Annotated in this window: 55 protein-coding genes (2 of these 55 cut by a window edge); 17 read left to right on the plus strand and 38 right to left on the minus strand. The window is 61.3% G+C overall.

Translation table 11 applies throughout. From position 1 onward, the window contains the following. Positions 1-1,784, minus strand: the 5' portion of a protein-coding gene (locus HU762_RS08155; RefSeq protein ID WP_186635178.1) for a ligase-associated DNA damage response DEXH box helicase. Its footprint begins 703 nt before the window's first position; only the first 1,784 of its 2,487 coding nucleotides appear in the window; it begins with the start codon at positions 1,782-1,784; its stop codon lies off the left edge, out of view. Between the two features lie 333 nt (positions 1,785-2,117). Here HU762_RS08155 and HU762_RS08160 point away from each other — a divergent pair, with 333 nt between their 5' ends. Then, entirely contained in the window at positions 2,118-2,489 is a 372-nt protein-coding gene (locus HU762_RS08160) for a hypothetical protein (protein WP_186635181.1), read from the plus strand. Positions 2,490-2,559: 70 nt separating this feature from the next. Here HU762_RS08160 and HU762_RS08165 read toward each other — a convergent pair whose 3' ends face one another. The 9 genes from HU762_RS08165 to HU762_RS08205 all read right to left on the minus strand — a co-directional run bounded on the left by HU762_RS08165 (position 2,560) and on the right by HU762_RS08205 (position 13,939). Beyond that, entirely contained in the window at positions 2,560-3,324 is a 765-nt protein-coding gene (locus tag HU762_RS08165; RefSeq protein WP_186615287.1) for an ATP-binding cassette domain-containing protein, read from the minus strand. 13 nt (positions 3,325-3,337) lie between these two features. After that, positions 3,338-4,456, minus strand: a complete 1,119-nt coding sequence (locus HU762_RS08170) for a succinylglutamate desuccinylase/aspartoacylase family protein (RefSeq protein ID WP_186635184.1) — start codon at positions 4,454-4,456, stop codon at positions 3,338-3,340. A gap of 28 nt (positions 4,457-4,484) precedes the next feature. After that, positions 4,485-5,195, minus strand: a complete 711-nt coding sequence (locus HU762_RS08175; RefSeq protein ID WP_186635187.1) for an ABC transporter permease — start codon at positions 5,193-5,195, stop codon at positions 4,485-4,487. Continuing rightward, positions 5,192-5,920: an ABC transporter permease gene (locus tag HU762_RS08180; protein WP_186635190.1), complete on the minus strand. Its 729-nt coding sequence runs from the start codon at positions 5,918-5,920 to the stop codon at positions 5,192-5,194. Before HU762_RS08180 ends, HU762_RS08175 begins: the two co-directional genes overlap by 4 nt. A gap of 57 nt (positions 5,921-5,977) precedes the next feature. Beyond that, the gene (locus HU762_RS08185) at positions 5,978-6,760 is read right to left on the minus strand and encodes a transporter substrate-binding domain-containing protein (RefSeq protein WP_186615295.1); all 783 of its coding nucleotides are present in this window, start codon (positions 6,758-6,760) and stop codon (positions 5,978-5,980) included. 248 nt (positions 6,761-7,008) lie between these two features. Continuing rightward, entirely contained in the window at positions 7,009-8,166 is a 1,158-nt protein-coding gene (locus tag HU762_RS08190; protein WP_186635193.1) for an acyltransferase, read from the minus strand. Between the two features lie 462 nt (positions 8,167-8,628). Further along, a complete protein-coding gene (locus tag HU762_RS08195; protein WP_186635195.1) occupies positions 8,629-10,317 on the minus strand; it encodes an ATP-dependent DNA ligase in 1,689 nt (562 codons plus the stop codon). Next, positions 10,314-11,345: a ligase-associated DNA damage response exonuclease gene (locus tag HU762_RS08200; protein WP_186635198.1), complete on the minus strand. Its 1,032-nt coding sequence runs from the start codon at positions 11,343-11,345 to the stop codon at positions 10,314-10,316. Before HU762_RS08200 ends, HU762_RS08195 begins: the two co-directional genes overlap by 4 nt. Before the next feature lie 143 nt (positions 11,346-11,488). Beyond that, on the minus strand, positions 11,489-13,939 hold the full coding sequence (locus HU762_RS08205; RefSeq protein WP_186635201.1) for a penicillin acylase family protein: 2,451 nt from the start codon (positions 13,937-13,939) through the stop codon (positions 11,489-11,491). A 204-nt stretch (positions 13,940-14,143) separates the two neighbouring features. Here HU762_RS08205 and HU762_RS08210 point away from each other — a divergent pair, with 204 nt between their 5' ends. Further along, the gene (locus tag HU762_RS08210; protein WP_186635501.1) at positions 14,144-14,701 is read left to right on the plus strand and encodes a cysteine hydrolase family protein; all 558 of its coding nucleotides are present in this window, start codon (positions 14,144-14,146) and stop codon (positions 14,699-14,701) included. Between the two features lie 86 nt (positions 14,702-14,787). Here the strand turns inward: HU762_RS08210 and HU762_RS08215 are convergent, their stop codons facing one another. From HU762_RS08215 to HU762_RS08230, 4 genes are all read right to left on the minus strand, one after another. Further along, positions 14,788-14,991 (minus strand): SEC-C metal-binding domain-containing protein, encoded by a 204-nt coding sequence (locus HU762_RS08215; protein WP_186615305.1) that lies wholly within the window; start codon positions 14,989-14,991, stop codon positions 14,788-14,790. A gap of 5 nt (positions 14,992-14,996) precedes the next feature. Beyond that, the gene (locus HU762_RS08220) at positions 14,997-15,482 is read right to left on the minus strand and encodes an LEA type 2 family protein (protein WP_186635204.1); all 486 of its coding nucleotides are present in this window, start codon (positions 15,480-15,482) and stop codon (positions 14,997-14,999) included. A gap of 68 nt (positions 15,483-15,550) precedes the next feature. Beyond that, positions 15,551-16,027 carry a YchJ family protein gene (locus HU762_RS08225; protein WP_186635207.1) on the minus strand — a complete coding sequence of 159 codons (477 nt, stop codon included), beginning with the start codon at positions 16,025-16,027 and terminating at the stop codon, positions 15,551-15,553. 14 nt (positions 16,028-16,041) lie between these two features. Beyond that, positions 16,042-16,539, minus strand: a complete 498-nt coding sequence (locus tag HU762_RS08230) for a DUF6231 family protein (RefSeq protein ID WP_186635210.1) — start codon at positions 16,537-16,539, stop codon at positions 16,042-16,044. A 191-nt stretch (positions 16,540-16,730) separates the two neighbouring features. Between HU762_RS08230 and HU762_RS08235 the strand changes: the two genes are divergently transcribed. The 4 genes from HU762_RS08235 (at position 16,731) to HU762_RS08250 (ending at position 19,410) form a co-directional block, all read left to right on the plus strand. Beyond that, entirely contained in the window at positions 16,731-17,426 is a 696-nt protein-coding gene (locus tag HU762_RS08235) for an OmpA family protein (protein WP_186635211.1), read from the plus strand. A 90-nt stretch (positions 17,427-17,516) separates the two neighbouring features. Beyond that, positions 17,517-18,242, plus strand: a complete 726-nt coding sequence (locus HU762_RS08240; RefSeq protein ID WP_186635214.1) for an OmpA family protein — start codon at positions 17,517-17,519, stop codon at positions 18,240-18,242. Between the two features lie 144 nt (positions 18,243-18,386). After that, on the plus strand, positions 18,387-18,659 hold the full coding sequence (locus tag HU762_RS08245) for a DUF1145 domain-containing protein (protein WP_186635217.1): 273 nt from the start codon (positions 18,387-18,389) through the stop codon (positions 18,657-18,659). Next, a complete protein-coding gene (locus tag HU762_RS08250) occupies positions 18,652-19,410 on the plus strand; it encodes a collagen-like protein (protein WP_186635220.1) in 759 nt (252 codons plus the stop codon). Before HU762_RS08245 ends, HU762_RS08250 begins: the two co-directional genes overlap by 8 nt. Positions 19,411-19,462: 52 nt before the next feature. Here HU762_RS08250 and HU762_RS08255 read toward each other — a convergent pair whose 3' ends face one another. Then, positions 19,463-19,927, minus strand: coding sequence for a CopD family protein (locus HU762_RS08255; RefSeq protein ID WP_186635223.1), 465 nt, complete (start codon positions 19,925-19,927; stop codon positions 19,463-19,465). Between the two features lie 99 nt (positions 19,928-20,026). Here HU762_RS08255 and dinG point away from each other — a divergent pair, with 99 nt between their 5' ends. From dinG to pdxH, 4 genes are all read left to right on the plus strand, one after another. After that, a complete protein-coding gene (dinG, locus tag HU762_RS08260; RefSeq protein ID WP_186635226.1) occupies positions 20,027-22,171 on the plus strand; it encodes an ATP-dependent DNA helicase DinG in 2,145 nt (714 codons plus the stop codon). 95 nt (positions 22,172-22,266) lie between these two features. Next, positions 22,267-23,412 carry a serine hydrolase gene (locus HU762_RS08265; RefSeq protein ID WP_186635229.1) on the plus strand — a complete coding sequence of 382 codons (1,146 nt, stop codon included), beginning with the start codon at positions 22,267-22,269 and terminating at the stop codon, positions 23,410-23,412. Positions 23,413-23,530: 118 nt separating this feature from the next. Then, positions 23,531-24,658, plus strand: coding sequence for an OmpA family protein (locus HU762_RS08270; RefSeq protein ID WP_186635232.1), 1,128 nt, complete (start codon positions 23,531-23,533; stop codon positions 24,656-24,658). A gap of 24 nt (positions 24,659-24,682) precedes the next feature. After that, positions 24,683-25,330, plus strand: coding sequence for a pyridoxamine 5'-phosphate oxidase (gene pdxH / locus HU762_RS08275; RefSeq protein WP_186635235.1), 648 nt, complete (start codon positions 24,683-24,685; stop codon positions 25,328-25,330). Here pdxH and HU762_RS08280 read toward each other — a convergent pair. Further along, positions 25,278-25,562: a hypothetical protein gene (locus HU762_RS08280; RefSeq protein ID WP_186635238.1), complete on the minus strand. Its 285-nt coding sequence runs from the start codon at positions 25,560-25,562 to the stop codon at positions 25,278-25,280. The genes pdxH and HU762_RS08280 overlap by 53 nt on opposite strands. Positions 25,563-25,732: 170 nt before the next feature. Between HU762_RS08280 and HU762_RS08285 the strand changes: the two genes are divergently transcribed. Continuing rightward, entirely contained in the window at positions 25,733-26,197 is a 465-nt protein-coding gene (locus tag HU762_RS08285; RefSeq protein ID WP_186615330.1) for a glycine zipper 2TM domain-containing protein, read from the plus strand. A 285-nt stretch (positions 26,198-26,482) separates the two neighbouring features. Here the strand turns inward: HU762_RS08285 and nhaA are convergent, their stop codons facing one another. Next, on the minus strand, positions 26,483-27,670 hold the full coding sequence (nhaA, locus tag HU762_RS08290) for a Na+/H+ antiporter NhaA (protein ID WP_186635241.1): 1,188 nt from the start codon (positions 27,668-27,670) through the stop codon (positions 26,483-26,485). Positions 27,671-27,937: 267 nt separating this feature from the next. Between nhaA and HU762_RS08295 the strand changes: the two genes are divergently transcribed. Continuing rightward, positions 27,938-29,032, plus strand: coding sequence for a PLP-dependent cysteine synthase family protein (locus HU762_RS08295; RefSeq protein ID WP_186635244.1), 1,095 nt, complete (start codon positions 27,938-27,940; stop codon positions 29,030-29,032). 59 nt (positions 29,033-29,091) lie between these two features. Here the strand turns inward: HU762_RS08295 and HU762_RS08300 are convergent, their stop codons facing one another. Together HU762_RS08300 and HU762_RS08305 are read right to left on the minus strand one after the other, a co-directional pair. Continuing rightward, entirely contained in the window at positions 29,092-30,705 is a 1,614-nt protein-coding gene (locus HU762_RS08300) for an NAD(P)/FAD-dependent oxidoreductase (RefSeq protein ID WP_186635247.1), read from the minus strand. 73 nt (positions 30,706-30,778) lie between these two features. Next, positions 30,779-31,453, minus strand: coding sequence for a hypothetical protein (locus HU762_RS08305; protein ID WP_186635504.1), 675 nt, complete (start codon positions 31,451-31,453; stop codon positions 30,779-30,781). A gap of 174 nt (positions 31,454-31,627) precedes the next feature. Between HU762_RS08305 and HU762_RS08310 the strand changes: the two genes are divergently transcribed. Next, a complete protein-coding gene (locus tag HU762_RS08310) occupies positions 31,628-31,996 on the plus strand; it encodes a hypothetical protein (protein ID WP_186635250.1) in 369 nt (122 codons plus the stop codon). A 32-nt stretch (positions 31,997-32,028) separates the two neighbouring features. On the opposite strand, the gene HU762_RS08315 is transcribed toward HU762_RS08310, so the two are convergent. Further along, complete coding sequence (locus HU762_RS08315; protein ID WP_186635253.1) at positions 32,029-32,628, minus strand: short chain dehydrogenase; 600 nt, start codon at positions 32,626-32,628, stop codon at positions 32,029-32,031. A gap of 104 nt (positions 32,629-32,732) precedes the next feature. Here HU762_RS08315 and HU762_RS08320 point away from each other — a divergent pair, with 104 nt between their 5' ends. Continuing rightward, complete coding sequence (locus HU762_RS08320; RefSeq protein WP_186635255.1) at positions 32,733-33,641, plus strand: LysR family transcriptional regulator; 909 nt, start codon at positions 32,733-32,735, stop codon at positions 33,639-33,641. A gap of 178 nt (positions 33,642-33,819) precedes the next feature. Here HU762_RS08320 and HU762_RS08325 read toward each other — a convergent pair whose 3' ends face one another. From HU762_RS08325 to HU762_RS08350, 6 genes are all read right to left on the minus strand, one after another. After that, complete coding sequence (locus tag HU762_RS08325) at positions 33,820-34,521, minus strand: ABC transporter ATP-binding protein (protein WP_186613630.1); 702 nt, start codon at positions 34,519-34,521, stop codon at positions 33,820-33,822. Continuing rightward, positions 34,522-35,289 (minus strand): high-affinity branched-chain amino acid ABC transporter ATP-binding protein LivG, encoded by a 768-nt coding sequence (gene livG / locus HU762_RS08330; RefSeq protein WP_060738896.1) that lies wholly within the window; start codon positions 35,287-35,289, stop codon positions 34,522-34,524. Continuing rightward, the gene (locus tag HU762_RS08335) at positions 35,286-36,542 is read right to left on the minus strand and encodes a high-affinity branched-chain amino acid ABC transporter permease LivM (protein WP_186613626.1); all 1,257 of its coding nucleotides are present in this window, start codon (positions 36,540-36,542) and stop codon (positions 35,286-35,288) included. The genes livG and HU762_RS08335 overlap by 4 nt, the downstream gene beginning before the upstream one ends. Continuing rightward, the gene (gene livH / locus HU762_RS08340; protein WP_186613624.1) at positions 36,539-37,462 is read right to left on the minus strand and encodes a high-affinity branched-chain amino acid ABC transporter permease LivH; all 924 of its coding nucleotides are present in this window, start codon (positions 37,460-37,462) and stop codon (positions 36,539-36,541) included. Before livH ends, HU762_RS08335 begins: the two co-directional genes overlap by 4 nt. 230 nt (positions 37,463-37,692) lie before the next feature. Further along, a complete protein-coding gene (locus tag HU762_RS08345) occupies positions 37,693-38,820 on the minus strand; it encodes a branched-chain amino acid ABC transporter substrate-binding protein (RefSeq protein WP_186635258.1) in 1,128 nt (375 codons plus the stop codon). 60 nt (positions 38,821-38,880) lie between these two features. Beyond that, positions 38,881-39,129 carry a hypothetical protein gene (locus tag HU762_RS08350; RefSeq protein WP_186635261.1) on the minus strand — a complete coding sequence of 83 codons (249 nt, stop codon included), beginning with the start codon at positions 39,127-39,129 and terminating at the stop codon, positions 38,881-38,883. Between the two features lie 32 nt (positions 39,130-39,161). On the opposite strand from HU762_RS08350, the gene HU762_RS08355 reads away from it, so the two are divergent. Next, complete coding sequence (locus HU762_RS08355) at positions 39,162-39,467, plus strand: DUF2288 domain-containing protein (RefSeq protein WP_186635264.1); 306 nt, start codon at positions 39,162-39,164, stop codon at positions 39,465-39,467. A 163-nt stretch (positions 39,468-39,630) separates the two neighbouring features. Here HU762_RS08355 and HU762_RS08360 read toward each other — a convergent pair whose 3' ends face one another. Beyond that, positions 39,631-41,805, minus strand: a complete 2,175-nt coding sequence (locus tag HU762_RS08360) for a hypothetical protein (RefSeq protein WP_186635267.1) — start codon at positions 41,803-41,805, stop codon at positions 39,631-39,633. Positions 41,806-42,164: 359 nt separating this feature from the next. On the opposite strand from HU762_RS08360, the gene HU762_RS08365 reads away from it, so the two are divergent. Then, the gene (locus HU762_RS08365) at positions 42,165-43,514 is read left to right on the plus strand and encodes an MFS transporter (RefSeq protein WP_186635270.1); all 1,350 of its coding nucleotides are present in this window, start codon (positions 42,165-42,167) and stop codon (positions 43,512-43,514) included. A gap of 152 nt (positions 43,515-43,666) precedes the next feature. Here HU762_RS08365 and HU762_RS08370 read toward each other — a convergent pair whose 3' ends face one another. Next, a complete protein-coding gene (locus HU762_RS08370) occupies positions 43,667-45,202 on the minus strand; it encodes an MDR family MFS transporter (RefSeq protein ID WP_186635273.1) in 1,536 nt (511 codons plus the stop codon). A gap of 51 nt (positions 45,203-45,253) precedes the next feature. Beyond that, entirely contained in the window at positions 45,254-46,444 is a 1,191-nt protein-coding gene (gene pobA / locus HU762_RS08375; RefSeq protein WP_186635276.1) for a 4-hydroxybenzoate 3-monooxygenase, read from the minus strand. A gap of 172 nt (positions 46,445-46,616) precedes the next feature. Here pobA and HU762_RS08380 point away from each other — a divergent pair, with 172 nt between their 5' ends. Continuing rightward, the gene (locus HU762_RS08380; RefSeq protein WP_186635279.1) at positions 46,617-47,510 is read left to right on the plus strand and encodes a helix-turn-helix domain-containing protein; all 894 of its coding nucleotides are present in this window, start codon (positions 46,617-46,619) and stop codon (positions 47,508-47,510) included. Between the two features lie 7 nt (positions 47,511-47,517). Here HU762_RS08380 and HU762_RS08385 read toward each other — a convergent pair whose 3' ends face one another. From HU762_RS08385 to HU762_RS08425, 9 genes are all read right to left on the minus strand, one after another. Continuing rightward, positions 47,518-47,694 (minus strand): hypothetical protein, encoded by a 177-nt coding sequence (locus HU762_RS08385; RefSeq protein ID WP_186613605.1) that lies wholly within the window; start codon positions 47,692-47,694, stop codon positions 47,518-47,520. A gap of 200 nt (positions 47,695-47,894) precedes the next feature. Further along, positions 47,895-48,254, minus strand: coding sequence for a DUF5064 family protein (locus tag HU762_RS08390; protein ID WP_186635282.1), 360 nt, complete (start codon positions 48,252-48,254; stop codon positions 47,895-47,897). 64 nt (positions 48,255-48,318) lie between these two features. Continuing rightward, on the minus strand, positions 48,319-49,248 hold the full coding sequence (arcC, locus tag HU762_RS08395) for a carbamate kinase (RefSeq protein WP_186635285.1): 930 nt from the start codon (positions 49,246-49,248) through the stop codon (positions 48,319-48,321). 36 nt (positions 49,249-49,284) lie between these two features. Then, positions 49,285-50,295, minus strand: coding sequence for an ornithine carbamoyltransferase (locus HU762_RS08400; protein WP_186635287.1), 1,011 nt, complete (start codon positions 50,293-50,295; stop codon positions 49,285-49,287). Positions 50,296-50,364: 69 nt separating this feature from the next. Continuing rightward, entirely contained in the window at positions 50,365-51,621 is a 1,257-nt protein-coding gene (gene arcA / locus HU762_RS08405) for an arginine deiminase (RefSeq protein ID WP_186635290.1), read from the minus strand. A 24-nt stretch (positions 51,622-51,645) separates the two neighbouring features. Further along, on the minus strand, positions 51,646-53,073 hold the full coding sequence (gene arcD / locus HU762_RS08410; protein ID WP_186635293.1) for an arginine-ornithine antiporter: 1,428 nt from the start codon (positions 53,071-53,073) through the stop codon (positions 51,646-51,648). 118 nt (positions 53,074-53,191) lie between these two features. Beyond that, positions 53,192-54,538, minus strand: a complete 1,347-nt coding sequence (locus HU762_RS08415) for a CoA transferase (RefSeq protein ID WP_186635295.1) — start codon at positions 54,536-54,538, stop codon at positions 53,192-53,194. A gap of 102 nt (positions 54,539-54,640) precedes the next feature. After that, positions 54,641-55,231 (minus strand): biliverdin-producing heme oxygenase, encoded by a 591-nt coding sequence (locus HU762_RS08420; RefSeq protein ID WP_186635298.1) that lies wholly within the window; start codon positions 55,229-55,231, stop codon positions 54,641-54,643. A gap of 172 nt (positions 55,232-55,403) precedes the next feature. Next, positions 55,404-55,690: the final stretch of a TonB-dependent receptor gene (locus tag HU762_RS08425; RefSeq protein ID WP_186635301.1), read on the minus strand. The gene runs 2,305 nt beyond the window's last position; the window shows 287 of its 2,592 coding nt (coding positions 2,306-2,592); the start codon falls outside the window, past its right edge; its stop codon occupies positions 55,404-55,406.

Below are 55,690 nucleotides of genomic sequence, written 5' to 3' on the forward strand. Positions count from 1 at the left end.
AAAGGCTGCACGGCTTGCATTTCCGGGCCGTCGAAGTGGCCAGCGGCGGCTTCGCTCAGGCGCGCCACGACGGCGGCCGCCAACTCGCTTGAGAGCGGCATCCGCCCACCGTTCCAGCGTGGCACGGCGGCTTTTTTTGCCTGGCTACGGCGCACGTAGGCGGTCATGTCTTCGACCCTGACCAGTTCCAGTAAGCGTCCGGCAAACAGGAAGCCATCGCCAGGCCGAAGGCGGGCGATGAAACCCTCTTCGACGCTGCCCAGGGTCTTGCCGCCACCGCCCTTGCTCCAGAATTTCAGTTGCAGGCTGGCATCGCTGACGATGGTGCCGATGCTCATGCGATGACGCCGGGCCAGACGTGCATCGGGCACGCGCCAGATGCCGTGTTCGTCCGGCTCGACCCGTCGGTAGTCAGGGTAGGCGGTCAACGACAGGCCGCCGTGGCGCACGAATGCCAGGGCCCACGCCCACTCGGCCAGATTCAGGTCCCGGTAGGCCCAGGCGCCGCGCACCTCCTCAAGCAGCTCATCGGGAACGAAACCGCCGCCCAAGGCCATGCTGACCAAATGCTGGACCAGCACGTCCAAAGGCTTGTGGGGCGACTCTCGGGGCTCGATCCGCCGCTGCGCCACGGCGTCCTGGGCGGCGGCCGCCTCGATCAGTTCCAGGCTGTGGGTCGGCACCAGCGTTATCCGCGAAGTCCGCCCAGGCGCATGTCCGGAGCGTCCGGCACGCTGCATCAACCGCGCGACACCCTTGGCGGAGCCAATCTGCAACACCCGTTCCACCGGCAGGAAATCAACACCGAGGTCCAGACTGGACGTACACACGACCGCCTTGAGTTGGCCGTCCTTCAACGCCCGTTCCACCCAATCGCGGGTGTCGCGGGACAACGAGCTGTGGTGCAGGGCGATAAGCCCGGCCCAATCCGGACGTGCCTCGAGAATCGCCTGGTACCAGATTTCCGATTGCGCGCGGGTGTTGGTAAACACCAGGCAACTGCTGCTGGCGTCGATTTCAGCGACCACCTGGGGCAGCATTTTCAAGCCGATGTGCCCGGCCCAGGGAAAGCGTTCGAGGGTGGGCGGCAACAACGTATCGACCTGTAGCGCTTTGGCGTTGGCGCCTTGCACGCTGATTCCATCGCCTTTTGGGATGAGTACCTGCTCGGCGTGAGCTTGGTTACCCAGGGTTGCGGATACACCCCAGACGATCAGCTCGCGATTCCAGCGCCGCAATCGTGCCAAGGCCAGTTGCAACTGGACGCCGCGCTTGTTGCCGAGCAATTCGTGCCATTCATCCACCACGACCATGCGCAGCGTCGAAACCGCTGTTTGCGCGTCGGCGCGGGCTAGCATCAGGGTCAGGCTTTCCGGCGTGGTGATCAGTGCCGTGGGCAAGCGGCGGCCTTGGCGGGCGCGTTCGCTGGCACTGGTGTCACCGGTGCGCAGGCCAACGCTCCAGGGGATTTGCAAGGGGGCAAGAGGCGCTTCGAGGGCCTTGCCGGTGTCGGCGGCCAATGCACGCATTGGCGTGATCCACAAGACCGTCAACGGTTCGGCTGGCGATTTTCGTTTGCGCGGTTTGTCTGGCGGCGGCGCTGAGCGGGCGAAACGGTTGAGGGCGGCGAACCATACGGCGTAGGTCTTGCCAGCACCGGTGCTGGCATGCAGCAACCCCGACTCGCCGCGCTTGACCGCAGCCCACACCTGCTTTTGAAAAGCGAACGGCTTCCAGCCGCGGGCATCGAACCACTGTTTCGCGAAGTTGTTGGATGTCGCCATACCCGCTGCATGCGCCTTGAGAGTCCTCTTTCAATGACCTCGGGCGCAAGGAAAAGGTTTTATGGCGCCTTGCGATTAAACGTTCAGCGGACAAATTGTGAGCAGTCAACTTCAATGACGCCCTTTATTCTGGTGTCCACCCGGTGTGGATTTGCCTTGCTGGGTTGGTGGCCTATTCAAATGCAAACTTAATACGCGAACGCTGTAATTTACATTAGGTGAAACTATAGCGCCGATGCAGGATTAACAGGTGCGGGGAAACTGTGTTTAATGCGGCCTCTTGGTCAGGGACCGCAAGCCAGAAATCAGCATAAATAATGGAAAGGAATTCCAATGAGTTTTTTTAACGGGCACCTTCACGCGAACATGGAGCTTGACGGCTCCACCTATGAATTCCGAGTTGATGGTGAGTTGGAATATCGTGACGCAGGCAGCTGCTACCTTCTGTCAGCGCATGACGAAAACGGTCGAGGTCTCTCCATTTGGCTTCCTCGAAGCATGCCGGAGGGGCAACAGGAATATGACTTGGGCGAGCCCGGATATCCCGAGGTTCACTTTATGCTGCGCCGGAGTCTTTCACCGCTCCGTTCTGGCGTATTGAGTGTGACGGTGGGGGGCGACGTTCAATGCGCGGGCACTTTTGGCGGTGTGGATGAACGCGGGCGGACCTTCAGTGGTGGAAGTTTCCGTCTGGAAAAATATTAACAGGGCATATGATCAATGCCGGCTCCGTCATATTCAAGATGACGGAGCCGGCGCAATGATGCGTAGCGGCTTACTTCAAGTTACCGCTTAGGAATTGTTTCAAGCGTTCGCTCTTCGGATTACCCAGCACGTCTTCCGGCGCGCCTTCTTCTTCCACCAGGCCTTGGTGCAGGAACAGCACCTGATTGGACACCTTGCGGGCAAAGCTCATCTCGTGGGTCACCATGATCATGGTCCGCCCTTCTTCCGCCAAACCCTGGATAACCTTCAAGACTTCACCCACCAGTTCCGGGTCCAGCGCCGAGGTCGGCTCGTCGAACAGCATGACCTCCGGCTCCATGGCCAAGGCGCGAGCGATGGCCACGCGCTGCTGCTGGCCGCCGGAAAGAAACGCCGGATATTGCTCGGCGACGCGTGCCGGCAAACCCACCTTGTCGAGATAGCGACGGGCGCGATCGTCGGCCTCCTCCTTGCTGACACCCAACACCCGGCGCGGCGCCATGGTGATGTTTTCCAACACGGTCATGTGGCTCCACAGGTTGAAGTGCTGGAACACCATGGCCAGGCGCGTGCGGATGCGTTGCAGTTCGTCGGCGTCGGCCACGCGCATGCCGTGGTGATCCTTGATCATCTGGATCGATTGGCCATCCAGGCTCATGGCGCCGTCGTTGGGCTGTTCCAGAAAGTTGATGCAGCGCAGGAAGGTGCTTTTGCCCGAGCCGCTGGCGCCGATCAGGCTGATGACGTCGCCGGTCCTGGCCTTGAGCGAAACTCCTTTGAGCACCTCGTGTTCGCCGTAGCTTTTATGCAGGCCTTCGATGGTCAGTTTGTACATGGAACAGGCATCCTCAAGGCGAAAGTAGGTAGCCGCTGCGGTAGGCTTCGGTCCCGGCGACATGGGCGATTACCATGCCGGCAGTGGCCATGCGGCGCAGCGAGCGGGCGTACAGCAGCCCGGCATTACGGCAATGAACAGGTGTCACGGTGTCGTTGATCGGGTCGATGATTTCCGCGATCAGCTGTCCGGCCTCCAGATACTCACCGGGCAGGGCGCTGTAGACCAGCAAACCGCCGACCGGCGTCGTCACCGGTTCGACACCGGCCAACGGCGTGGGCGGGTAGGGCAGCTCGGGCAGCAGCACTGGTTCGCCGTCGATGGCACCGAAGTGAATCAGGTATTCGATCAGGGCCTGGCAGTCGAGACTCGCCAAGCCATGGTTGACGTCGCCCTGGCCGCGTAATTCGACGGTAACCGAAAAACTGCCCAGGGGAATCTCAAATTGCTCGCCGAAACGTTCCTTGAGTTGCCACCAGAGCAGCGTGAAGCTCTCGTCGAACGACTGTCCGCCCGAGTCGGTGGCCAACAGGCTGGCCTCGGCGCCGATGTAGCGGGCCAGCGGCTCGACCTGGGGCCAGGCTTGCGGCGTGGTGTAAAGGTGCGCGACGGCTTCGAAATCGCAATGCAGGTCCAGCACCATGTCGGCGTCGCAGGCCAGTCGCTGCAGGACCAGGCGCTGGGATTGCAGTTGCGTGCTGGCGGTCTGCCGGTTCAGGGCGTCGCGCAGGCTGGTGCGGATCAGCAATAGGTTGTGCTGCGGGTCGTCGGTGAGCAGGCCTTCGATTTCGTTGCCGATTTCTTCACTCAAGTCGACGAACCGGCGGTTGAAGTTCTGTCCGCTTTCCAACTCGTAGCGGCCCAGGGGCACGTCCATCAGCACTTGTTCAAGGCCGATAGGATTGGCGACCGGCACCAGTACGATTTCGTGCCGCAAGTGACCCGAAGCCTCGAGTTCGGCCAGGCGCTGCTTGAGGTGCCAAGCCACCAGCATGCCCGGCAATTCGTCGGCGTGCAGGGAGGCCTGGATGTAGATTTTGCCGACGGCTTTTTCCGGGCCGAAGTGAAAACTGTGGATCTTGCGTGCGGTCCCCGGCAGCGGGGCCAACAGGTCATGAATCTGGTGGCGCATTTACGTGTGTGTCCTGGGAGCGGAAGCTTTAGTGAGTCGGCCCTAGAAAAGCCAGCCAGCGACGCTCGGCGAGGCGGAAGAGGCCGACCAGTGCAAACGTGACGGTCAGGTAGATCAACGCGGCAATCCCGAACGACTGGAACGTCATGAACGTCGCCGAGTTGGCATCCCGGGCGACTTTCAGCACGTCTGGAACGGTAGCGGTGAACGCCACGGTCGTCGAGTGCAGCATCAGAATCACTTCGTTGCTGTAATACGGCAGCGAGCGACGCAGCGCCGAAGGCATGATCACGTAGGTGTAGAGCTTCCAGCCGGTCAACCCGTAAGCCTTGGCCGCTTCGACTTCACCATGGTTCATGCTGCGAATCGCCCCGGCGAAAATCTCCGTGGTGTAGGCGCAGGTGTTCAAGGCGAACGCCAGGATCGTGCAGTTCATCGCGTCCCGAAAGAAGCTGTCGAGCAGCGGCTGCTCGCGCACGGCCGCGATGCTGTAGATGCCGGTGTAGCAGATCAGCAACTGGATGTAGAGCGGTGTCCCACGAAACAGATAGGTGTAGAACTGCACCGGCCAACGCACGTAGACCTTGGGCGAAACCCGCGCGATGGACAGCGGGATCGACACCACGAAGCCGATCAGCAACGCGGCGCTGAGTAGCCACAGGGTCATGGCCAGGCCGGTGATGTTATTGCCGTCGCTGTAGAGGAACGGACGCCAGTATTCTTGCAAGAGTTCGATCATCGCACCGCCTCCCGAGCCCCGGCGGCGTAGCGACGTTCAAGCCAACGCAGGACGAAGTTGGATGCGCTGGTGATCAACAGGTAGATCAGCGCCGCCAGCACCAGAAAGTAAAACAGCTGATAGGTGCTCTTGCCCGCATCCTGGGCGGCCTTGACCAGGTCGGCCAGGCCAATGATCGACACCAGGGCGGTCGCCTTGAGCATGACCATCCAGTTGTTGCCGATGCCCGGCAGGGCAAATCGCATCATCTGCGGGAACACCACGAAGCGAAAGCGCTGGCCACGCTTGAGGCCATAAGCCGTGGCGGCTTCGACTTGCCCGCGAGGGACCGCGAGGATCGCGCCGCGAAACGTCTCGGTGAAGTACGCGCCATAAATGAAGCCCAGGGTGATCACCCCGGCGCCGAATGGGTTGATCTCGATGTATTCCCATTCCATGAAATCAGTAAACGAGGTCAGCCAGGTTTGCAGGCTGTAGAAAATCAACAGCATCAGCACCAGGTCCGGTACGCCACGAATCAGCGTGGTGTAGAGCTGGGCTGGGATACGCAGCAGTTTGACGCTGGACAGTTTGGCACTGGCGCCCAGCAGGCCGAGCAAGACGCTCAGCAACAGCGACAGTACCGCCAGTTTGATCGTCATCCAGGTGCCTTGCATCAGCAGCGGGCCAAAGCCCTGCAGGCTGAAGGCCGAGAGCCCCAGATTTTGTAGGAGTTGTTCGAACATGGAAGGTGCCTTTGGCAGAAAAAAAGTGCCCACCCGAGGCCGGGTGGGCACTGCGCATTATTTGCCGCTGTACAGATTCAGATCGCCAAAGTGTTTTTTCTGGATTTCGGCGTATTTGCCGTCGTCGTGTAACGCTTTGATACCTTTATCCAAAAGCGCTTTCAGCTCTTTGTTACCTTTCTTGATACCGATGGCGGTCTTGGAAGGCAGCAGTTCGCTGTCGACCGGCTTGCTGACTTCATAGTCGCCGCCCTTTGGCGACTTCAGGAAGCCCAGCTCGGCCTGGAGCATGTCCTGGATCGCGGCGTCGAGGCGGCCGGAGGTCAGGTCAGCGTAAACCTGATCCTGGTTCTGATAGGCCTGGGTCTTGACGCCGGCCTTGTCCAGCACGGTCTTGGCATAGGTTTCCTGGATGGTGCCCTGCTCGTAGCCCACGGTCTTGCCTTTGAGCGAGGCAACGTCTTCGCTCAGGCCCGAGCCCTTCTTGAATACATAGGCCGTTGGGCCGGAGAACAGCTCGCTGGAAAAGTCGATGACTTTTTCGCGGGCCGGGGTCACGGTCATGGACGAGATCACACCGTCGAATTTATTGGCCTTGAGGCCTGGGATCATGCCGTCGAAATCGCTTTCGACCCATTTGCATTTGACCTTCAGCTCTTCGCAGATGGCATTGCCCAAGTCGATGTCGAAACCTACCAGGCTGCCATCGGCGGCCTTGGATTCGAACGGGGCATAGGACGGGTCGACACCAAAACGCAGTTCCTTGTATTCCTTGGCCGTGGCGACGCCAGCAGCCATGCACAACGCCAGTGCAGAAAGGGTCAGCAGTGCTTTTTTCATTATTGAGTCCCTAAAACCAATTTGAGCGCTTGTGGCGCATAAGTTGTTACCGATGAAGGTCTGAACGGTATGACGGCATAAAGGTAGCAATTTCCGAACCATAGTGCCGAACAAGTGTTTTAAAAGCACGGGCGGCGGTGGACGGAACGCGATGGTGCGCGGGGAGGAGCGTACACCAAAATATGCACCAGGATGGAGCGGCGCCCATTTCTGGCGTTACTGTAGCGAGTGGGCGCCTGGCGTTGTCGTCATGGCGCTTTTTTCAGGTTGGCATCGGGACTTGATAGAGGGCTAAGGGCGGTTTTGTTGCTGAGCGCTCGACCGAAAGATTGCCCGGTCATCTCGACATATCGGTAGGTGAACATGGACACCACGACCACCGATCCCACCACCAGCAAAGCGACAAGGTTATTGAGCGTCACGCTGCCGAGATCCAGGTAGCGAGTTCCGTCTATCACCGGGGCGATGTCAACGCCGGAGACTTTCTTCGCCACCATGAACGCCGACACTACGCAGAAGAGAACCGCCGCGTGGGTCAGGTAGATGGAGTAGGACAACTTGCCGAGAAAACCGAAGCCACGTCCCGCCAACAATCGTGATACCGCACCGCCGTCAAAGGCAAATATCACAACGACGACACCGAACAACAGGCTGGCCAGCAACTGCTTGGCTTCAAAGTCGTTGACCACCAAAGCCAGCGCCGCTGCCACCGCTATCACTTCCAGTGTTGTCAGCATTCCAGTCCGGGCCTGACTGGGGTGGGGGATTCTCCGGTACACGGCATAAGCCAGGCAGCCCGTGAAAAAATAAGCCAGGCCCCGTAACGATTCGATGGTGAAGAAGGTATTGCCCATATACATCTGCGCCAGTGCCACCAATACCATGGCTCCCCATACCCACGTCCTGGCTCCGAAAGCGATGCTCAGTATCAGGGCGAAGATCATGTAGGTGTAATACTCGATACTGATGCTCCAAGACGGATAGTTGAACGAAAGGGGGTTGGTCAAATACGTCCACGATTGCAACAACAGGGCATTGGGCAGAATTTCAGACGGGGCAAACTTTTCTGTAAAAGGCACGTTATTGAAGTTCATGCCTTTTTCGGATGCGATATATCTCCCGCACTCCAGAGCTATAAAGACGCTCAACATGAAGAGGTGCAGGGGGAGCAAGCGGAAGGTTCGCGTGATGAAGAATTTTCGAAAATTAAAACGTGCGGAGCGGCCATAGGCATGGGTCAATACAAAGCCACTCAATACGAAAAAGAACGAGACAAATATTTCGGCGTGGCGAAATAACAACCATTCGGTAAAACTGCCACTGATGCGCAAGTGATAGAGCATCACCGATATGGCCAACAGCCCCCTGAAACTATCCAAGGATTGGAACCGCTTCTCCGCAATCATTTCGGGGTTCCTCTGAATGGCATGACTCGGAATTCATTCCGATCATCCTGTCGCCGGAAGGCATGGCCCAGCTTGGCCTTGCCTGGGTGGCGATGCCGTCCCGTTCCCCGAGTAATTCGTCTTCCTGCACTGTTGCGCAAAGACTGGGGATTTTCTGGACGAAGGAAATATAAAACAGCGACGCTAATCTAATGTCACATTAGCATTGCTCTTTGAAAGAGCAAGTCGGTTTTTCAATGCTTGGTACATGTTCTGATGCCGTAATTACGGCGTCAGAAATACCGCCGGCAGGTGGGGTGTCGATAGTTTTTTCAACGTCGCATGAAATAAATATATTCCAAACGGTTGATCGTCGGCTCGCAGTGTTTTTGTTATATGCGTTACATGGCGTCTATTGCGTAGAGCCAGTGATGCAGGGCGCTAGATCACTGACCAAAGACATTGGAAACATGCCTCATGAGCTTACTTCAGCAGATTCTGAAGCGTCGCCAGCGTGTCCGCTTCTTCAGCGGTTTTATCCTGGCGCCAGCGCAGCATCCGCGGGAAACGTACCGCGATCCCGCTCTTGTGGCGCTTGGACAAGGCGATGCCTTCAAAGCCCAGCTCGAACACCAGGGTTGGCGTCACGCTGCTCACCGGGCCGAATTTTTCCACGGTGGTCTTGCGCACGATGCTGTCGACCTGGCGCATCTCGGCGTCGGTCAGCCCCGAGTAAGCCTTGGCAAACGGCACCAGGGTGCGCTCGCGGCTGCCGGGCGGGTTGTCCCACACGGCGAACGTGTAGTCGCTATACAGGCTGGCACGTCGGCCATGGCCGCGCTGGGCGTAAATCAGCACCGCGTCGACACTGAACGGGTCGATCTTCCATTTCCACCACACGCCCATGTCCTTGGTCCGGCCGACGCCATACAGCGCGTTGCGAGCCTTGAGCATCATGCCTTCGACGCCGAGGCTGCGGGATGCCTCGCGCTGGCGGGCGAGGTCGAGCCAATCCTCGCCCGTCACAATGGGCGACGGCAGCAGCACCGGGCTGTGGCAGCGGGCGACCAGAGACTCCAGTTGCTCGCGTCGCTCGGCCTGGGGGCGGCTGCGCCAGTCTTCGCCTTGCCATTCCAGCAGGTCATAGGCCATTACCACCACGGGAGCGTCTTCCAGCACCTTCTTGCTCAGCGTCTTGCGACCGATGCGTTGTTGCAGCAGGGCAAAGGGCTGCACTGCCGGTTGCAGCGGGGCATCCGGATCAAAGGCGTCTTCGGTGACCGCCTGCGGCGCTTTCCAGACCACGATTTCGCCGTCGATCACCGTCCCGTCGGGCAACGCCTGCGCCAGTGGATGCAATTCTGGAAACCGTTCAGTCACCAGGTCCTCGCCTCGGGACCAGACCCATAGATGACCGTCGCGTTTGATCACCTGGGCACGGATCCCGTCCCATTTCCATTCCACTTGCCAGTCGCTGGCCGGCCCCAGCAGGGCGTCGAATTGCTCAACCGGTTGCGACAAGGCGTGGGCCAGGAAAAACGGATAAGGCTGCCCGCCGCGCTGGGCATGTTCATCGTTCGACTCGGCAGCGATCAGCTTGAGGTAACTGGCCGCCGTGGGGCGGTGGGACAGATCGGTGTAACCCACCAGACGTTGGGCCACCCGTTTACTGTCCAACCCAGCCATGGTGGCCAACGCCCGAGTCACTAGCAGCTTGGACACGCCGACGCGGAAACTGCCGGTGATGAGCTTGATGCAGAGCATCAGGCTTGGCCGGTCGAGCTGTGCCCACAGCGCTGGCAGCCGTTCGGCCAGGACCTCGGGCGGTTCGCCGCGCAACGGCAGCAACTTCTGCTCGATCCACGGCGCCAGGCCTTCGTCGGAGCTATGAGGGGATTCGGGCAAGACCAACGAGATGGTTTCCGCAAGATCGCCCACGGCCTGGTAACTTTCCTCGAACAGCCACAGTGATAATCCAGACATCTGGACCGCCAGTTCCCTGAGGATTTTTACCGGCACCAACTGCCGTGGCCGGCCACCGGAGAGGAAGTACACGGCCCAAGCGGCGTCCTCGGGCGGCGCCTTGCTGAAGTAATCCTGCATGGCGGCAAGCTTGGCATTGCTGGAAGTGGTGGCATCCAGGTCGGCGTACAGTTCGGCGAAGGCTTTCATGAGGCCTCCTCGCCAGTGTCGACCGCCGAGACGCTGTCTTCTTCGTCGTCGCCGTATTCCGTGGTAAAGCCCTGGGCATCGAGGCCTTGTTCGCGCAGATGACGCACCAGCACGCCGACCGATCCGTGGGTGACCATGACCCGTTCGGCGCCGGTCTGTTCGATGGCCCAAAGCAGGCCAGGCCAGTCGGCGTGGTCGGAGAGCACGAAGCCCCGGTCCACGCCGCGTCGCCGACGAGTGCCGCGCAAGCGCATCCAGCCGCTGGCGAAGGCATCGCTGTAGTCGCCGAAACGACGTACCCAAGTGCTGCCGCTGGTGGAAGGCGGGGCGATGACCAGTGCCTGGCCCATGATCGGATCGTTCTTCTTCACATCCCCAGCGTAAATCGTCGGCGGCAAGTGCACACCGGCCTCGCGATAGACCCGGTTCAGCGGCTCCACCGCCCCGTGGGCGAGGATCGGTCCCAGGCTTGCGTCGATGCCGTGGAGAATTCGCTGCGCCTTGCCGAAGGAATAGCAGAACAACACGCTGGCCCGGCCTGCGGCAATATTCCCGTGCCACCACTGGTTGATTTCGTCGAAGATTTGCGCCTGGGGCTGCCAGCGATAGATCGGCAGGCCGAAGGTGGATTCGGTGATGAACGTGTGACATTTCACCGGCTCGAATGGCGCGCAAGTGCCGTCGGGCTCGACTTTGTAGTCGCCGGACGCCACCCATACCTCGCCTTGGTATTCCAGTCGGACCTGGGCTGAACCCAGTACATGGCCGGCGGGATGAAAACTCAGGGTGACGCCATGATGCTGCAGGCGTTCGTCGTAGGGCAGGGTTTGCAGGTTGATGTCTTGGCCCAGTCGCGAACGCAGGATGCCTTCGCCGGGGGCCGCTGCCAGGTAGTGCTGGTTGCCGCCACGGGCATGGTCGCCGTGGGCGTGGGTGATGACCGAACGCTCCACCGGACGCCAGGGGTCGATGTAGAAATCCCCCGGCGGGCAATACAGGCCTTCGGGGCGGGCAATGACAAGGTCCATGCGTTTACCGGGGCGATGGGCTTGTCAGGTAGAGGCGGGAGGCGCGGGAGAAGTTCGATCGGGTTTGGGGATGGGGTCAGGATCATCAGATGGCTTGGCCAAATGTGGCGAGGGGATAAATCCCCTCGCCACGGTGGAAGAGCCTATTTACCCGGCACCAACGTCAACCGGGTCTTGCCGTACGCCCGGTCGAAGTTCTGGGGTTGCAATGGCAGGCTTTGATATTGACCTTTGATCCACGGATCGATGCCGTTCAGATAATTCGGGCTGGCCGGGTTGCCCGACTGGCCGGCAGCGCTCTGGATCGTCAACGGTTCGGGCTGGCTGAAATCAACGATAAAACGCGTGGCCGGCGCCAGGGTCGTATTGAAGTCCTGGCCCCAGGCGAACGCGGCGGTATTGAGCGTGGTTGCATCGCCGCCGGCTGCCAGCGGGCCGCGTACGACCTGGCCACTGCCGTTCTTCCACTCATGGCGATGCAGTCTGCCCCATTGCCAGGTGGCGCGGTCGCCGCTCAACTGGCTCTCGCCGGCGCTGATGGCCGCTGCCAGGCTGCGGGCCAGGATGACGGCCTTGTCTTCCTTCTGCGGCGTACGCACGTCATCCCAGAAGGGGCTGTCCTCGCGGCTCAGCAAATGGTCGGCCTGGGCTGAGTAGGACAACTGGCCATTGGCGACCAGCGCTTTCCAGGCCGGGCTGCCTTCCGGGCCCAATTCGTCGAGGAAAATCTGCTTCATGCTTTCTTGCAGGAACAGCTCATAGATCGCTGCGTCGGCAGAGACCGGACTGAGCCGGCCGTCGAACGCCATCAAGCGGGTATAAGCCTCACGAGCCTTGGCCCGGTCCGCCACCGGCAGGGCCTCGATCGCTTGTTTGAGCGGCTGGGCCATGCCCGGGGCTTCGAAGACTTTCTTGAGCTTGGCCGCGAACGTCGTGGTCTGGTCATATTGCATGGCGATCAGGCTGCGGGCGTCGTGCTTGCCCGCGCCGGCCAGCTCGGCCATGCGCTCGCCACGCTCCGGCGCCGCCCAGGAATTGGACAGCTGCATGCCGTAGCCATGGGGGATGACGCGCTGGTTGGTGGTGCCGAGCCAGCCCTGGGCCGGGTCCTGGTCGTAGGGATGCAGCATCGGATCGGCGTAACCGTCCCAATCGTAGCGACCTTCCCAGCCTGGCGATGGCAGCAGGCCTTCGCCTTCACGGCGGTTCGGATAGCGGCCAGTGACTTGCCAGCCGATATTGCGCGCATCGGCAAACACCATGTTCACCGCCATGGCGCGGATTTCCCGGCTGGCATCGGAAGCCTTCTCGACACTCTGCGCGCGTGACAGATCGAAGAACGCGTCCAGGGTCTTGTCATCAGTGAAGCTCGGCAGTTGCAGGGCCAGGCCGAAACCGTTAGCCATGGCCAAGCCTTGGGCGCTGTTGAGCAACGGACCGTGGCGGGTTTCGTACACGGCTTCGCGGATCGGCCGTTGACCCTTGATGAAGTAGGTTTCGTTGCGCACGGTCACTGGTTGCCATTTGCCATTGACTTCGTAGGACAGCCCATTGCCCTGGCGTCGGATCTTTTCCAGGAACAGGTCCTGGTTGTCGCCCAGCACGCTGGTCATGCTCCAGGCCACGTTACCGTTGAAGCCCGCCAGGATCATCGGGACGCCTGCCACGGACAGCCCGGCGGCCTGGTATTTGGGCGCGCGGATCTGCACGGGGCTCCAGAGCGACGGCACGCCCAGCGGCCCCTGGCTGTCGCTTGCCAGCAGGCTCTTGCCGTTGCGGCTGCGCTGCGGGGCGATGGCCCAGTTGTTCGAAGAGGCTGCGCCCAGCAGGTTCAGGTCGGCCAGTTGAGCGCCCGCCTTGCTGACTTCATTCAGGCCGGGAACCTGGCCATTGAGCCGCACGCCCTGAAGCTTTTCGGCCTCCGCCAAGGGCAGTGGCTCATCCGGATAGGACGGGCTCAGCCAAGCCAATTTGTCGTTGGTAACGGTCTGGGCAAGCACCAGCGCCGCGACCTCTTCCGGCAGGTTGGCCGACTGGCTGAAATTCAGCAGACAGAACAGCAGCGCCGAGTCTTCCGGTTTCCAGTATTCGGGTTTGTAGCCGGTGGCGGCGAGGTCCGACGGCAGTTTGTCGCGATAGCGGAACAGGTAGGCGTTGACGCCGCGCGCATACACTTCGAAGAAGCGCTTGAGGCGTGGCGAAGACGCCTTGTACAGCTCATCGGCGCTTTTCTTCAGGTTCACCGCGCGCATATAGCGGTCGACATCCAGCCGCTCGGCGCCGGACATCTCCGCCAATCGGCCCTGGGCAAGCAGGCGCAGGGTGGTCATCTGCGTGATCCGGTCGCTGGCATGGACATAGCCGAGGGCAAACAGGGCGTCATGAAAGCTGTTGCTTTCAATCAGCGGCATGCCCATGGCGTTGCGCCGGACCGAGACATTCTGCGCCAGCCCCTTGAGCGGTTGTACACCGGTGGCGGGCGGAACCGTGTCCTGGGTATTCCAGGCCTGGCAACCGCTCAGACCGAGCACGCTGGCCACTGCTGCGGCAACGCCGAGCTTGGGAAAGAACGAAATAGAGGCTGGCGAGGCCATGGCAAAGCTCCTGCGGGAGGGGGGTAGCACCAATAAAGGCGCTACGTTAGTGAGCAGGAGAAGGGCGCGCAAGCGGGGGCTGGGGTTATTTGTCGATTTGGCGATGAGAGCCCGGATCCAGGGGAACAGGTGGCAAGGACTTGCTTGTAGGAAAAGGTGATGCTCAAGTGTGGAAAATCAATGAACGAGCTTGAGAAGACCGGCATGGAGCTACTGGAAAACGCAGCACTGATCCTGATCGATCAACAAAAAGGCATCCTGCGCCCCAGACTTGGCCCTCGCAACAACCCCGAGGCGGAGCTGCGCATGCTGGAGTTGCTTGTCCACTGGCGGGATTCGGCGCGGCCGGTCATCCACGTCCATCACCTGTCCCGCTCTCCCGAGTCAGTCTTCTGGCCCGGACAGTCGGGCGTGGAGGTCCAAGAGCGTTTCGAGCCGCTGACCAGTGAAGGGCTGGTGCAAAAGCAGGTGCCGGATGCGTTTTGCAGCACGAACCTGGAGGAGCAACTGCGCAGCGCCGGGATCGGACAGTTGGTGATTGTCGGCGTAGCCACGAACAATTCAGTGGAGTCCACCGCTCGCACGGCGGGCAACTTGGGGTTCGACACCTGGGTCGCCGAGGACGCCTGTTACACCTTCGACAAGGCCGATTACTTCGGCAATGCCCGTTCGGCGGCCGAGGTGCACGCCATGTCCCTGGGGAATCTGCACGGGGAGTACGCGACGGTGATGGGCGTAAAACGGATTCTGCAGGCGGGCTGATAAAAATGGAGATCGGCTGCGGCGGCGTCATCGCGAGCAAGCTCGCAATGACGCCTAGCCGACGAAAAAGCTTATCGCGTGGGCCATCAAGCCCCGTGGCACTTCTTGAATTTCTTGCCGTTGCCGCAAGGGCAAGGGTCGTTGCGACCGACGTCTTTCAGGGCATTGCGCACGGGTTCCTGATGGGCGTGGCCGCAATTCGGGCCGTGCACATGGCCGTGATCGTGATCGTGGTGATGGTCATGATCGTGGTCGCAATCAGGGCCATGGACATGGGGTTGCTGGGTCATCGGGGTTACTCCGCAATAAAATCGGCGGCGATTATCACGCCATTGCGTTCCAGGTGCACGTAGTCAGCGATGAATAAACCGGTTTCCAGCTCACCTTCCAGACGATAGGGGATCTGCTGCCGGGGTTTCTCGAGCATTTTCACCACTTCCCGGACCTGCGGCCACAGATTGGTGCGGATCGGCACCTTGAAGTAAGCGCTGCGTCGGGGACGGACGGTGAACCAGTGTTCATGCTCGCCTTCGGTCAGCAGCAGGTCGCCCAAGTGGATCCGGTAGGTCAGGCCGCGTACGGTGAGATCACCCTCGCCGGGGTTGTCGACCCGAAAGTGCAACATGAACTTCTGCTCCAGCAACCGGGCCCGCACCACCTCGACCTTGACCAGATGCACCTGCGGCTCGGGCGTCTCGTCACCTCCCCAGGACGCGCAACCGCCAAGCCCGATGAACAACAGCAGGCACGTGATGCGTAAAAACTGTGATGGCTGTGTCATGTCCGTGCCTCTGGTTTATGCCCAGTCTAGTCTTCTGACCGGCGGGCGAGCGTCGGACGTTTCCGAAATCAACGAGCGAAGTAGCCGGCGCAGCACTTTTTGAATTTATGTCCGCTGCCGCACGGGCAACTGTCATTGCGACCGGTCTTGACCGGCACGGTCGGGTCGATGAAATACCAGTGACCGCCGTTCTGCACGAACGAAGAACGTTCCCGGTGGCTGTGTTCGCCTTGGCCGTCATGCCAGCGCGCCGTGAATGTGACAAACGCGTGTTCCGGCTGGCCGCCGAACACTTCGCTGCTTTCGACGTCCAGTCCCAGCCAGGTGCTGCCGGCGCTCCATTCGGCGATGGACTGACGATCGAGACCGTCCTGCTGGGCGGGCAGGGTGGTGCTGACCAGATAATCCACCAGGCCCAACACGTAGGCGCTATAGCGCGAGCGCATCAAGGCTGCTGCGCAAGGCGCCGGGTGGCCGTCGTGATAATGGCCGCAGCAGGCGTCCAACGGATTGCCGCTGCCGCAGGGGCAAATGGGTGTATGCATGGGAGTGTTCACCGCTACCACCAATATTTTCCAAAATTTTCCGGGTTGGCCCAGAAACGTGAGTTGAGCCAGTCGGGGACTTGTTTGTATTCAAGCAGATCGTAGGTAAACAGGGTCAGCACCTGGTCTTCGCGCTGGAATCGCTCGCTGGCCTGCAGCGCCAGCGAGAAAAAGTCTGTCTCTTGCCATCCACAGGCGTCGAGATCCGCCAGCACGGCGATCCGGCTGGCGTTGAGATTGCGAATGCCGCCCAACAGGTTCAGACCGTCGCGCTTGGGCAAATGCTCCAGGCAATCGAGCGCCAGGGCCAGGTCAAAACGTCGCGCCGCCACATCAGCTGGCAGCACGCCGGGACCGGCGTGGACAACCTCGGTATCGGGGTGCGCTTGCTGGAACGCCTCTAGCGCAGGAAAACTGCTGGCGCCGATCAGCAAGAGCCTTTGCGGGGCGTAACGGTCAAGCACGGCGGCCAGGGCTTGCTGGGGCGTACGCGAAGAAATGGCAACGGTCATCGAAGTTCCTCAGTCAGAACCGCCACGATAGCGTGCGTGGAGACACTGGCCTAGAGCGGTTTGTCCCCGAATGTGCAGAACGTGCGTAAAAACGGGGCGAAAACCCGCGATTGCTCAGGCTGGCGCAGATCCGAAGTCGGGTCTTTACTCCCCTGAATCGGCGACAAGCCGATCCTTCAAGGAGAAACCCGATGAGCATAGTTCGGACAGCGTTACCCCTGGTTCTGCTAACCAGTGTGTTGACTGGTTGCGCAGGTTTGCAGAAAACCGACTGGCCGACCTGTGCGGCCGTTGGCGGAGCGATCGGCGCGGGATTAGGCGCAATAGAAAGTACCTCCTGGGCTGGCGGCGGCGCGCTGTACGTTGGCGGCATGGCGGCAGCTTATTGCTGGGTCAAGGGCGACGGCGACGAGGATGGCGATGGTGTGCCGGACAGCCGCGACAAGTGCCCGGGCACTCCGAAAGGTGTGCAGGTCGATGCCGATGGCTGCCCACCGCCCGCTCCGCCCCCCATGGTCGAGGAGCCGGTCGTGGTGACGGAAGAAACCATCGTCGTGCGCGATGTGCATTTCGAGTTCAACAAAGCCACGTTGACGCCGACCGACAAAGAAGTGCTGAGCACCATCGCAACCCGCCTCAAGCAGGAAACGTCCACCGCACAGCTGCGCGTGACGGGCCATACCGACAGCGTCGGCAGTGATGCCTACAATCAGAAACTGTCGGAAAAACGGGCCAATTCGGTCGTGCAATACCTGGTCGAAAGCGGCGTACCTCGCGCCAGTTTCGTCACGGTATCCGGCGCTGGGGAAAGCCAGCCGGTGGCCGATAACAAAACGGCCGATGGTCGCGCAATGAACCGTCGCACCGAAATCAAGATAAACCGCTGAAGCCCTTGTCGTCCGCGGCTTGTACAGTCGCGGATGCGGGTCTTTACTCCTGTGTGACCGGTATGGGCCGGTGACACAGGAGCTTTCACCATGAACGTTCTAATCAAAGTCGCCTTACCGGTGCTGCTGGCGAGCAGCCTGTTGTCCGGCTGCGCCACCCACAGCGACGGCAGCGCACCACTCAATCAACGTACCTGGCCAATCTGCAGCCTGCTCGGCGGACTCGTCGGCGGTGGGCTGGGCGCCATCGAAAGCAGCGGCTGGGCCGCCGGTGGAGCCGCCTTGGGCCTGCTCGGTGGCGGCTTGATCTGCTACGCCCAGGACGGTGACGAAGACGACGACGGTGTGTTCGATCGTCGTGACCGTTGTCCCGATACGCCCGCCGATACCCCAGTCGAACACCACGGCTGCCCGCTGCCGCAATACCCCGCCAGCGTTCCGCAAGACGAACCCGAGACGCCGACCAGCGAAGTCATCACCCTTAATGACGCTGGCAAGGTGTTGTTCGATTTTGATCAGTCCGATCTCACCGCCGCGGCACGAGGCCAACTCGATGGGCTGGTGGCGAAGTTGAGCCATGCCAACGTCGCCAGCATTCGTGTGGTGGGCCACACCGACAGTGTCGGCACCGATACCTATAACGAGGGGCTGTCCGAGCGCCGGGCCGGCAGCGTCGTGGAATACTTGCTGACCCAGGGACTGGCGCCGGACAAACTCACCAGCGAAGGCAAGGGCGAAAGCGAGCCGGTGGCCGACAACGAGACCGACGAGGGGCGTGCGCAGAACCGTCGGGTTGAATTGCATATCCAGCGTTGAGCGCCGGGCCAGGGCTGTCGGGTCGTCGGAAGGCGAACCGCTGGCCCGGGTCTGGGATCAGATTAAATTTGCCGGGCCCTCTGGCTTATCCAGCGCGCATGCCGTTACTGTGCGTGCAAAGAATAATTCCCGAACGGGGGGCATATGAAGGTGTTTTGGGGGCTGGGGCGCTTGCTGACCCTGCTGTTCTGGCTGGTGGTGCTGGTCAATCTGTTGATGCCGTTCGTCCATCCGCTGCATCTGTTGGTCAATCTCGCCGGGGCGCTGTTGCTGGCGGTCCATTTACTCGAACTCTTGCTGTTCAGGGCGCAGTTTCGCGGACGTCCCGCGCCTGGCCGTGACCGCCTCCGAGTGCTGCTGTTCGGCATCTTTCACGTGCAAACCCTTCCGACCGCACCAGAGGCTTCCCATGCGTAAATTGTGTCTGCTCGCAGCATTTGTGTGCCCATGGGCTTGTGCTCAAGTGGTCCAGGTCGAAAGTCATTCGCTGATGCGTCTGCCCAACACGACCAGCGCCCTGGCCCTGGAGCGCTTGGACGTCGCCGACTACGGCACGCTGCTGGTGCCGTCCAACGTTACCGAACTGTCCATCGGTCAGTTGCACTTGGGGCGCGAAGCGCGGATCGCGATCGTGCCAGCGCAACAGGCGCTGGAGATGAAAGTCACCCAGGCTGAACTGGCCGAAGGCAGCCAGATCACTGCGCGCGGCGCGCCGGGGACTTATACGAAGGCGGCACGACCGGGGCGCAATCTCAACGTTCGCTTCAATGCGTTGAACGCGCCGCTGCTGTCGGTGGACGCCCGTGGCGGAACCGGTGCGCCCGGTTACGTGGGGCTCGACGGTGCCAACGGGCAGGCGCCGGGTTGCACCTGGGGTTCGGCCGGTCGCGGCGCCGACGGCAGCAATGGCGGCGATGGCCAGGCCGGTGCGGCCGGTGCGCTGGTGCGCCTGGAGTTGCCCCGCGAATACCCCGACGAACGCATCAAGGTCGCGGTGGATGGCGGCGCCGGTGGCACACCTGGGGCGGGTGGCAAGCCCGGTGCAGGCGGCAAGGCCAAGGGGTGCCTGGTCTATACCGCCGACGGAGGCAAGAGTGGTCGCCCTGGCACCGAGGGCCAGCCCGGGCCAGCCGGCGCGCCGGGGGCGGTGACGGTGCAGCGGTTCTGAGGACGTCGGACGGGTGGGAGCGCGGGCGCTCCCACTTGATCAATCCGCTCTTTCAGAACATGGGCCTTGCCGCGCCAACCGCCACCACCAGCAGCCCGATCAACAGGTTGATGCCGACCAATCGACGGATCTTGCCCAGCGCCGCTGCGCCCGTCGGCCAGTCCTGCACCGTTACCGCGCTACGCAACGACGGCAGCTGCAAGGCCTGGATGCGGATGAACAGCGCCGTCATCACCACATACAGCCCCATCATTACCTGCACATAACGCGGCGCGGTTTCGAAGCCGGCGAAGCGTAGATGGATCAGGCCGACGCCACTGATCGGCAGAATCGCCACGGCGACCCAGACCCAGACAAAAAAACGCTGAAACACTTCTACCCACAACGTCAGCCGTGCAGGGCCTTCAAGGGCCGTCATTGCGGCGGGACGAAGGATCATCCAGGCGAAAAACATACCGCCGACCCAGACCAGGGCGGCCAGTAAATGCAGGGTGTAGACGAGGGCAAAGGGTGTCATTGGGTCACTCCGTTCTGCGCAGGATTGATTAGCGGGGTATGATAGCCGCCGATCCGAACCACTGAAAATTTATCCAGCGTTTTTTGCGCCCGACCATTCATGATCAGCACCGAACTCAAAACCACGATCCAGGGCGCCTACTCGCGTTTTCTCGAAGCCAAGAGCCTCAAGCCGCGATATGGCCAGCGCCTGATGATTGCCGAAGTGGCAAAAATCCTGGGTGACATCGACACCGACGACGAAGGCCGGCGCAGTGGCGAGCCTGCTGTCGTGGCGGTGGAGGCCGGCACCGGTACCGGCAAGACCGTGGCTTATAGCCTGGCGGCGATTCCCACTGCCAAGGCCGCCGGCAAGCGCCTGGTGATCGCCACGGCAACCGTCGCCCTGCAAGAGCAGATCGTCTACAAGGACCTGCCCGACCTGATGCGCAACAGCGGGCTGAACTTCACGTTCGCCCTGGCCAAGGGCCGTGGGCGCTACATGTGCCTGTCCAAGCTCGACATGCTGCTCCAGGAAGGCCATGCGCAGACCGCCACGGCGCAGCTGTTCGAAGAGGAAGGTTTCAAGATCGAGGTCGATGAAGCCAGCCAGAAGCTGTTCACCAGCATGATCGAGAAACTGGCCGGCAATAAGTGGGACGGCGACCGGGACAGCTGGTCCACCGCCCTGGAAGACGCCGATTGGTCTCGCCTGACCACCGATCACAGCCAGTGCACCAACCGTCATTGCCCGAACTTCGGCCAGTGCGCCTTCTACAAGGCCCGCGAAGGCATGGGCAAGGTCGACGTCATCGTCACCAACCACGACATGGTCTTGGCCGACCTGGCCCTGGGCGGTGGCGCGGTGCTGCCAGACCCGCGCGACACGATCTATGTATTCGACGAGGGCCATCACCTGCCGGACAAGGCCATCGGCCATTTCGCCCATTACACTCGGCTGCGCTCCACCGCCGACTGGCTGGAAACCACCGCCAAGAACCTCACGAAGCTGTTGGCCCAGCATCCGCTGCCGGGTGACCTGGGCAAGTTCATCGAGCAGGTGCCCGAGCTTGCGCGCGAGATCAAGACGAACCAGCAGTTCATGTTCACCGCGTGCGAGCAGGTGGCCGACTTCAAGCCCGGCGAAGACGTCGAAGGTCGCGAGCGACCGCGTCATCGTTTTGTCGGCGGGGTCATCCCCGAGCACATGCGTGAAATGGGCATCGAGCTCAAGAAAGGTTTCTCGCGCTTGACCGACCTGTTCACGCGTCTGACCGACCTGCTCAAGGAAGGCATGGATGGCGAGGTCAATATCGGCATTGCCAGCAACCAGGCCGAGGAATGGTATCCCTTGTTCGGCAGCCTGCTGTCTCGCTCGCAGGGCAACTGGGAGCTGTGGACGGCATTTACGGCCGAAGATCCGGAAGACAACCCGCCGATGGCGCGTTGGCTGACCCTGGCAGAAAGCGGTTCGCTGTTCGATATCGAGGTCAATGCCAGCCCGATCCTGGCGGCGGACATGCTGCGACGCAACCTGTGGAATGTTGCCTACGGTGCGCTGGTGACCTCCGCCACGCTCACCGCCCTAGGCACGTTCGACCGTTTCCGCATGCGCGCCGGCCTGCCGAAAAAAGCTGTGACCGCCGTGGTCCCGAGCCCCTTCCACCATGCCGATGCTGGCGTGCTGCGGGTGCCGGATCTCAAGGCCGACCCACGGGACGCTCCTGCCCACACCGCCGCGATCATTCGCGACCTGCCGGAGCTGGTGGAGGGTTCGAGAGGCACGCTGGTACTGTTTTCTTCGCGTAAGCAGATGCAGGACGTGTTCGATGGGCTTGACCGTGACTGGCGCAAGCAAGTGTTCATCCAGGGCAACCTTTCGAAGCAGGAAACCTTGAACAAGCACAAGGCACGGGTCGATGGCGGGGACTCCAGCGTGCTGTTCGGCCTGGCCAGTTTTGCCGAAGGTGTCGACTTGCCGGGTGCCTACTGCGAGCACGTGGTGATCGCCAAGATCCCGTTCTCGGTCCCGGACGATCCGGTGGAAGCGGCACTGGCCGAATGGATCGAAGCCCGGGGCGGCAATCCGTTCATGGAGATTTCCGTGCCGGACGCGTCGCTGAAACTGGTCCAGGCCTGCGGCCGCTTGCTGCGTACCGAGGAAGACCGCGGCACCATCACGCTGCTCGACCGCAGATTGGTGACCCAGCGCTACGGTAAAGCCATCCTCAATGCGCTGCCGCCGTTTCGGCGGGAGATTTCCTAGCCACAACCAACCGTCTCACGGCGGTTCCCAAAACCCTCAATGGCTGAAACAATGCCAGCCACCTGAAAAAAGTGTTTATTTCAAGGGAGTTGCGGGTGCAAATTCAAGGTCATTACGAGCTTCGGTTCGAGGCGGTGCGTGAAGCGTTCGCGGCGCTGTTCGACGATGCCCAGGAGCGCGGCGCGGCGTTGTGCATTCAAGTGGGCGGCCGCACCGTCATCGATATCTGGGCAGGCACGGCTGATAAAGATGGCAGTGAAGCCTGGCATAGCGACACCATCGCCAACCTGTTTTCCTGCACCAAGACCTTCGCGGCCGTAACGGCCCTGCAACTGGTGGCGGAGGGCAAGCTGCAGCTGGACGCTCCGATCGCTCGCTATTGGCCTGAATTTGCGGCCGCCGGCAAGGAATGCATCACCCTGCGCCAGTTGCTCTGCCATCAGGCCGGGTTACCGGCGCTCAGGGAGTTGATGGCTCCTGAAGCACTTTACGACTGGCAAGCCATGGTCGACGCCTTGGCGGCTGAAGCGCCTTGGTGGACGCCCGGCGAGGGGCACGGTTATGCCGCGATCACCTACGGCTGGTTGGTCGGCGAATTGCTGCGAAGGGCCGACGGCCGGGGGCCGGGTGAGTCCATCGTTGCCCGGGTCGCAAAACCGCTGGGCCTGGACTTCCATGTCGGCTTGGCCGACGACGAATTTTATCGCGTGGCGCATATCGCCCGCGGCAAAGGCAATGTCGGCGATGCCGCGGCCCAGCGCCTGCTGCAGGTGACGATGCGCGAACCGACGGCCATGACCACTCGGGCGTTCACCAATCCGCCGTCGATCATGACCAGCACCAACAAACCCGAGTGGCGACGCATGCAGCAGCCGGCCGCCAACGGCCACGGCAACGCGCGCAGCCTCGCCGGGTTCTACGCCGGCCTGCTCGACGGCAGTCTGCTGGAAAGTGAGATGCTCGACGAGCTGACGCGCCAGCACAGCTTCGGCGAAGACAAGACGCTGCTGACCCAGACCCGTTTCGGCCTGGGGTGCATGCTCGATCAGCCGGATGTGCCTAACGCGACTTACGGCCTGGGGCCGCGCGCCTTTGGTCATCCCGGTGCGGGCGGCTCCATCGGTTTTGCCGACCCGGAGCATGACGTTGCATTCGGTTTCGTGACCAACACGCTCGGGCCCTACGTCTTGATGGACCCGCGTGCGCAGAAGCTTGCGAGGGTGCTTGCCACTTGTCTATAAAGCGCCCTTGCAGGTAGTGGGGACAGGAACCTCGTGTCCTTTTCAGTTTCAAAGCGTCTGTTTATGCGGCCGGAACATGGCCTTTGTTTTTTCATTTTGATCATTTTGTGGATATCCAATGTCATCGAATAAAACCCTCGCTCTGGCGCTGTGCTTCGCTATCACCGGTTGCGCACAAAACCCACAAAATGATGCCGAGGGCGGCAGCGGTTGGTGGCCGTTCGGTTCCTCCGACAAGGTTGCAGCTAAAGAACCGGCTCCAGCGGTACCCTTGAAGCCAGCCGCCGCAGCACCCCAAGCCAAGGCCGAAAGTGCCGGTGGCACGCACTGGTGGTGGCCATTCTCCTCCGACGACGCCGCTGATAACGTCGCCCAAAAAGATCCGGTGAAGCCTGAAGCCAAACCTGAAGCCAAGGCGCCGGCGACCGTTGCCAAGGCCGAAGCCGAAAGTAACGGCAAATGGTGGTGGCCATTCGGCGGCAAGGACCAGGAGACCGCCAAGGCGGTGCCGATGCCCGACCCAAAAGTCACCCAAGCCTGGCTCGACGACTATGAGCCGAAGCTGCGTACCGCCATCAAGGACAGCAAGCTTGAGCTGGAGCGCCGCGATAACGTGCTGGTCGTCACCGCGCCCGTTGACGGCTCGTTCAACCCGGACCGTCCGGCCATGCTGCTGCCGGTGACACTCGGCCCGTTCACCCGCGTTGCCAAGATTCTCGAAGCCGATCCGAAAACCGCCGTGCTGATCCTCGGCCATGCCGATACGTCGGGCGCGGCACCGGCCAATCAGAAGCTCAGCCAGGAGCGTGCCCAATCCGTGGCGGCGATCTTCCGGCTCAGTGGCTTGCAGCGTGATCGCCTGATGTTGCGCGGCATGGGCTCGGTCGCTCCCCGTGCGGCCAACGACAGCGTTGAAGGCCGGGCCTTGAACCGTCGTGTGGAGTTGCTGGTCACGCCGGCAAACACGATGGTTGCGCTGTTGAGCAAATACAACATGCCGGCCCCTGCACCGGTGACGCTGGTGGCAGCCCAGGACGTCAAACCTGCGGCGCCAACCGCGGCCCCCGCGACGAAAAAAGCCGCAGCCCCGGCCGCCAAGAAAGCGGCGGCCAAGAAGGCCCCCGCCAAGGCCCCCGCGAAGAAGACCCCGGCCAAGAAAACCACGCCAGCGAAGAAACCGGAACCGGCCAAGGCCGCTGCCGATGGGAAAAAAGTCGCTGCCGCCGATACGTCCAAAAAACAGTGATGGGCTGATCACAAGGAGCGCGCCATGACCCAAACGCTGGCTGATATGCGCCGTGACTACACCCGCGATGGCCTCACCGAGGCACAAGCGCCGGCCGAGCCGTTCGCGCTGTTCCACCAGTGGTTCGCCGACGCGGTGAAAACCGAACAGGCTCCGGTGGAGGCCAACGCCATGACCTTGGCGACGGTGGATGCGGACGGTCGGCCGCACTGCCGGATCCTGCTCCTCAAGGGACTGGATGCCCAGGGGTTCACCTTCTTCACCAACTACGACAGCGCGAAGGGCCAGCACTTGGCGGCGAATCCTTACGCGGCCATGACTTTTTTCTGGCCTACCCTGGAGCGCCAGGTGCGTATCGAGGGCAAAGTCCTGAAGGTCACGGCGCAGGAGTCGGACGCCTATTATCAGGTGCGGCCGCTGGGCAGCCGTCTCGGTGCCTGGGCCTCACCCCAGAGCCGGGTGATCGCCGGACGTGGGGAGCTGGAAGATCTGCTGAAAGCCACCGAACAGCGTTTCAGCGACAGCCAACCTCATTGCCCCGAGCATTGGGGCGGCTATCGCCTGTTGCCTGAGCGCATCGAATTCTGGCAGGGACGGTCGAGCCGTCTTCATGATCGTCTCAACTATCGTCTGCAGGGCGGGGATTGGGTTCGCGAGCGTTTGGCGCCTTGACTTCGGGATAAGCTGCCGCAGCGGCTTGAAGCCATTGCGGCAGGTCCCGGCGCTTGATGCCTTGTTCGCGGGCACGGGTCAATTGTTGCAGCATGTGAGCTTTCTTCTGCTCATCCTGTCCCGCCAATGACAACGCCAAGTCGCGGTCCATCCAGCGCTTGATGCGTACGTACAGCCACCAATGGAAGTACAGGCCCGCCACGGTGGTAGCGACTATGATGAAATAATCCATGAAAATCCCTGGGTCGGTGACGCGGACTTTTGAAATGAGCGCTACTGTGTGGTGAATTTTTTCCGGTGCGCCTGTATCCCACCTGAATGAAAACAATTTTTCCCTGGCGAGGCCGTGACAGGCGTCAAGCCGGGGAGTTTAATGGATCCCTGTCTTTTGGAGTTGATGCTATGCGTAAGTCTGTTTTGCTGGTTGCTTCCTTTTCCACGATGGCGATGTTGCTCACTGGCTGTCAGTCGAGCCTGACCGGCGACTCCTACTCCCGTGACGAAGCGCGTCGCGTCCAGACGATTCGCATGGGTACCATCGAATCCCTGCGTCCGGTCAAGATCGAAGGCACCAAGACCCCGATCGGCGGTGCGGCCGGTGCGGTGGTGGGTGGTGTGGGTGGCAGCGCCATCGGCGGTGGCCGTGGCAGCATCGTTGCCGCTGTGATCGGCGCCGTGGCTGGCGGCTTGCTCGGATCTGCTACTGAAGAAGGCCTGACCCGGACCCAGGGTGTCGAGATTACTGTTCGGGAAGATGACGGCAGCATGCGTGCCTATGTGCAGCAGGTTCAGGAGAACGAAGTGTTCCGTGTGGGTGAGCGGGTTCGGATTTCCACTGTCGGTGGCACGAGTCGCGTTTCGCACTAAGCAATTTTGGTTCGCGGGGCTGTATCTGTCCTTCGAGCGGTGGGCATATCCGTTTCTTTGGTAATGGCCGCTTATGGTTCCGCTTTACCTGCGCGGCTAACCCGGCATCCGTGCCGGGTTGCCCACTCCCCAACGCGCGAGTAAATCCGCACAGCGTCTGGCGTGGTGGCTGGGGAGCTTTTGTGGCGAGGGAGCTTGCTCCCGCTTGAGTGCGCAGCGCTCATCGTTTTTTGGGGCCGCCGCGCGACCCGGCGGGAGCAAGCTTCCTCTCCACAGGACCGGCCGTCACGAAACCGCTACATTAGGCTTACGACTGGCCATCGCCGTCACCCCATAACCAATCACCGCCGCCAGGATCGACCCAGTCAGAATCCCCATCCGGTCCATCCCCGCATACTCACTCGCACCCGGCACGAATGCCAGGGAGCCGACGAACAGGCTCATGGTGAAACCGATGCCACAGAGAATCGCCACGCCCAGAATCTGACCCCAATTGGCCCCGGCGGGCAGGCTGGCAATGCCGATTTTCACCGCTAGCCACGTCAGGCCGAACACGCCGACAGCCTTGCCCAGCAACAGGCCGACCGCGATGCCCATCGGGACGTGATGGGTGAAACTCTCGACCGTGACGCCGCTCAGGGACAAGCCGGCGTTGGCAAACGCAAACAGCGGCAAGATACCGTAGGCCACCCAGGGATGCAGCGCGTGTTCCAGCGTCAGCAGGGGGGACGTTTCGGCGTTCCTGGTGCGCAGTGGAATGCAGAAGGCCAAGGTCACGCCGGCCAATGTGGCGTGGACACCGCTCTTGAGCACACAGATCCATAGAATCAGCCCGACCACCATATAGGGCCCGAGCTTGACGACGCCCATCCGGTTCATCGCCACCAGCCCGGCAATGCAGGCGGCGGCCAGTCCCAGTGACAAGGTCGACAGGTCACCAGAGTAGAAGATTGCGATGATGACGATGGCGCCCAGGTCGTCGATGATTGCCAAGGTCATCAGGAACAGCTTGAGCGACACCGGCACCCGCTTGCCGAGCAAGGCCAGCACACCGAGGGCGAAGGCGATGTCGGTGGCCGTCGGAATCGCCCAGCCCGCAAGGGCAGCCGGATTGTCACGGTTGAGAAACCAATAGATTAAAGCCGGTATCAGCATGCCGCCAATTGCTGCCGCGCCCGGCAAGACAATTTGTGAAGGCTTCGACAATTGCCCGTCCAGTACCTCACGTTTGACCTCGAGGCCGATGAGCAGGAAGAACAGCGCCATCAAGCCGTCGTTGATCCACAGCAGCGCTGGTTTCGCAATCTTCAGCGCCCCGACCTGAGCCACCACGGGCGTGTCCAGGAAATCTGTATAGAGCCACGACAGTGGCGAGTTATTCAGTATCAGGGCTAGCGCGGCAGCGGCGATCAAAAGCAAGCCGCCGGCGGCTTCCAACTGAAGAAAACGGGTCAAAGCGCTACGGATAGGCAAGGTAGCTCTCCATTATTTGAATCAAAAAGATGGCACACCCTAACCCGTACCGTTAGTTGTTAAAACAAAAGTTATATTCTTTTTTGTTATATGTCGTTACAAGCTCTCGCCAGGCTGTCGGGCAGTTATGCCGCATATTGGACCTTAGCTGTACCTGTGCGGGATGTCGGTTTTTTCCTAAGCTTGCGTCACGTATTTCCGAAACCAGGCCGTGTATGCGGGGCCGTCAGGTTCGCTCGCGTCGAACCGATCCAGTGAGAACATAATATGAATGACCCTCGCCAATGGGCGCGCGAAGCCATCCGCATCATCGAGGCGGATTTCCAGCGCAGTGCCGACACGCATTTGATTCCACTGCCACTGCCGGGACTGCCGGGCATCGAGTTGTATTTCAAGGACGAATCCAGCCACCCCACCGGCAGCCTCAAGCATCGGCTGGCCCGTTCGCTGTTTCTCTACGCGTTGTGCAACGGCTGGCTCAAGCCGGGCGCGCCGGTGATCGAGGCCTCCAGCGGCTCGACGGCGATTTCGGAGGCTTACTTTGCCCGCTTGCTGGGCCTGCCGTTCATTGCGGTGATGCCGGCGACTACCTCGAGGGAAAAAATCGCACAGATCGCCTTCTACGGTGGCAAGAGCCATTTGGTGGACGATCCTACGCAGATCTACGCCGAGTCCGAGCGCCTGGCTCGCGAGCATGACGGACATTTCATCGACCAGTTCACCTACGCCGAGCGCGCCACGGATTGGCGCGCCAACAACAATATCGCCGAGTCGATCTTCCAGCAGATGCGCTTCGAGCGGTATCCGGAGCCTGCCTGGCTGGTTTCCAGCCCTGGCACGGGCGGTACGACGGCGACCCTCGGGCGTTATGTCCGTTATCGCCAGCACTGTACCCGTGTGCTGTGTGCCGACGCCGAGCGTTCGGTATTCTTCGATTACTACCGCAGCGGCGATGCCGACCTGCGCCTGGATTGCGGTTCGCGGATCGAAGGCATCGGCCGGCCACGGGTCGAGGCGTCGTTCCTGCCCAAGGTCATCGATGCGATGGTCAAGGTGCCGGACGCCTTGTCCCTCGCGGCCATGCATTACCTGGCCCAGCGCTTGGGTCGACGGGTCGGCGGATCCAGCGGCACCAACCTGATCGGCGCGTTGATTGCTGCGAAGCGAATGGCAGACGCCGGCGAATCGGGGTCGATCGTGGCGATTTTGTGTGATGGCGGGGAGCGCTATGCCACGACGTATTACGAGCCGGCCTGGCTCGAGGCTCAGGGGTATGAATTGGCTGGATTGATCGATGCCGTGGCGGCATGCGCGGAGCGGGGAGAGGCGTTGCCGGAGAGTGTGTTGCGAGCTGATATCTGAATCTTCGATAAGACGAGTTCCCGGGGGAGCGAGCAAGCTCGCCCCCCCAGCAAACATGGTCAGGCCTTCAGGCCAAGTACATTCCGCGCCACCGCTTCGGCAATCCGGATACCGTCCACGCCCGCCGACAGGATCCCGCCCGCATAACCTGCGCCTTCGCCTGCCGGGAACAGGCCCTTGACGTTCAGGCTCTGCAGCGTTTCGTCGCGGGTGATGCGCAACGGCGAAGAGGTGCGAGTCTCGATGCCGGTGAGCACGGCGTCGTGCAACGAATAGCCGCGGATCTGTTTTTCGAATGCCGGCAGGGCTTCGCGGATGGCTTCGATGGCGAAGTCCGGCAGGGCCAAAGCCAGATCACCCAGGGACACCCCCGGCTTGTAGGAAGGTTCGACGCTGCCCAGTGCGGTGGACGGCTTGCCAGCGATGAAGTCACCCACCAACTGCGCGGGGGCTTCGTAGTTGCTGCCGCCGAGCACGAAGGCATGGGATTCCAGGCGTTCCTGCAATTCGATGCCCGCCAGCGGACCGCCGGGATAATCCACTTCCGGGGTGATGCCGACGACGATGCCGGAGTTGGCGTTGCGTTCGTTGCGCGAGTATTGGCTCATGCCGTTGGTCACGACGCGGTTCGGCTCGGAAGTCGCCGCCACCACGGTGCCACCTGGACACATGCAGAAGCTGTACACCGAGCGACCGTTCTTGGCGTGGTGCACCAGTTTGTAGTCGGCGGCGCCGAGTTTCGGATGACCGGCGTACTTACCCAGGCGCGCGCTGTCGATCAGCGATTGCGGGTGTTCGATGCGGAAACCCACCGAGAATGGCTTGGCCTCCATGTAAACGCCGCGACCGTGGAGCATGCGGAACGTGTCTCGGGCGCTGTGGCCGAGGGCCAGGATCACGTGTTTCGAATGGATCTGTTCGCCGCTGGCCAGCTCGACGCCAACCAGTTGACCGTCTTCGATCAAAACGTCAGTGACCCGCTGCCCGAAGCGCACTTCACCGCCCAGGGCGCGAATCTGCTCTCGCATGTTTTCCACGACGCCGGTCAGGCGGAACGTACCGATGTGCGGCTTGCTGACGTAGAGGATTTCTTCCGGCGCCCCGGCCTTGACGAACTCGTGCAGGACCTTGCGTCCGAGGAACTTCGGATCCTTGATCTGGCTGTAGAGCTTGCCGTCGGAGAAGGTCCCCGCGCCGCCTTCGCCGAATTGCACATTGGATTCGGGGTTGAGCACGCTTTTGCGCCATAGGCCCCAGGTGTCCTTGGTGCGTTGGCGCACTTCCGGGCCACGCTCGAGGATGATCGGCTTGAAGCCCATCTGCGCCAGCAACAGGGCGGCGAAGATCCCGCACGGGCCGAAGCCGACCACGATCGGCCGCTCGCTCAGGTCGTTCGGTGCCTCGCCGACGACTTTGTAACTGACATCCGGCGCTTCGTTGACGTTTCGGTCATCGGCGAACTTGCGCAGCAGGCTGGCTTCATCGCGCACCGCCAGGTCGATGGTGTAGATGAAGCACAGCTCAGAGGATTTCTTGCGTGCGTCGTAGCTGCGCTTGAACAACGTGAAGTCGAGCAGGTCATCGCTGGCGATGCCCAGGCGTTGCACGATGGCAGGGCGCAGGTCTTCTTCGGGATGGTCGATCGGCAGCTTGAGTTCGGTGATTCGTAACATAACGGGGTCCGGTTCGCGGGATGCACAACTGCACCAGGGCGTGAACCGGCGATTATAAGCCAAAAGCGCTGGATCAGTCGTCGCGCGCCCCACCGAAGTAGGCGCAGCCGCGTTGGACCTGGCCGTTGACCCGCAACTCGGCGCTCATGTGTTGCACACTGCCGCTGACGCTGTCGACACAACGCGCAGGTGTGACCCAGAGCTCGACTTTCTGGCCGTTGGCTTCGGTGCCGAGGTTGAAGCGGCCGTCGCCCAGTTGCTCCTCGACATAAGGCACCGCCAGTGGTGGCTGGCCTTCGCGATCCAGCACCAGGCCCTTGCCGCTGGCCTTGAGCGCCCATTCGGGGCCGTGCCCCGCGGCACGCAAGGTCAGACGCTTGAAGTCCGCATCGGCGCAAGCGTTCCCCGAGCGTTCCAGGCGATACAGTTGCTCGAGGTCCAATTGGCTGTCGGCGCCGGCCGCGGCGCTGGAAACGATACGGCCACGGACATCGGCAAACAGTTTGCCTTGGTCGTCCGCCAGGGTGGCGGCCTGTTGCAGCACGCTGGTTGCGCCTGTGTCGTTGACGATATAGCGACGTTGCTCCTCGCATGGCTGGAATACCAGCTTGCCATCGGCTGCCGTCAGCTCGCCCTGCATGCGCATCTGGCCAGCGTGGGACGCACTCTCACCCGGGGCGTCGAGCAGCTGGCAACCGGCGAAGAGCGGGAGAAGGGCAATACACAACAGGGAACGAGCGACACGCATCATTGGGTCTCCAGACAAGTGTCGCCACGTTACTCAGACTATTGTTTCATCACAACCCACAGGGCGAATTTACAACTCGATCCAGGGAGTTCAGCAACATTCCGTGTCATTTCCAAATGCCAAGGCATTGGGAAAGGGCCTAGTCTTGCGCCGTTTCAGCTAGAGGGTGGTCTCATGACGATGGCAAGACAGGTGCTGTTCACAGGATTGGGGATGTTGGCGGCCTTGCAGTGCATGGCGGCAGATATCCATTTTTCGTCCGCTTCGGATTTTACTTCAATGATCCTGACACTCAAGCAGGAGAACGACCCCAATCCGGGATACGTGCTGCTAGACGTCATGCTCAGCCCGGACGCGCAAAAACGCGTGGCACGGATGAGTCGCGAGTCGCTGGATCAACCCGTGCGGATATTTATCAATGGAATATTCATAAGCCAGCCAACAGTGAAATCGGCGCTCGATATGACTGGCACGCGGCTGAGCATACCGCGTGAAATCGCCCCGTCGCTGATACCCACGTTGTTAGAACCTTCGGCGCCCTGATTGAATCCAGAGCACCTCCGAGTACGCGTTCGTCAGCCCACGTGAAACGTCTGACCAGTTTGCAGGCCTTCGACGCTCTTGGCGTAGGCCAATGCCACATCCGCTGCGGGAACGGGTTTGTAGCCGCGGAAATAAGGTGCGTATTTGTCCATGGCTTCCAGCAGCACGTTCGGGCTCACCGAGTTGACTCGCATGCCCCGTGGCAACTCGATTGCCGCGGCGCGCACAAAACTGTCCAGGGCGCCGTTGACCAGGGCCGCTGAAGCACCGCTCTTGATCGGATCGTGGCTGAGCACGCCGGTGGTGAAGGTGAAGGACGCTCCGTCGTTAGCGAATTCACGGCCGATCAGCAAAAGATTCACCTGGCCCATCAGCTTGTCCTTCAAACCGAGGGCGAAGCTTTCTTCGGTCATGTCGCCCAAGGGCGCGAAGGTGACGTTGCCCGCTGCGCAGACCAAGGCATCGAAGCGGCCGGTCTTCTCGAACAGGGCGCGAATCGAGGCGCTGTCGCTGATATCCACTTGCAATTCGCCGCTGTGGCGGCCGATCCGGACGATTTCATGGCGTGGCGACAGTTCGTTATCGATGGCTGAACCGATGGTGCCGTTGGCGCCGATCAACAGGATTTTCATGGGCTGTTCCTCAGTGGTGTGAACGAGGTTGCAGTCTAGGATGGATTTTCTCGTAGATAAGCGTGCTAATAGGAAACCTTTGGTTTTCAATTGGAAACAATCCAATGAGCGAGATAGACGACCTGGCGGCGTTTGCCGTACTCGTCGAAGCCGGGAGTTTTACCTTGGCGGCGCAGCAGTTGGGGTGCAGCAAGGGGCAATTGTCCAAGCGCATCAGCCTGTTGGAGGAGCGCTTTTCGGTGCTCTTGCTCCAGCGTACGACCCGGCGCTTGAGCCTCACGGCGGCGGGGGCGGCGCTGCTGCCCCAGGCCCAGGCGTTGCTGGTCCAGGTGGAAAGGGCGCGTCAGGCATTGGCCCGCTTGAAAGGCGAAATCTCCGGGCCGGTGCGTATGACGGTTCCGGTCTCGCTGGGGGAAACCTTCTTTGAAGGTCTGCTGACGGAGTTTGCCCATGCGTACCCCGACGTGCAGATCGAGTTGGAGCTCTACAACGGCTATCGTGATCTGTCTCGCGATGGCTTCGACCTGGCAATCCGCTCGGATGCCTCTATCGATGAGCGGCTGGTGGCCCGCCCGCTGCTGGCCTGGCACGAAATGACCTGTGCCAGCCCGGCCTACCTGGAACGTTACGGCGAGCCCGACGCCCCCCAGGCCTTGGCCGAGCATAAGTGTCTGCTCAACAGCCATTACAGCGGTCGGGAGGAATGGCTGTATCACCAGCAGCACGAACTGCTGCGGGTGCGAGTGTCCGGGCCGTTTGCCAGCAACCACTACAGTTTGTTGAAAAAAGCCGCCCTGGCCGGGGCAGGAATCGCGCGATTGCCGTCGTATTTGCTCAACGAGGAACTGGCCGATGGGCGACTGCGCTGGTTGCTGCGCGATTTTCAGACCCGCCGCATGCCGATGTACCTGGTGCATCCGTATCAGGGCGGATTGCCCAAGCGTACGCAGGTGCTGGCTGATTATCTGATCGATTGGTTCAAGCGCAGCGGGGAGGCGTTGGATCGACTCTGATAACGAACACTTGACCTTGTGGCGAGGGAGCTTGCTCCCGCTCGGTTGCGCAGCGACCGCAAAATCTTGGGGCCGCTACGCAGCCCAGCGGGAGCAAGCTCCCTCGCCACAGGGATTTCGTCCAACATCCGGGCGAAAAAAAAACGGCCCGAAGGCCGTTTTTCTTGTAGCGACAGACTCAACCGCCCAAATACGCCTCGCGCACTTTCGGATCGGTCAGCAGGGCTTCGCCGGTGCCTTGCATCACCACGCGGCCGTTCTCCAACACGTACGCCCGGTCGGCGATTTTCAGCGCCTGGTTGGCGTTCTGCTCCACCAGGAACACCGTCACGCCATCCTTGCGCAGCTGTTCGATGATGTCGAAGATCTGCTGGATGATGATCGGCGCCAGGCCCAGTGAGGGCTCGTCGAGCAACAGCAGCTTGGGCTTGCTCATCAGCGCACGGCCGATGGCGAGCATTTGCTGTTCGCCGCCGGACATGGTGCCGCCGCGCTGGGTAAAGCGCTCTTTCAGGCGTGGGAAAAGGTGCAGTACTTTGTCCATCTGTTCCTGGAAGTCGCCTTTGTCGGTGAAAAATCCGCCCATGGCGAGGTTCTCTTCCACGGTCAGCCGGGCAAACACGCGACGGCCTTCCGGCACCACGGCAATGCTCTTGCGCATGATCTGCGCCGAGTCCTGGCCCACCAATTCCTCGCCCATGTAGCGGATGCTGCCGCTGTGGGCCTGAGGCGAACCGCAAAGCGTCATCAGCAGGGTGGATTTACCGGCACCGTTGGCACCGATCAGCGTGACGATTTCGCCCTGGCGGACTTCGACGTTGACGCTGTGCAGCGCCTGGATCTTGCCATAGAAGGTGGAAACGTTTTCGAACTGCAGCATTTACGCTTCCCCCAGGTAGGCTTTGATCACTTCAGGATTGTCGCGGATCTGTTCCGGCGTGCCGTCGGCCAGGGGAGTGCCCTGGTTGATCACGACGATGTGGTCGGAAATGCTCATGACCAGCTTCATGTCGTGCTCGATCAGCAGGACGGTGACGTTGTGTTCTTCACGCAGCACGCCGATCAGCGCCTTGAGGTCTTCGGTTTCCTTCGGGTTCAGGCCGGCGGCCGGTTCGTCGAGCATGAGGATCCGCGGGCGGGTCATCATGCAGCGGGCGATTTCCAGGCGTCGTTGCTGACCGTAGGCCAGGGTCCCGGCGGTACGGTTGGCGAACTCGGTGAGGTTGACCTTGTCCAGCCAGTACTCGGCGTACTCCATGGCCTCGCGTTCGCTCTTGCGGAACGCCGGGGTCTTGAACAGGCCGGCAAAGAAGTTGGTGTTCAAATGACGATGCTGGGCGATCAACAAATTCTCGACCGCCGTCATGTCCTTGAACAGCCGCACGTTCTGGAAGGTCCGCACCACGCCCTTGCGAGCGATGTGGTGGCCGGGCAGGCCCTGGATTGGCTCGCCGTCCAACAGGATGGTGCCGCCAGTCGGCTGGTAGAAGCCGGTCAGGCAGTTGAACACCGTGGTCTTGCCCGCGCCGTTCGGCCCGATCAAGGCAACCACTTGTTTCTCTTTCACGGTCAGGGCCACGCCGTTGACCGCCAGCAAGCCGCCGAAGCGCATGCTCAAGTTTTCGACTTTCAGGATCTCGCGGCTCATTTGCGCAGCTCCATGTGCGGGCGTTGCATAGGCAGCAGACCTTGAGGACGCCAGATCATCATCAGCACCATCAAGGCGCCGAACATCAACATGCGGTATTCACTGAATTCACGCATCATTTCGGGCAACAGGATCATCACGATCGCCGCGAGGATCACGCCCAGCTGCGAGCCCATCCCGCCCAGCACCACGATGGCGAGGATAATCGCCGACTCGATGAAGGTGAAGGACTCCGGCGTCACCAGGCCTTGGCGGGCAGCGAAGAAGCTGCCGGCAAAACCGGCGAACGCAGCGCCGAGGGTGAAGGCCGACAGCTTGATCACGGTCGGGTTGAGACCCAGCGCACGGCAGGCGATTTCGTCTTCGCGCAGCGCTTCCCACGCACGGCCAATCGGCATGCGCAGCAGGCGGTTGATGACGAACAGCGCGGCCAGGGCCAGCAGCAACGCCACCAGGTAGAGGAAGATCACCTTGTTGATCGAGTTGTATTGCAGGCCGAAGAACTCGTGGAAGGTCTGCAGGCCTTCGGCGGCCTTGCGCTCGAAGGTCAGGCCGAAGAACGTCGGTTTCTCGATGTTGCTGATGCCGTTCGGGCCACCGGTGATGTCGGTCAGGTTACGCAGGAACAGGCGGATGATCTCGCCGAAACCCAGGGTCACGATTGCCAGGTAGTCACCGCGCAAGCGCAGGACCGGGAAGCCCAGCAGGAAACCGAAGGTCGCGGCCATCATCCCGGCGATCGGCAGGCAGATCCAGAAGCTCAGGCCGAAGTAATGGGACAGCAGCGCGTAGCTGTAGGCGCCGACGGCATAGAAACCCACGTAGCCCAAGTCCAGCAGGCCGGCCAGGCCTACGACGATGTTCAGGCCCAGGCCGAGCATCACGTAGATCAGGATCAGCGTGGCGATGTCCACCGCACCGCGTGAACCGAAGAACGGCCACACCAACGCCACGACGACCAGGCCCAGGACGATCCAGCGTTGGGTCGACGGCAGGGTCAGGAAGTTGCTAGCCTTGGCCGGGATCACCGGCACGCCGGGAGATGCCTTCCAGGCTGCGCTGATCTGCGTGCTGAACAACACCCGCAGGAACATCAGGACGGAACATACGGCGATAGTCGCCAGGATGGCCGGGCTGGTGCCGTGCACTTCCAGGTTGATGCCGACGATGGTCAGTTTGAGACCGAGTACCGGATAGGCCACGGCCCAGACCAGCAGGGCGCTGAAGAGCGCCGATTTGAGATGCCTAGTCATACTTTCTCAACCTCCGGACGGCCCAGGATGCCGGTCGGCCGGAATAACAGAACCAGAACCAACAAGCCGAACGCCACGACGTCCTTGTACTGGTCGCCGAAGATGTCGGCGCCAAAGGCTTCCGCCACGCCCAGCACCAGCCCGCCGAGCATTGCGCCGGGGATGCTGCCGATGCCGCCCAGTACCGCGGCGGTGAAGGCTTTCAGGCCCACGAGGAAGCCGGCGTTGGGGTTGATCACGCCGTATTGCATGCTCAGCAGCACCGCGGCGATGGCCGCCAGGGCCGCACCGATGACGAAGGTCAGGGCAATGATGTTGTTGGTGTTGATGCCCAGCAGGTTGGCCATCTTGATGTCCTCGGCACAGGCGCGGCAGGCGCGGCCCAGGCGGGAACGGGAGATGAACAGCGTCAGGCCGAGCATGGCGACCAGGGTCACCACGAACACCACGATTTGCATGTAGGAAATCATCACTTCCTGTGCCCCGCCTGGCCCGATGGCAAAGTTGCCTGGGATCAGGTTGGGAATGGATTTGTCCTTGGAGTCTTGCGAAAGCAGTACCGTGTTCTGCAGGAAAATCGACATGCCAATGGCGGAAATCAGCGGGATCAGACGGTTGCTGCCGCGCAACGGGCGGTAGGCGATCCGTTCGATGCTGTAGCCATAGGAACTGGTCACCACGATGCTCGCGATGAACGCCGCGGTCATCAACAGCGGGACACTGTCGAGTCCCATCATGGCCAGCCCGGCGATGGCGATGAACGCCACGTAGGAGCCGATCATGTACACCTCGCCGTGGGCGAAGTTGATCATTCCAATGATGCCGTAAACCATCGTATAGCCGATGGCGATCAGGGCATACGTGCTGCCAACGGTCAGGCCGTTAACCAGCTGCTGGAAGAAGTGATAGATGTCAGGCATTACAGCGCTCCTAAAAACCTGATACGCATTTCACTGGTGGAGTCATTTTCCCGCCCGGGCCCCGTGGATCTGCATCCACTTCGAGCACGAGGTTTGCCAGCGAACCGCTGATGACGGTTTTGAGATTTTCAGGTGGGGAGACTGGCGGATCACGCCAGCGCGGCCCAATACATTTAAAACAAAGCCCACGGCACGCCGTGGGCTTTATTGGCAGTCAGTCAGGCCAGGCCTTACTGAGGCGAAGCTTCGGTTTTAGGTTTGCCGAAATGCCACTCGTAAACCACGAACTTGAAGTCCTTCAGGTCGCCCTTCGCGTCGAAGCTCAGGTCACCGGTTGGGGTCTTGAAGGTGCCGGCGTGGATGGCTTCAGCCACTTTTTCCGGGTCTTCGCTCTTGGTGGAAGTGATGGCCTGGGCGATCACTTGCACAGCCGAGTAGGACGGGAACACGAACGGACCGCTCGGGTCTTCTTTCTTGGCCTTGAAGGCGTCAGCCAGGGCGATGTTGGCAGGGTCCTGGTCGAAGGATTTCGGCAGGGTTACCAGCAGGCCTTCGGAAGCTTCCTTGGCGATCTGCGAGATCGAGTCGTTACCCACGCCTTCCGGACCCATGAACTTGGCCTTCAGGCCTTTTTCCTGGGCTTGACGCAGGATCAGGCCCAGCTCCGGGTGGTAGCCGCCGTAGTAGACGAAGTCGACGTTGGCTTGCTTGAGCTTGGCGATCATCGAGGAGAAGTCCTTGTCGCCGGCGTTCACGCCTTCGAACACGGCAACCTTGGTGCCTTTCTTCTCGAGGGTGGCTTTTACGGCGCTGGCGATGCCTTCACCGTACTGCTGCTTGTCGTGCAGGACCGCAACGACTTTCGGCTTGACGTGGTCGGCGATGTAGTTGCCGGCCGCTGGGCCTTGGGCGCTGTCCAGGCCGATGGTGCGGAAGATCATCTTGTAGCCGCGAGCGGTGATGTCCGGGCTGGTGGCGGCCGGGGTGATCATGATCACGCCTTCGTCTTCGTAGATGTCCGACGCTGGCTGGGTGGAGCTGGAGCACAGGTGGCCGACCACGAACTTGACGCCGTCGTTGACAACTTTGTTCGCAACCGCGACCGCTTGTTTCGGATCGCAGGCGTCATCGTATTCAACGGCGACCAGTTGCTTGCCGTTGACGCCACCCTTGGCGTTGATCTGCTCGATGGCCATTTTCGAGCCACTGAACTGCATGTCACCGTATTGGGCTACGGGGCCGGTTTTCGGGCCGGCGATGCCGATCTTGATGGTGTCGGCGGCCAACGAATGGCTGGCAACCCCGGCCAGAACCATAGCGGCAAACAGTTTGGAAATCTGCTTAGTAGCCTTAGTCATAGTGCTCCACTCATGCTGTTGTAGTTTTTATAGTCCTGGCGCCGTAGCAGCAGAACCGGGTCAGATATCTTGGATATCCTCGCGGAAAATGCCCCCGGCAACTGTACCGGTACAGTGTAGAGCGCCGATTGTTGGCAAGGGAAGCTGGCGCTTGGGGGCAAAACCCGAGGATGTCGCTTTATTGAAAGAAAAAGACAGATTGGCGGCGGGGTTGGACCGGTCAAATCGGCAATCCTTGGCTTTGCTGCGCTTTTCAATCGGTACTGCAATTGCAACCGGGTTTTTCTGCCAGACCACCGACGTTATCATTCGCGCCGATTTCTTTTCCGGACAGCTCCCCCATGAATCAAGAACCTAGCACCCTCTATGCCAAATTGCTCGGTGAAACGGCATCCATCACTTGGAAGGAGCTGGAGCCGTTCTTTGCCAAGGGTGCCCTATTGTGGGTCGATCCCGCACTGGATCTGATCGCCGCGGCCGAGGCCGTTGCCCAGGACGAAGGGACTAAAGTCGCCACCTGGCTGGACGCCGGGCAGCTTGCCAAGCTGTCTGAGGCGCGGGCGCTGGATCTCTTCGAGCGAGATCCGCAGCTTTGGGCCGTGGTGGTTTCGCCGTGGATTTTGATCCAGGAAAGGGCATCGAATTGATCGATGCACCAAGTTGGCTCGTGTTTTTTTGCTTGAGAAAGTGTGTACGTGAGTAGCGTGATGGCAGCCTGCCGTGGCGAAACGCCACAAGGGAGGGTGACGTATACGTAACGGGAACAGTTTATTGAGCAGCCCTTGGGCTGCTCAATTGTTTCTGAATGCCTCAGTAACTCTTGCCGGTATGGTTATTAAGAGAAATAACCTTGGTCTTGCCGATCCGGTGACGGTAGATCTCGCGCAGGTACTTGATCGACTTCTTCACGCAGTCGCGGGACAGGCGGATGTCGTTGATCGAGACAAACTTGTCCTTATCACTGATCAGCTCGCGGTACTTCTTCTCGTACATCGGCTTGATCGCGTACCAGTTGGTATCGAGGATCTTCGCCGGGTTCTCGAATTCGTTGAGCAGCTCATCAATGCGTCCTTCATCGAACTCTTCATTGATGATGAAGTCCAGGATCGAGTTGTCCAGGGTGTCGTCGAAGCGGTACGGGTTGCGGGCGAAGCAGCGCTTGATGAAGGCCACGATCAGCGTCAGGAAGTCGTCCGACAGGCACGGGCTCTTGGCGATCAAGGTGGTCAGCGACAGGTTGGCCGAGGCGCCGATCACCAAGGCGTAACGCTTGAGCGTGGTGTTGGGGAACAAGCTGTTGAGGTGGGTCTTGAGCCGGTTCAGGTCCATGTAGGACAGCTTGTAGTCTTTAGGCAGCGAGACGATCGACACCACCGACGAGCAGTTCTTGAAAAAGTGCAGGTCGTGCAGGGCGGCGGCGTCGTAGCCGGAATTCTTGTATTGCTCCAGCGAGGCCCGGTAGCGCTTGGATTCGATGGGCAGCAGGCTGATGCCTTCGATGGCCTGGGTGACTTTGTTGAAGTGCGGCAGGTCGATGGAGCGGAAGAACAGGTCGTCGATGTTCAGGCGCGGCGGTTCTTTCTCGAACACCTTGAACTTGTCGCCGCTCGGCGCGGGGGTTTCCGGGACCACGGATTCGGCGTAGGCAATCGCCACCGGGCCGGCCAGGCTCATGAACAGGTCGTTTGCGTCGAGGCGGATGGTCTCGCCGATGTCGATGCCGGCGCGCCGGAAATAGTTCTGGTCGTAGTCGGTGGTGACGGCCTGGGCCGTCAGAATATTGAAGATCTGCTGGGAAATGTACTGGTTGGCGTGCTTCTCCATCGCATTGACATCAATGTTCTGGATGTTGCCGTCATCGCTTTCCTCGGCGTAACGCATGATGTCGTTGGAGATCAGCATCATCGCGTTCCATGGGCGGATACGGCCCATGACGCTGGCTTCGCTGCTGTCTTCATTGGCGAAGTTGTAGGAGAAGTCCCATTCTTCCGAGAGGTATTTGCACAGCAGGCGTCCGGCGTTGATGTGCAGCGCCTCGGACATTTCACTGCGGTGATCGGAAATGTTCGGCAGCACGCAGATGCCGCTGGTGAAGATCGGCTCGAAGACGAAGGAGTGGCCGCTCTTGCTGTCGTGCTCGTCCATTGGCTTGGTGTCGAACGTCTTGTTCATGTACGAATACTGCTGGGCCAGGCCGAACTCCGAGGCCATGCCCGAGCCGGTACCGCCGCCGGCGCTGAAGATCGAGAAATACAGGCGCGACTGGTTGGCCTTGATGCCGCAGCTGTCGATCAGGTACGAGTGGATCATTTTCCAGTCGGGGCTGGAGAAACGCTGGGTGTCCTTGTTCAGGATGATCTTCGCCAGGTACTGGCCGAGGATCGGCGCGTTACCGGCGCCGCCGGCATGGACTTCCGACAGGTCCATGATTTTCATTTTGCTGTAGTCGCGCAGGAAACCGCTTTTCTCGCCCTTGCGCGAGAAGCGGATGCGCCCGGCGATGTCCTTGTCCAAGTCACCGAGCATGACCAGCGGTTCTACCAAAAATACCGGTTTGCTGGCCTTGCCATGGCCCAGGCGCAGGTTGCGCATCCACTGGGCCGGGCGATAGCCCTTGTCGCCGTAGCTCTTGTCTTCGGCGTTGAATTCGTTGAGGTAGAACTTGCGGGCGTTATAGACCAGCTCCGCGACGTCCAGGGCGATGTTGGAGCCGCAGCGCCCCAGCCCGATCAGGCACACCGACGGGAATTCCTGCTGGCCACGCTCGCTCTCGTCGTCCACCAGGTGGGGCGGACGGGGGAACACGGCATCGCGCAGGCCATCGAGGTTATCGAGGATGCGGTCGGTGTTGGTCTCGGTGAAATACAGGTATTGCTGGGTCGCCAGTGGGCGCGGGGGAATCGACGGCTTCGAGACTTCTGGACCGTTGGCGGCCGGGCTCAAGGTCAGATCGGATACCGCAGTGGCTGTTTTTTTGGAGGTCATTGTGCGCCGTATGCCTGACTGGTCGGTCCGACGACCTCTGTCATCGAACCATCGCGGATGGGAACTCGCGTCCTGACGGTCGCGAATGTCGGCCCAAGCGTTCAGGGCTGCAGCCTGACCAGCGCTCGGGGGAATCTTGTCCTGATCATCTTGGATCGGCCATCGCGCGGCGTTCTTTAACGGTTAACAGGCAAAATGATGGCTATTGTTACCGGTAATTGACCGAGGTCATGAATAACGCCACGCGCCATGGTCGGGTATCAGCCCTGCGAATGATTGAAGACAGCGCGCGCGCGGCTGTCTAGATTGCAGGCTCCGGGCTCGGATGCCTCGCCCAACAATAAAAAAGAGACGGACCCATGCAGAACTCGACCCAAGCGGCGAATGCCTGGCGCATTCTGTTCCTGTTGTTCCTGGCCAACCTGTTCAATTTCTTCGACCGCACCATCCCGGCGATCATCATCGAGCCGATCCGCATGGAATGGAGCCTCAGCGACTTCCAGATCGGCATCATCGGTACCGCCTTCACCATTGTCTACGCCATTGCCGGCTTGCCGTTGGGGCGCATGGCCGATACCGGTTCGCGCAGCAAGCTGATGGGCTGGGGCCTCGCGGCCTGGAGCGGGCTGACGGCGGTCAACGGCCTGGTGGGCAGTTTCTGGGCGTTCCTGGTGGTGCGCATGGGGGTGGGCATCGGTGAAGCCAGTTATGCACCGGCGGCCAACTCGTTGATTGGCGATCTGTTCCCGGCCCACCGCCGGGCCCGGGCGATGGGCATCTTCATGCTCGGCCTGCCGCTGGGCCTGCTGTTGGCGTTCTTCACCATTGGCGCGATGGTCAAGGCGTTCGACAGCTGGCGTGCGCCGTTCTTCATCGCGGCGGTGCCGGGATTGGTGCTGGCGGTGTTCATGTTTTTCATCAAGGAGCCCAAGCGCGGCGCGGCGGAAGCCGTGCAGGTGTCCCAGGAAAAGGTCGATCGGCCGGTTCGCCGGGTGCTGGCGGTCCCTACATTCCTGTGGCTGGTGATGGCGGGGTTGTGCTTCAACTTCGCCACTTATGCCTGCAACTCATTCCTGGTGCCGATGCTGCAGCGCTATTTCCTGATGCCGTTGCACGAGGCCGCCGTGGCGACCGGGATCATGGTCGGCGTGACCGGGTTGTTCGGGTTGACCCTTGGGGGCTGGGTGGCCGACAAGATTCACCAGCGCGTGCCCAACGGCCGCTTGCTGTTCGCGGCGTTCAGCCTGGCTATTTCGACGGTCACCACCGCGTGGGCGTTGCATGCCGGGCGCATCGAAATCGGTGTGTTCGTGGCGGTGTTCAGCGTGGGTTGGCTGTTTGCCTACAACTTCTACACCTGCGTCTACACCGCGATCCAGGACGTCGTCGAACCGCGCCTGCGCGCCACCGCGATGGCCTTGTATTTTGCCGGGCTGTATCTGCTCGGCGGCGGCCTGGGGCCGGTGGTGGTCGGCGGCTTGTCCGACTACTTCGCCCATACCGCCATGGCCGCCGCAGGCGTCGACCAGATGACCGAAGCGTTCAAGGCCATCGGCTTGCATGACGCGATGTACCTGATCCCGGTAGCGCTGTTGTTGACCATGGTGTTCTTGTTCCTGGCGTCTCGCTGCTTCGTGCGTGATGCCAAGCGGATGAAGGACGGGATGAGCGCGGATGTGATGCCGGAAGGTGTCGCGGCGACGGCCTGAGATCGGTGGGCAAAAGCGCTTTCGTGGCGAGGGAGCTTGCTCCCGCTGGACTGCGCAGCAGGCCCAAGGTATTGATTAAGCCAAGGATTATTGGGGCCGCTTCGCGACCCAGCGGGAGCAAGCTCCCTCGCCACGGGGAAGTGCTATCGACACTACCGGGCTTTTTCCTCTCGCCCTCGCAACAGGTGATTCGGCATCGCCAGCGCCGCGGCCAAGCCCAGCAACGACACCGCCGCGCTGATCATCAACAAGTGCCGGAACGTTGCCTGCAATTGCTCATGCAAGGCGTCCAAGGTCTGGCCCGGTGCGGCGTTGAGGCCGTCCAGCAGGACGTTGCCGGAGTGCCCTTCGCCTATCAGCGCCGAACCGGCGACCTGGGCCAGGCCCGACCCCTGCAGCAGGGCCAGCAGCAAGGCCGACATCAGTGCCACGCCCACTGCCCCGCCGAGGGAGCGGAACAGGTTGGTGGTGCTGGTGGCCACGCCGATATCCCGTTGTTCCACTGAATTTTGCGAGCCCACCAGCGACGTGGGAAATTGCATGCCGGACGCAATGCCGCTGAGCAGCATGAACAGGCCGCTGAGCCAGAACGCATCCGGCGGGGTGAATGCCATGCCGAGGATGGCAAACGGGAAGAGCAGGGCGCCACTGAGAATCATCGGTTTGTAGCGTCCGGTAATCGAAGTACGGCGCCCGGCGAAATAGGCGCCTATCGGCAAGCCCATCGCCAGCGGCAGCAGATGCAACGCGGCGCTGTCGGCACCGGCGCCGGTCACGCTCTGGAAGCGCAATGGCACCAGCACCGTCAACGAGATCGCCTGGAAACTGGTAAAGAACACCGTGCACCAGCACAACACCGCGCTGCGGTTGACGAACAGGTGCATGGGCAGCAACGGCTCCCGGGCACGGCGTTCGTGCCAGACGAAACTTGCCAGCACGATCACCGCACAAGCCAGCAACCCGAGTACCTCGCGGCTGTGCCAGGCGTGGCCCTGGCCGATCTGGGTAATGCCCAGCAGCAGCGCGGTCAGGCCGATGATCAGCAAAACGGTGCCCAGGTAGTCGATGATCGGTGTGCGTTGCGGCACGGGCAGCCCCACCAGGCTGCGACGGGCCACCCACCACGCGCCCAGGCCCAGCGGCAGGTTGATCCAGAACACCCAGCGCCACGACAGGTACTCGGTCATGTAGCCGCCCAACACCGGCCCGGCGACGCTGGCCACCGCATACATGCTGCTGAAATAACCCTGGTAACGACCCCGCTCCCGGGGTGGGATGATGTCGCCGATGATCGCCTGGCTCACGGAAATCATCCCGCCAGCGCCGATGCCCTGGACGATCCGCGCCAGTACCAGTTGCTCCATGTCCTGCGCCAGGCCGCAAAACAGCGAGGCCACGGTGAACAGGCCCATGCCGAACAGCATCAGCGGTCGGCGACCGTACAGGTCGCCCAGCTTGCCGTAGATCGGCACCGCAACGGTCATGGCGACCATGTAGCCCGAGATCACCCAGGCCAACAGGCTGACGTCCTTGAATTGCGCGGAAATGGCCGGCATCGAGACCGCGACGATGGTCTGGTCCAGCGCCCCGAGAAAAATCGCCATCATCAACGCAACCAGCACGCTGCGGCTCACGGGTTGCGGGGCTTGGGACGTGTCGAGCTGAGTCAAGGTGAGACCTGCGGGCATCGCGCCGGGGCGGCGAATGGACGGGAGCCCGCAGTTTAAATCGATAGTCGGCTATTCGATAGCCTCGTAAGGAAGACCCACATAATTTTCCGCGATGGTTTTTCGGCCCGCCTCGGAGTCCACGAAATATTCCAGCTCCGCTTCGCTGATGCGCTGGTTGAACGCATCGTCCTCGAAGCGGTGCAGCATCGACGTCATCCACCAGGAGAATCGCTCGGCTTTCCACACGCGTCGCAGGCAGATCGCCGAATAACGTTCCAACAGATCCACGCGGCCGTCGCGGTAGACCTTCAGCAGAATGTTGTACAACGTGCTGACATCACTGGCGGCCAGGTTCAAGCCTTTTGCGCCGGTGGGCGGAACGATGTGAGCGGCGTCGCCCACCAGGAACATCCGCCCGTACTGCATCGGTTCGACGACGAAACTGCGCAGCGGCGCGATGCTTTTCTCGATGGAAGGACCGGTCACCAGCGTTTCGGCCAGGTCGGCGGGCAGGCGGTTCTTCAGCTCGGTCCAGAAACGCTCGTCCGACCAATCGGCCACTTGCTCTTCGGCAGGCACCTGCAGGTAGTAACGCGTGCGGGTCCGCGAGCGCATGCTGCACAGGGCGAAGCCGCGCTCGTGGCGGGCGTACACCAGTTCCTCGTGGACAGGCGGGGTGTCGGCGAGAATGCCGAGCCAGCCGAACGGGTAGACACGCTCGAAAACCTTGAGTTTTTCCGTCGGGATCGACTGCCGCGCGACACCGTGGAAACCGTCACAGCCGGCCACGTAATCGCAGTCCAGGCGCCAGGTTTCCCCGACGTGTTCGAAGGTCACGAAGGGGCGTTCGGTTTGCAAGTCGTGGGGCTGGGCGTTATCGACTTGATACAGCGTTTGGGCGCCGGATGCCTGGCGAGCGGCCATCAGATCGCGGGTGACTTCAGTCTGGCCGTAGACCATGACGTTCTGGCCGCCGGTCAGTCCCTTGAGATCGATGTGCACGCGCCGGCCGCTGAGCACCAGTTCGAAACCGTCATGGGGTAGGCCCTCGGCGTCCATGCGCTGGCCAACGCCGGCCTGGCGCAGCAGATCGACCATGCCTTGCTCGAGTACGCCGGCGCGGATGCGACCGAGGACGTAGTCGGGTGTCTGGCGTTCTAGGATCAGGGTGTCGATGCCGGCGTTGTGCAACAGCTGCCCGAGCAGCAGTCCAGAGGGGCCGGCGCCGATAATGGCGACTTGGGTCTTGAGTGTTTTCATTGTTGTTATGACTCGCAAGGAGCACGCGACCAGGGTCGGTGTTTATTATTAGTAATCCTGGCCTGCATTTTTCGCTTGCGAACCTGTCAATTGAAGGGGAAAACTGCGCTGATACCTGTACTTTCTGCCAATCGGTGCGATTATCGCCCGTAACCCGAGGCCGAACCTCGTTATGAAGAAAACTGAGCTGCCTTCGATTCCGGTGTTCAAGCTTTATGGCGAGAGCCAGGATTGGCCGACGCCGGACCTGCTGCACTGCGAAACCATTTCCTCGCGCAGCAGCGAGCACCAATGGGAAATCAAGCCCCATCGGCATGCCGACCTGTGCCAGTTGCTGTTTGTCTTCAAAGGCCAGGCAGAACTGGAAATCGAAGGCCAGCGCACCCGGCTCGAGGAGCCCGCCGTGCAGATCCTGCCGCCGCTGTCGGTGCATGGCTTTCGTTTTTCCGAAGATGTGCAAGGCTATGTGGTGACCCTGGCGGCGCCGCTGGTGACGCACCTGCAGGCGCAGCTCGGCCATTCGGTGAATGTCCTGGCCCAGGCTGAAGCCTACCCAGCCGGTGAAAATGCCGATTATCTCAACAGCCTGTTCAGCGCCTTGCAGGCGGAGTACGTCGGCCACCAACCGGCCCGGGAAATGCTGATGCATGCGCTGGTCAGCGTGATCATGGTCTGGGTCAGTCGGCAAGTGATGCACCGGCGCACCTCCAGCCAGCGTCCGCAAAGGGCTCGGGAATACCTCAACGGGTTCATTCAGTTGGTGGAAGAAACTTATCGCCAGCACGTCAAGGTAGAGGACCTGGCCCATCGCCTGGGCATCTCGGTGTCACACCTCAACGGCACCTGTCGCGAGCTGGCAGGGCAGCCGGCGTTGCAGATCATGCATGAGCGTCAGTTGCTGGAAGCCAAGCGGCTGCTGACTTATACCGGCATGACGATCTACGAGATTTCCGAGGTGCTCGGCTTCTCTGATCCGACCAACTTCACCCGACTGTTCCGCCGGCGCGTCGGCATCTCGCCCAAGGCCTTCCGCGACCGGCTCAAGACCGACCCGCAGGACGACTGAAACCGCCTCAGCGCAGCGCGTTCAAGGTGGCGTTGTGCGGTATGCAGCGCTCGAAGTTGCAACTGGCGTAATCACGGGGCAATTGCCTGGCCTGCTCGACTCGATAAGCCGCGGTGCCATACAGCGCAAGCGTGGCAGTGCAGGTGACAAAAATGGCGAGGCGTCTTCTTGTCTTGATGTTCATGGCGATGACCTCTGAACGAATACCCGGGGGTACTGTTTTCAGCATAGGTCAGCCGTGGCGGGTTGCCAGTGAGGAAGGTGTTGTGTGTAGCCCGATATTCAGGGCACTGATACGCCCTGAGGGAGGATCCCCAACAGTGATAGTGGCTAGGGAGCAAGCTCCCTCGCCACGGGTTTACTTCAGGCCGGGAAGCCGGGCGATTATTCCAGGTGTTCTGGCTTCATCGGATCCCCCGGCTTGACGTCCAACTGCTGGCGAACGTCTTCGAACATCTCGTCATAATACTTGTGCATCGAACCGATGCTGGCGCTCTTGGGCATGCCGTACTGCTGGGCGATGCGCGTGGCGTGGCGGGCGAAGTCGAAGGCCTGGTCCTTGGCCAGGAAAAACGTCTCGTCCACGCTCTTGTCTTCCACCGTGCCGTGCAGTCGGAATGACATGCCCGTTCCTTCCTTGGGGTCCTGCGCGACTTCGTAATCAATGCACAGGTTGTAGCTGTAGTCGTCCTTGTTCAGCGCATGGCGCTCCATGTGCAGGTGACCGGGTTCGAACATGGCCATAAGCGTCTCTCTTTCGAAGGCGTGGAGAACGGCAGACACCGCGCCTGCTGCATAAGTTTTGCCGTTACCGATAAACAATGCCCGGCGTTGCCGTGCTGACGCGGGTGCCGGCGGTGCCCTGGACGATAGCATCGATGTCCGATAGCGACCCGATCACGGCGACCTTGCCGGTGTTGCGGGCAAATTCGCAGGCGGCCTGTACCTTTGGCCCCATGGAGCCGGCGGCGAAACCGAGTTTTTCCAGGGCGTCGGGGTGGGCCTGGGCGATGGCTTTCTGAGCCGGCGTGCCGAAGTCGACAAAAGCGGCGTTGACGTCCGTGGCGATCACCAGCAGATCGCTCTCCAATTGTTCGGCCAAGAGTGCCGAGCATAGGTCCTTGTCGATCACCGCTTCCACGCCTTGCAGGTTGCCGTTGGCGTCGTACATCGTCGGGATGCCGCCACCCCCGGCGCAGATCACGATGCTGCCCTTCTCCAGCAACCACTTGATCGGGCGGATTTCAAAGATGCGCTTGGGGCGCGGGCTGGCGACCACTCGGCGGTACTTATCGCCGTCCGGGGCGATAGTCCAACCTTTTTCAGCGGCTAATTTCTGCGCTTCTTCGTGGCTGTAGACCGGGCCGATGGGCTTGGTCGGGTTTTCAAAAGCCGGGTCGTTGGCGTCCACTTCGACCTGGGTCAGGAGCGTCGCGAAGGGCACCTCGAAGTCCAGCAGATTGCCCAGTTCCTGTTCGATGATGTAGCCGATCATGCCCTCGGTCTCGGCGCCCAGCACGTCCAGTGGGTAGGGCGCGACCGAGGTGTAGGCCGCCGCTTGCAGCGACAGCAGGCCGACCTGCGGGCCGTTGCCGTGGGCGATGACCAGTTGGTTGCCAGGGTGGATTTTCGCGATCTGCTCAGTCGCGGTGCGGATGTTGCTGCGTTGGTTGTCGGCGGTCATGGGTTCACCCCGACGCAGGAGGGCGTTTCCGCCCAGAGCAACGACGATGCGCATGGTGCTGTCCTTCTGACAGAGGAATGGGTCGGGTGCCTAGATATCCGCCAACGCCGCCACCAGGATCGCCTTGATGGTGTGCATGCGATTCTCCGCTTGCTCGAAGGCGATGTTGGCTGGGGACTCGAACACGTCCTCGGTGACTTCAACACCGTTGGCCAGGTTCGGATAGCGCGCGGCGATATCCTTGCCGACCTTGGTTTCGCTGTTGTGGAAGGCTGGCAGGCAATGCATGAATTTCACCCGGGGATTGCCCGAGGCTTGCATCATCTGCGCGTTGACCTGGTAGGGCAGCAGTTGCTTGATGCGCTCGTCCCAGGCTTCCACCGGTTCGCCCATCGAGACCCAGATATCGGTGTGGATGAAATCCACGCCCTGGACCGCTTCTTTCGGGTCTTCGGTGATGGTAATACGGGCACCGCTTTGGGCGGCGAAAGCCTGGCACTGGTCGATGAAATCCTGATGCGGCCATAGCGCTTTCGGCGCGCCGATGCGCACGTCCATGCCCAGCTTGGCGCCGATCATCAGCAGCGAATTGCCCATGTTGTAGCGGGCGTCGCCCAAGTAGGCGTAGCTGATGTCATGCAGCGGTTTGTCGCTGTGTTCGCGCATGGTCAGGGTGTCAGCGATCATTTGGGTAGGGTGGAATTCGGCTGTCAGGCCGTTGAACACCGGGACGCCGGCAAACTTCGCCAGTTCCTCGACGATTTCCTGTTCGAAGCCCCGGTATTCGATGGCGTCGAACATCCGCCCCAGGACTCGGGCAGTGTCTTTCATGCTTTCCTTGTGGCCGATCTGCGACGACACCGGGTCGATGTAGGTGACGTGGGCGCCCTGGTCATGGGCGGCGACTTCGAAGGCGCAGCGGGTGCGGGTCGAGGTTTTCTCGAAAATCAGTGCGATGTTCTTGCCCTTGAGGTGCGGCTGCTCGGTGCCAGTGTATTTGGCGCGCTTGAGGTCGCGGGACAGGTCCAGCAAAAAGTGCAGCTCGCGGGTCGTGTGGTGCATCAGCGAGAGCAGGCTGCGGTTGCGCATATTGAAAGCCATGATGGATCTCCTTGGGTGTCGGTTATCCCCTGGGCCAGTCTTGGGTAATGACTGGCCCAGGCTCGGAGGTTAGTAGTCAATAGGGTCGCGAATGATCGGGCAGGTCATGCAATGGCCGCCGCCACGGCCTCGGCCGAGTTCGCCGGCGCTGATGGTGATGACTTCCACACCGGCCTTGCGCAGCAGGGTGTTGGTGTAGGTGTTGCGGTCGTAGCCGATCACCACGCCGGGTTCCAGGGCGACCACGTTGTTGCCGTCGTCCCATTGCTCGCGCTCGGCGGCGAAGCTGTTGCCGCCGGTTTCCACGATCCGCAACGCCGGCAGCTTGAGGGCGGCGGCCACGGTGTCGAGGAAACTGCCCTCTTCACGGCGTACATCGATGCCACCGGGTTTGCTCTCGTCCGGGCGCAGGGAAAACGCCACGATCTGACTGACGACTTCCGGGAAAACCGTCACCAGGTCGCGGTCACAGAAACTGAACACCGTGTCCAGGTGCATGGCCGCGCGGGATTTCGGCAGGCCTGCGACGATGACGCGTTCCACGGCGTTGTGCTTGAACAGGTTCAGGGCCAGTTGACCGATAGCCTGGCGGGACGAGCGTTCGCCCATGCCGATCAACACCACGCCATTGCCGATGGGCATCACGTCGCCGCCTTCAAGCGTGGCGCTGCCGTGGTCGTGGTCCGGGTCGCCGTACCAGATCTGGAAGTCGGCCTGGGTGAACTCGGGGTGGAATTTGTAAATGGCCGTGGTGAGCAAGGTCTCCTGGCGGCGCGCCGGCCAGTGCATCGGGTTCAGGGTCACGCCGCCGTAAATCCAGCAGGTGGTATCGCGGGTGAACTGGGTGTTGGGCAGCGGCGGCAGGATGAAGCTGGAGTGCCCGAGAAAGTCGCGGAACATCTGGATGGTCTTGCCGCCAAAGCTGTCCGGCAGGTCATCGGCCGAGACACCGCCGATCAGGTATTCGGCGATATGGCGCGGCTCCAGGCTGCGCAGCCACGCACCGACTTCATTCACCAGGCCCAGGCCCACCGAGTTCGCGGTGACCTTGCGATGCAGGATCCAGTCGAGCGCTTCGGGAATGGCGACGATGTCAGTCAGCAGGTTATGCATTTCCAGGACATCAACGTTGCGTTCGCGCATTTTGGTGACGAAATCGAAATGGTCGCGCTTGGCCTGATTGACCCACAGCACGTCATCGAACAGCAACTCGTCGCAGTTGCTCGGGGTCAACCGCTGATGAGCCAGGCCTGGGGAGCAGACCATGACTTTGCGCAGCTTGCCGGCCTCGGAATGGACGCCGTATTTCACTTTTTCCGTGGTCATTACACGATCCTCCAGATAAGACCATTACAACGTCAGGAAGCCATCGTAGAGGCCATAGGCAGCCACCAGGGCGCCTGCGACCACTGCGGCGAAAATCAGCTTCTCGATCGAGGTGAAAACAGGTTTGCCCAACTCGCGCTTGGCCTTGGCGAACAGAATCGCGCCGGGGGCGTAGAGCAGGGCGGAAAGCAGCAGGTATTTGATCCCGCCGGCGTACAGCAGCCACATCGCGTAGACCAGTGCGATGGCACCGATGATCAGGTCCTTGCGGCGTTCGGCCAGCGCCTTCTCATAGGTTTCACCGCGCACCGCCAGCAGCAACGCGTAGGCGGCGGACCACAGGTACGGCACCAGGATCATCGAAGTGGCGAGGTAGATCAGCGACAGGTAAGTGCTGGAGGAAAATAGCGTGACGATCAGGAACACCTGCACCATCGCGTTCGTCAGCCACAGGGCGTTGGCCGGTACGTGGTTGGCGTTTTCCCGGCGCAGGAACGCGGGCATGGTGTGGTCTTTGGCGGCGGCGAACATGATCTCGGCGCACAGCAACACCCAGGACAGCAGGGCGCCGAGCAGCGAGATGATCAGGCCGACGCTGATCAGCACCGCGCCCCAGTGGCCGACGACATGCTCCAGCACGGCAGCCATGGATGGGTTCTGCAGCTTCGCCAGTTCAGGTTGGGTCATGATCCCCAGCGACAGCACGTTCACCAGCACCAGAAACAACAGCACGGTGATGAAACCGATGACCGTGGCCTTGCCGACGTCGCTGCGTTTTTCGGCGCGGGCCGAGAAAATACTCGCCCCTTCAATGCCGATGAACACCCATACGGTGACCAGCATCATGTGCCGCACCTGATCCATCACGCTGCCCAGGTCCGGGTTCTTCAGGCCCCAGATGTCGGCGGTGAAGATCTCGAGCTTGAAGGCGAACACGGCGATCAGTACGAACAGCAGCAACGGCACGATTTTGGCGACGGTGGTCACCAGGTTGATGAAGGCGGCTTCCTTGATGCCCCGCAGGACCAGGAAGTGCACGGCCCAGAGCAGCAGCGAAGCGCCGATCACCGCCGCGACGGTGTTGCCCTCGCCAAAGATCGGAAAGAAATAGCCCAGCGTGCTGAACAGCAGCACGAAGTAACCGACGTTGCCCAGCCAGGCGCTGATCCAGTAACCCCAGGCCGAGGAAAAGCCCATGTAGTCGCCGAATCCGGCCTTGGCATAGGCGTATACGCCGCCATCCAGATCGGGCTTGCGGTTGGCCAGGGTCTGGAACACGAAAGCCAGGGTCAGCATGCCCACGGCGGTGATAGCCCAGCCGATCAACACTGCACCGACGTCAGCGCTGGCGGCCATGTTCTGCGGCAGCGAGAAAATCCCGCCGCCGATCATTGAGCCCACTACCAGCGCGACCAACGCACCCAGTCGAAGTTTGCCAGGGGTGTTTGACATTGCGTGACTCCATTGCCGGAGAAGAGAGTCAACAGCCTAGGTCGATTCGAAAGTACAACAGCTGATCTGGGTCAGATAACCAGCGGGAAGTAGGGGATCGCGCGATGGCGCAGAATGTTCACCACCGCGCGCGATGGGCCCCCAGTTCGGCGGCTGGCAACGCCCACTGCAACGGCGTACCGGAGATTTTCAGCGGTACGTGCAGTCGATGTGCCGGGCCCCACGGCGTCTGTTCCACCAACAGGCCCTGATCGTCGTTGTCTTCGGCGCGCAGTGCCGCCGCGTTTGCGGCGCCTCGCTCGATCAACAGCTTCGCCGTGCGGGCCAGCGACAAACGTGCGCAACCGCCACGGCCATCGGCCAAGCGGCGGGAGAACAATACAATCGCACTGGCCGCCATCAGGTAGCCCGTGCCATGGTCCAGTGCCTGGACGGGGAGCGGCGTCGGTTTGTCGGCCTGTTTCCACACCATGCCGGCCTCGGCGATGCCGCTGCTCATCTGCACCAGGCTGTCGAAGCCACGGCGATGCTGCCATGGCCCGCTCCAGCCGTAGGCGTTGAGGCTGACATCGATCAGCCCAGGCGCCACTTGCCGGCGTTGCTCGACGCTGTAGCCCAGGCGCTCCAGTGCGTCGGCGCGATAGCCGTGCAGCAAGACATCGGCGTCTTTGAGCAACGCCTCGAACACCGCGCGGTCAGCGGATTGATGCAAGTCGAGGCGGGCACACCGTTTACCGAGGGTGACTTCCGGCACCACGCCGGGTTCGTTCCAGCTCGGCGGGTCGATGCGCAGTACATCGGCGCCCAGGCCGGCGAGGAAGCGACTGGCAATCGGGCCGGCCAGTACGCGGGTCAGGTCCAGTACCTTGAGGCCGGCCAATGGCTGGGCGACGGAGCCAAGCCAGGGCCTGAGCGGACCTTGCCCATCGTCGTGCCGGTGGACGAGGGGCTCGGCGTTCACGGCCATGCCCTGTGGATGAGCCTGCCATGCTTGCCAGGATCGCATCTGCGCGGCGCAACCACCGGCCTCGACCACGGCCTGTTCCAGATCCGCCTTGTGCCAACGGGCAACTTTGCGCGCCATGTCGGCGCGGTCGGTGCAGGTGCCGAGGACTTTTTCCGCGGCAAGGCGATGGTGCGGTGCATTGGTGTGCAGGCGAATCCAGCCGTCGGCGGTGGCGTAGTCGCCAGCCACGGGATCCCACATGGGCGGTACGCTCCAGCCGATCGGGCGCAGGGAGGTCGAAAACCAGAACGAGGCCAGGCGTCGGTCGACCTCAAGCGTCGGCAAGCGGCCGGTTTGCTGGTGGATGAGTTCGGCGACCGCTTGACCGGCCGTGGCGATGCTGGCGCACGCCAACTCGGTGACGGCGAAGGCCGAGGGCAGGGCGCCGTCGCCAGTGAAGGGGATCGGGGCCGTAGGCAAACCGAGGGCGGTTTGCATCGGCGTAAGCAGATCTGACATCACAAGCCCTCCAGAACGAGAGAGCGAGCATAGATCAAAAATCAGTGAGAGGCCGCTGCGCAGCCCCGCGAGAGCAAGCGCCCTGCGTCTGTTGGATGACCGTCAGGCCAATTCTGTCGCATACGCTTGTTCCAGCAGCACCGTAAACCGGTTGAAGGCATCCAGCGCGCCTTTGTCCGCCTCGGCTTCCTGCTGTGCGGTAAGGGCCAGGCCGTCGAGGGTGCGGGTGAAGGATTTCCATCCCTCGGCGCGCCCGCCCGCCGGCTCCGCCAGGTGGCGAGCGCCAAAGGTTTCGTTCATGCCAAGGGCCACGGCGCGCTTGATCAGAAACGCAGCGCCGAGCTTGGATCCTTCGGAAACGAACAGCCAACCGAGGGCTTCGGCCTGGGTCGGTTTTTTTACCGCGCCAGCCACGGGCGCGGGTACTTCGGTGTCCAGGTCGGCGAGATCCGCCTTGGCCGCTTCGGCGCGGCAGCGGGCCGGCAGATCAGGGATCAGGGCGGTCAGTTGCGCGTCGTTGTACAGCGCCACCAGTTCCGATTGGAACAGGTACTGGGCGACGACGAAGCGGGCGTAGCTGGCCTGGGTTTCGAAGGGCGCGTGGGCCTTGACCAGGGCATCGAGCTTGCCGTGGGGCTCGTGGGTGATCTGGTTCAGACGTTGGGAGCGAAGAGTGGAACGTTGAGTGGTCATGAAAAAATTCCTTCGAACAGAAGTATTGTGGCGAGGGGATTTATCCCCGCTGGGCTGCGTAGCAGCCCTAACAAAAATGGAACCGAAAGAAGCAGGCTTTGGGGGCGCTACGCACCCCAGCGGGGATAAATCCCCTCGCCACAGGACATTTGGCTTGCCGACAAAACCTTGGTCAGATATCCCAGATCAGGTTGACCGCGAAGTTGCGCCCGGGCGCGGTCAGGCGATCGAGGTTGGCCGGGCTCAGCACCGCTGCTTCGCCAACGCTGTCGTAGCCGCGCACGTCATCCCACAACCAGTACTTTTTGTCGGTGAGGTTGTAGAGGCCGCCGCTGACCGTGACGTCCTCCGCAACCTTGTAGTAGCCGCTCAAGTCGAGGATGCCGAAGCCGGGCGTCTTGAACTGGCTGGTAACGCCGTCGGGCGAATTGAAATTGCTGTCGTCGACGCGGTTTTTCT

Source organism: Pseudomonas sp. SWRI92 (assembly GCF_014268685.1).
GTDB classification, from domain to species: Bacteria; Pseudomonadota; Gammaproteobacteria; order Pseudomonadales; family Pseudomonadaceae; genus Aquipseudomonas; species Aquipseudomonas marvdashtae.

Bases quoted from the DNA above. Each gene is read 5' to 3' on its own strand.
- HU762_RS08235 (WP_186635211.1), top strand. From the start codon at position 16,731: ATGAGCATAGTTCGGACAGCGTTACCCCTGGTTCTGCTAACCAGTGTG.
- HU762_RS08285 (WP_186615330.1), top strand. From the start codon at position 25,733: ATGCGTAAGTCTGTTTTGCTGGTTGCTTCCTTTTCCACGATGGCGATG.
- HU762_RS08245 (WP_186635217.1), top strand. From the start codon at position 18,387: ATGAAGGTGTTTTGGGGGCTGGGGCGCTTGCTGACCCTGCTGTTCTGG.
- HU762_RS08170 (WP_186635184.1), bottom strand. From the start codon at position 4,456: ATGCGCCACCAGATTCATGACCTGTTGGCCCCGCTGCCGGGGACCGCA.
- HU762_RS08385 (WP_186613605.1), bottom strand. From the start codon at position 47,694: ATGAACATCAAGACAAGAAGACGCCTCGCCATTTTTGTCACCTGCACT.
- HU762_RS08420 (WP_186635298.1), bottom strand. From the start codon at position 55,231: ATGACCACTCAACGTTCCACTCTTCGCTCCCAACGTCTGAACCAGATC.
- HU762_RS08230 (WP_186635210.1), bottom strand. From the start codon at position 16,539: ATGACCGTTGCCATTTCTTCGCGTACGCCCCAGCAAGCCCTGGCCGCC.
- HU762_RS08270 (WP_186635232.1), top strand. From the start codon at position 23,531: ATGTCATCGAATAAAACCCTCGCTCTGGCGCTGTGCTTCGCTATCACC.
- HU762_RS08390 (WP_186635282.1), bottom strand. From the start codon at position 48,254: ATGGCCATGTTCGAACCCGGTCACCTGCACATGGAGCGCCATGCGCTG.
- HU762_RS08160 (WP_186635181.1), top strand. From the start codon at position 2,118: ATGAGTTTTTTTAACGGGCACCTTCACGCGAACATGGAGCTTGACGGC.
- livH (WP_186613624.1), bottom strand. From the start codon at position 37,462: ATGCCTGACATCTATCACTTCTTCCAGCAGCTGGTTAACGGCCTGACC.
- HU762_RS08215 (WP_186615305.1), bottom strand. From the start codon at position 14,991: ATGACCCAGCAACCCCATGTCCATGGCCCTGATTGCGACCACGATCAT.
- HU762_RS08210 (WP_186635501.1), top strand. From the start codon at position 14,144: ATGGAGCTACTGGAAAACGCAGCACTGATCCTGATCGATCAACAAAAA.
- HU762_RS08250 (WP_186635220.1), top strand. From the start codon at position 18,652: ATGCGTAAATTGTGTCTGCTCGCAGCATTTGTGTGCCCATGGGCTTGT.
- HU762_RS08205 (WP_186635201.1), bottom strand. From the start codon at position 13,939: ATGGCCTCGCCAGCCTCTATTTCGTTCTTTCCCAAGCTCGGCGTTGCC.
- HU762_RS08305 (WP_186635504.1), bottom strand. From the start codon at position 31,453: ATGCGTGTCGCTCGTTCCCTGTTGTGTATTGCCCTTCTCCCGCTCTTC.
- arcA (WP_186635290.1), bottom strand. From the start codon at position 51,621: ATGACCACGGAAAAAGTGAAATACGGCGTCCATTCCGAGGCCGGCAAG.
- HU762_RS08175 (WP_186635187.1), bottom strand. From the start codon at position 5,195: ATGATCGAACTCTTGCAAGAATACTGGCGTCCGTTCCTCTACAGCGAC.
- HU762_RS08240 (WP_186635214.1), top strand. From the start codon at position 17,517: ATGAACGTTCTAATCAAAGTCGCCTTACCGGTGCTGCTGGCGAGCAGC.
- arcD (WP_186635293.1), bottom strand. From the start codon at position 53,073: ATGTCAAACACCCCTGGCAAACTTCGACTGGGTGCGTTGGTCGCGCTG.
- HU762_RS08220 (WP_186635204.1), bottom strand. From the start codon at position 15,482: ATGACACAGCCATCACAGTTTTTACGCATCACGTGCCTGCTGTTGTTC.
- HU762_RS08200 (WP_186635198.1), bottom strand. From the start codon at position 11,345: ATGGACCTTGTCATTGCCCGCCCCGAAGGCCTGTATTGCCCGCCGGGG.
- livG (WP_060738896.1), bottom strand. From the start codon at position 35,289: ATGAGCCGCGAGATCCTGAAAGTCGAAAACTTGAGCATGCGCTTCGGC.
- HU762_RS08190 (WP_186635193.1), bottom strand. From the start codon at position 8,166: ATGATTGCGGAGAAGCGGTTCCAATCCTTGGATAGTTTCAGGGGGCTG.
- dinG (WP_186635226.1), top strand. From the start codon at position 20,027: ATGATCAGCACCGAACTCAAAACCACGATCCAGGGCGCCTACTCGCGT.
- HU762_RS08325 (WP_186613630.1), bottom strand. From the start codon at position 34,521: ATGCTGCAGTTCGAAAACGTTTCCACCTTCTATGGCAAGATCCAGGCG.
- HU762_RS08320 (WP_186635255.1), top strand. From the start codon at position 32,733: ATGAGCGAGATAGACGACCTGGCGGCGTTTGCCGTACTCGTCGAAGCC.
- HU762_RS08310 (WP_186635250.1), top strand. From the start codon at position 31,628: ATGACGATGGCAAGACAGGTGCTGTTCACAGGATTGGGGATGTTGGCG.
- HU762_RS08380 (WP_186635279.1), top strand. From the start codon at position 46,617: ATGAAGAAAACTGAGCTGCCTTCGATTCCGGTGTTCAAGCTTTATGGC.
- HU762_RS08345 (WP_186635258.1), bottom strand. From the start codon at position 38,820: ATGACTAAGGCTACTAAGCAGATTTCCAAACTGTTTGCCGCTATGGTT.
- HU762_RS08185 (WP_186615295.1), bottom strand. From the start codon at position 6,760: ATGAAAAAAGCACTGCTGACCCTTTCTGCACTGGCGTTGTGCATGGCT.
- HU762_RS08225 (WP_186635207.1), bottom strand. From the start codon at position 16,027: ATGCATACACCCATTTGCCCCTGCGGCAGCGGCAATCCGTTGGACGCC.
- HU762_RS08315 (WP_186635253.1), bottom strand. From the start codon at position 32,628: ATGAAAATCCTGTTGATCGGCGCCAACGGCACCATCGGTTCAGCCATC.
- HU762_RS08165 (WP_186615287.1), bottom strand. From the start codon at position 3,324: ATGTACAAACTGACCATCGAAGGCCTGCATAAAAGCTACGGCGAACAC.
- HU762_RS08295 (WP_186635244.1), top strand. From the start codon at position 27,938: ATGAATGACCCTCGCCAATGGGCGCGCGAAGCCATCCGCATCATCGAG.
- HU762_RS08350 (WP_186635261.1), bottom strand. From the start codon at position 39,129: ATGATAACGTCGGTGGTCTGGCAGAAAAACCCGGTTGCAATTGCAGTA.
- arcC (WP_186635285.1), bottom strand. From the start codon at position 49,248: ATGCGCATCGTCGTTGCTCTGGGCGGAAACGCCCTCCTGCGTCGGGGT.
- HU762_RS08365 (WP_186635270.1), top strand. From the start codon at position 42,165: ATGCAGAACTCGACCCAAGCGGCGAATGCCTGGCGCATTCTGTTCCTG.
- HU762_RS08300 (WP_186635247.1), bottom strand. From the start codon at position 30,705: ATGTTACGAATCACCGAACTCAAGCTGCCGATCGACCATCCCGAAGAA.
- HU762_RS08370 (WP_186635273.1), bottom strand. From the start codon at position 45,202: ATGCCCGCAGGTCTCACCTTGACTCAGCTCGACACGTCCCAAGCCCCG.
- HU762_RS08400 (WP_186635287.1), bottom strand. From the start codon at position 50,295: ATGGCTTTCAATATGCGCAACCGCAGCCTGCTCTCGCTGATGCACCAC.
- HU762_RS08355 (WP_186635264.1), top strand. From the start codon at position 39,162: ATGAATCAAGAACCTAGCACCCTCTATGCCAAATTGCTCGGTGAAACG.
- HU762_RS08280 (WP_186635238.1), bottom strand. From the start codon at position 25,562: ATGGATTATTTCATCATAGTCGCTACCACCGTGGCGGGCCTGTACTTC.
- HU762_RS08255 (WP_186635223.1), bottom strand. From the start codon at position 19,927: ATGACACCCTTTGCCCTCGTCTACACCCTGCATTTACTGGCCGCCCTG.
- HU762_RS08415 (WP_186635295.1), bottom strand. From the start codon at position 54,538: ATGTCAGATCTGCTTACGCCGATGCAAACCGCCCTCGGTTTGCCTACG.
- pobA (WP_186635276.1), bottom strand. From the start codon at position 46,444: ATGAAAACACTCAAGACCCAAGTCGCCATTATCGGCGCCGGCCCCTCT.
- HU762_RS08180 (WP_186635190.1), bottom strand. From the start codon at position 5,920: ATGTTCGAACAACTCCTACAAAATCTGGGGCTCTCGGCCTTCAGCCTG.
- HU762_RS08335 (WP_186613626.1), bottom strand. From the start codon at position 36,542: ATGACTAGGCATCTCAAATCGGCGCTCTTCAGCGCCCTGCTGGTCTGG.
- HU762_RS08195 (WP_186635195.1), bottom strand. From the start codon at position 10,317: ATGAAAGCCTTCGCCGAACTGTACGCCGACCTGGATGCCACCACTTCC.
- pdxH (WP_186635235.1), top strand. From the start codon at position 24,683: ATGACCCAAACGCTGGCTGATATGCGCCGTGACTACACCCGCGATGGC.
- HU762_RS08360 (WP_186635267.1), bottom strand. From the start codon at position 41,805: ATGACCTCCAAAAAAACAGCCACTGCGGTATCCGATCTGACCTTGAGC.